The sequence below is a fragment of the Methanosarcina horonobensis HB-1 = JCM 15518 genome (assembly GCF_000970285.1).
In the GTDB taxonomy this organism is placed as follows: Archaea; Halobacteriota; Methanosarcinia; order Methanosarcinales; family Methanosarcinaceae; genus Methanosarcina; species Methanosarcina horonobensis.
The window spans coordinates 691,512-749,182 of record NZ_CP009516.1; the positions used below are offsets into that span (position 1 = coordinate 691,512).

58 protein-coding genes and 3 tRNA genes (1 of these 61 only partly in view) are annotated in these 57,671 nt (G+C 41.7%); 33 read left to right on the forward strand and 28 right to left on the reverse strand.

From position 1 onward, the window contains the following. Window positions 1–26: 26 nt before the first annotated feature. The 3 genes from MSHOH_RS03020 to MSHOH_RS03030 all read right to left on the reverse strand — a co-directional run bounded on the left by MSHOH_RS03020 (window position 27) and on the right by MSHOH_RS03030 (window position 2,547). The gene (locus MSHOH_RS03020; RefSeq protein ID WP_048137262.1) at window positions 27–878 is read right to left on the reverse strand and encodes a CBS domain-containing protein; all 852 of its coding nucleotides are present in this window, start codon (window positions 876–878) and stop codon (window positions 27–29) included. Window positions 879–959: 81 nt separating this feature from the next. Next, entirely contained in the window at window positions 960–1,418 is a 459-nt protein-coding gene (locus MSHOH_RS03025; protein ID WP_048137265.1) for a universal stress protein, read from the reverse strand. A gap of 19 nt (window positions 1,419–1,437) precedes the next feature. Beyond that, window positions 1,438–2,547 (reverse strand): amidohydrolase family protein, encoded by a 1,110-nt coding sequence (locus MSHOH_RS03030; protein WP_048137267.1) that lies wholly within the window; start codon window positions 2,545–2,547, stop codon window positions 1,438–1,440. A gap of 675 nt (window positions 2,548–3,222) precedes the next feature. Here MSHOH_RS03030 and MSHOH_RS03035 point away from each other — a divergent pair. Further along, window positions 3,223–3,540: a DUF167 domain-containing protein gene (locus tag MSHOH_RS03035; protein WP_048137269.1), complete on the forward strand. Its 318-nt coding sequence runs from the start codon at window positions 3,223–3,225 to the stop codon at window positions 3,538–3,540. Window positions 3,541–3,622: 82 nt separating this feature from the next. Next, window positions 3,623–4,075, forward strand: a complete 453-nt coding sequence (locus MSHOH_RS03040) for a toprim domain-containing protein (RefSeq protein ID WP_048137271.1) — start codon at window positions 3,623–3,625, stop codon at window positions 4,073–4,075. Window positions 4,076–4,274: 199 nt separating this feature from the next. Here MSHOH_RS03040 and MSHOH_RS03045 read toward each other — a convergent pair whose 3' ends face one another. Then, window positions 4,275–4,691 carry a DUF356 domain-containing protein gene (locus tag MSHOH_RS03045; RefSeq protein ID WP_048137274.1) on the reverse strand — a complete coding sequence of 139 codons (417 nt, stop codon included), beginning with the start codon at window positions 4,689–4,691 and terminating at the stop codon, window positions 4,275–4,277. Between the two features lie 895 nt (window positions 4,692–5,586). Between MSHOH_RS03045 and MSHOH_RS03050 the strand changes: the two genes are divergently transcribed. From MSHOH_RS03050 to proC, 3 genes are all read left to right on the forward strand, one after another. Further along, on the forward strand, window positions 5,587–6,930 hold the full coding sequence (locus MSHOH_RS03050) for a glutamate-5-semialdehyde dehydrogenase (RefSeq protein ID WP_048143089.1): 1,344 nt from the start codon (window positions 5,587–5,589) through the stop codon (window positions 6,928–6,930). A gap of 154 nt (window positions 6,931–7,084) precedes the next feature. Next, entirely contained in the window at window positions 7,085–8,242 is a 1,158-nt protein-coding gene (gene proB / locus MSHOH_RS03055) for a glutamate 5-kinase (protein ID WP_048137275.1), read from the forward strand. Window positions 8,243–8,501: 259 nt separating this feature from the next. Beyond that, window positions 8,502–9,314: a pyrroline-5-carboxylate reductase gene (gene proC / locus MSHOH_RS03060; protein WP_048137277.1), complete on the forward strand. Its 813-nt coding sequence runs from the start codon at window positions 8,502–8,504 to the stop codon at window positions 9,312–9,314. A gap of 620 nt (window positions 9,315–9,934) precedes the next feature. Here the strand turns inward: proC and MSHOH_RS03065 are convergent. Both MSHOH_RS03065 and MSHOH_RS23355 read right to left on the reverse strand, forming a co-directional pair. Further along, on the reverse strand, window positions 9,935–10,621 hold the full coding sequence (locus tag MSHOH_RS03065) for a peroxiredoxin (protein WP_275425547.1): 687 nt from the start codon (window positions 10,619–10,621) through the stop codon (window positions 9,935–9,937). Window positions 10,622–10,719: 98 nt separating this feature from the next. Further along, entirely contained in the window at window positions 10,720–10,866 is a 147-nt protein-coding gene (locus MSHOH_RS23355) for a hypothetical protein (protein WP_158024028.1), read from the reverse strand. Between the two features lie 58 nt (window positions 10,867–10,924). Between MSHOH_RS23355 and MSHOH_RS03070 the strand changes: the two genes are divergently transcribed. The 3 genes from MSHOH_RS03070 (at window position 10,925) to MSHOH_RS03080 (ending at window position 13,417) form a co-directional block, all read left to right on the forward strand. Beyond that, on the forward strand, window positions 10,925–11,905 hold the full coding sequence (locus MSHOH_RS03070; RefSeq protein WP_048137279.1) for a YbgA family protein: 981 nt from the start codon (window positions 10,925–10,927) through the stop codon (window positions 11,903–11,905). Between the two features lie 35 nt (window positions 11,906–11,940). Further along, on the forward strand, window positions 11,941–13,032 hold the full coding sequence (locus tag MSHOH_RS03075; RefSeq protein ID WP_048137281.1) for a hypothetical protein: 1,092 nt from the start codon (window positions 11,941–11,943) through the stop codon (window positions 13,030–13,032). Between the two features lie 205 nt (window positions 13,033–13,237). After that, the gene (locus MSHOH_RS03080) at window positions 13,238–13,417 is read left to right on the forward strand and encodes a PspC domain-containing protein (RefSeq protein ID WP_048143093.1); all 180 of its coding nucleotides are present in this window, start codon (window positions 13,238–13,240) and stop codon (window positions 13,415–13,417) included. 224 nt (window positions 13,418–13,641) lie between these two features. Here the strand turns inward: MSHOH_RS03080 and ftsY are convergent, their stop codons facing one another. The 12 genes from ftsY to MSHOH_RS03135 form a co-directional block, all read right to left on the reverse strand. Then, window positions 13,642–14,907, reverse strand: a complete 1,266-nt coding sequence (gene ftsY, locus MSHOH_RS03085; RefSeq protein WP_048143095.1) for a signal recognition particle-docking protein FtsY — start codon at window positions 14,905–14,907, stop codon at window positions 13,642–13,644. 185 nt (window positions 14,908–15,092) lie between these two features. Beyond that, entirely contained in the window at window positions 15,093–15,521 is a 429-nt protein-coding gene (pfdA, locus tag MSHOH_RS03090; protein WP_048137284.1) for a prefoldin subunit alpha, read from the reverse strand. 5 nt (window positions 15,522–15,526) lie between these two features. Beyond that, the gene (gene rpl18a, locus MSHOH_RS03095) at window positions 15,527–15,703 is read right to left on the reverse strand and encodes a 50S ribosomal protein L18Ae (RefSeq protein WP_332881819.1); all 177 of its coding nucleotides are present in this window, start codon (window positions 15,701–15,703) and stop codon (window positions 15,527–15,529) included. Between the two features lie 49 nt (window positions 15,704–15,752). Beyond that, on the reverse strand, window positions 15,753–16,412 hold the full coding sequence (locus MSHOH_RS03100; protein ID WP_048137288.1) for a translation initiation factor IF-6: 660 nt from the start codon (window positions 16,410–16,412) through the stop codon (window positions 15,753–15,755). A 31-nt stretch (window positions 16,413–16,443) separates the two neighbouring features. Then, the gene (locus MSHOH_RS03105; RefSeq protein ID WP_048137290.1) at window positions 16,444–16,713 is read right to left on the reverse strand and encodes a 50S ribosomal protein L31e; all 270 of its coding nucleotides are present in this window, start codon (window positions 16,711–16,713) and stop codon (window positions 16,444–16,446) included. 18 nt (window positions 16,714–16,731) lie between these two features. Further along, window positions 16,732–16,887, reverse strand: a complete 156-nt coding sequence (locus MSHOH_RS22515) for a 50S ribosomal protein L39e (protein WP_082089462.1) — start codon at window positions 16,885–16,887, stop codon at window positions 16,732–16,734. A 232-nt stretch (window positions 16,888–17,119) separates the two neighbouring features. Next, window positions 17,120–17,764: a DUF7411 family protein gene (locus tag MSHOH_RS03110; protein ID WP_048137292.1), complete on the reverse strand. Its 645-nt coding sequence runs from the start codon at window positions 17,762–17,764 to the stop codon at window positions 17,120–17,122. A gap of 5 nt (window positions 17,765–17,769) precedes the next feature. Further along, on the reverse strand, window positions 17,770–18,135 hold the full coding sequence (locus tag MSHOH_RS03115; protein ID WP_048137294.1) for a DNA-binding protein: 366 nt from the start codon (window positions 18,133–18,135) through the stop codon (window positions 17,770–17,772). Between the two features lie 80 nt (window positions 18,136–18,215). Next, entirely contained in the window at window positions 18,216–18,665 is a 450-nt protein-coding gene (locus tag MSHOH_RS03120) for a 30S ribosomal protein S19e (RefSeq protein ID WP_048137296.1), read from the reverse strand. Window positions 18,666–18,952: 287 nt separating this feature from the next. Beyond that, the gene (locus MSHOH_RS03125) at window positions 18,953–20,230 is read right to left on the reverse strand and encodes an adenylosuccinate synthase (protein ID WP_048137298.1); all 1,278 of its coding nucleotides are present in this window, start codon (window positions 20,228–20,230) and stop codon (window positions 18,953–18,955) included. Window positions 20,231–20,471: 241 nt separating this feature from the next. Further along, window positions 20,472–20,849 (reverse strand): TIGR00304 family membrane protein, encoded by a 378-nt coding sequence (locus MSHOH_RS03130; protein WP_082089221.1) that lies wholly within the window; start codon window positions 20,847–20,849, stop codon window positions 20,472–20,474. Then, window positions 20,831–21,076: a TIGR00304 family membrane protein gene (locus tag MSHOH_RS03135; protein WP_048137302.1), complete on the reverse strand. Its 246-nt coding sequence runs from the start codon at window positions 21,074–21,076 to the stop codon at window positions 20,831–20,833. The genes MSHOH_RS03130 and MSHOH_RS03135 overlap by 19 nt, the downstream gene beginning before the upstream one ends. Before the next feature lie 764 nt (window positions 21,077–21,840). Here MSHOH_RS03135 and MSHOH_RS03140 point away from each other — a divergent pair. From MSHOH_RS03140 to MSHOH_RS25915, 6 genes are all read left to right on the forward strand, one after another. Further along, entirely contained in the window at window positions 21,841–23,082 is a 1,242-nt protein-coding gene (locus MSHOH_RS03140) for a proteasome-activating nucleotidase (protein ID WP_048137303.1), read from the forward strand. Between the two features lie 213 nt (window positions 23,083–23,295). Next, window positions 23,296–23,370: transfer RNA gene (locus MSHOH_RS03145), tRNA-Glu, on the forward strand. 339 nt (window positions 23,371–23,709) lie between these two features. Continuing rightward, window positions 23,710–24,657, forward strand: coding sequence for an ADP-ribosylglycohydrolase family protein (locus tag MSHOH_RS03150; protein WP_048137305.1), 948 nt, complete (start codon window positions 23,710–23,712; stop codon window positions 24,655–24,657). Between the two features lie 46 nt (window positions 24,658–24,703). Further along, window positions 24,704–25,156, forward strand: coding sequence for a GIY-YIG nuclease family protein (locus MSHOH_RS03155; RefSeq protein ID WP_239451185.1), 453 nt, complete (start codon window positions 24,704–24,706; stop codon window positions 25,154–25,156). 165 nt (window positions 25,157–25,321) lie between these two features. After that, complete coding sequence (locus tag MSHOH_RS03160) at window positions 25,322–26,851, forward strand: ACT domain-containing protein (protein WP_048137307.1); 1,530 nt, start codon at window positions 25,322–25,324, stop codon at window positions 26,849–26,851. A gap of 414 nt (window positions 26,852–27,265) precedes the next feature. Further along, on the forward strand, window positions 27,266–27,637 hold the full coding sequence (locus MSHOH_RS25915) for a phosphatase PAP2 family protein (RefSeq protein ID WP_394297763.1): 372 nt from the start codon (window positions 27,266–27,268) through the stop codon (window positions 27,635–27,637). A gap of 447 nt (window positions 27,638–28,084) precedes the next feature. On the opposite strand, the gene MSHOH_RS03170 is transcribed toward MSHOH_RS25915, so the two are convergent. The 4 genes from MSHOH_RS03170 to MSHOH_RS03185 all read right to left on the reverse strand — a co-directional run bounded on the left by MSHOH_RS03170 (window position 28,085) and on the right by MSHOH_RS03185 (window position 29,066). Further along, the gene (locus MSHOH_RS03170; protein ID WP_082089222.1) at window positions 28,085–28,405 is read right to left on the reverse strand and encodes a DUF2795 domain-containing protein; all 321 of its coding nucleotides are present in this window, start codon (window positions 28,403–28,405) and stop codon (window positions 28,085–28,087) included. A 201-nt stretch (window positions 28,406–28,606) separates the two neighbouring features. After that, window positions 28,607–28,691, reverse strand: a tRNA-Leu gene (locus MSHOH_RS03175). 88 nt (window positions 28,692–28,779) lie between these two features. After that, window positions 28,780–28,851: transfer RNA gene (locus MSHOH_RS03180), tRNA-Gly, on the reverse strand. Window positions 28,852–28,865: 14 nt separating this feature from the next. Further along, window positions 28,866–29,066, reverse strand: a complete 201-nt coding sequence (locus MSHOH_RS03185; RefSeq protein WP_048137310.1) for a hypothetical protein — start codon at window positions 29,064–29,066, stop codon at window positions 28,866–28,868. 522 nt (window positions 29,067–29,588) lie between these two features. Here MSHOH_RS03185 and MSHOH_RS25920 point away from each other — a divergent pair. The 15 genes from MSHOH_RS25920 to MSHOH_RS03255 all read left to right on the forward strand — a co-directional run bounded on the left by MSHOH_RS25920 (window position 29,589) and on the right by MSHOH_RS03255 (window position 44,997). Next, a complete protein-coding gene (locus tag MSHOH_RS25920; RefSeq protein WP_082089223.1) occupies window positions 29,589–29,693 on the forward strand; it encodes a CcmD family protein in 105 nt (34 codons plus the stop codon). A 24-nt stretch (window positions 29,694–29,717) separates the two neighbouring features. Continuing rightward, the gene (locus MSHOH_RS03190) at window positions 29,718–30,098 is read left to right on the forward strand and encodes a cytochrome c maturation protein CcmE domain-containing protein (RefSeq protein WP_048137312.1); all 381 of its coding nucleotides are present in this window, start codon (window positions 29,718–29,720) and stop codon (window positions 30,096–30,098) included. After that, on the forward strand, window positions 30,074–30,961 hold the full coding sequence (locus MSHOH_RS03195) for a geranylfarnesyl diphosphate synthase (protein WP_048137314.1): 888 nt from the start codon (window positions 30,074–30,076) through the stop codon (window positions 30,959–30,961). The genes MSHOH_RS03190 and MSHOH_RS03195 overlap by 25 nt, the downstream gene beginning before the upstream one ends. Window positions 30,962–31,094: 133 nt before the next feature. Beyond that, window positions 31,095–32,276, forward strand: coding sequence for a radical SAM protein (locus MSHOH_RS03200; RefSeq protein ID WP_048137316.1), 1,182 nt, complete (start codon window positions 31,095–31,097; stop codon window positions 32,274–32,276). Between the two features lie 1,013 nt (window positions 32,277–33,289). Beyond that, complete coding sequence (gene ahaH, locus MSHOH_RS03205) at window positions 33,290–33,619, forward strand: ATP synthase archaeal subunit H (protein WP_048137318.1); 330 nt, start codon at window positions 33,290–33,292, stop codon at window positions 33,617–33,619. After that, window positions 33,612–35,558, forward strand: a complete 1,947-nt coding sequence (locus MSHOH_RS03210; protein WP_204245377.1) for a V-type ATP synthase subunit I — start codon at window positions 33,612–33,614, stop codon at window positions 35,556–35,558. The genes ahaH and MSHOH_RS03210 overlap by 8 nt, the downstream gene beginning before the upstream one ends. A gap of 4 nt (window positions 35,559–35,562) precedes the next feature. Next, a complete protein-coding gene (locus MSHOH_RS03215) occupies window positions 35,563–35,811 on the forward strand; it encodes an ATP synthase (RefSeq protein ID WP_048137321.1) in 249 nt (82 codons plus the stop codon). 200 nt (window positions 35,812–36,011) lie between these two features. Continuing rightward, window positions 36,012–36,563, forward strand: a complete 552-nt coding sequence (locus tag MSHOH_RS03220) for a V-type ATP synthase subunit E (RefSeq protein ID WP_048137323.1) — start codon at window positions 36,012–36,014, stop codon at window positions 36,561–36,563. Between the two features lie 6 nt (window positions 36,564–36,569). After that, entirely contained in the window at window positions 36,570–37,652 is a 1,083-nt protein-coding gene (locus tag MSHOH_RS03225) for a V-type ATP synthase subunit C (RefSeq protein WP_048137325.1), read from the forward strand. Then, on the forward strand, window positions 37,652–37,957 hold the full coding sequence (locus tag MSHOH_RS03230) for a V-type ATP synthase subunit F (RefSeq protein WP_048137327.1): 306 nt from the start codon (window positions 37,652–37,654) through the stop codon (window positions 37,955–37,957). The genes MSHOH_RS03225 and MSHOH_RS03230 overlap by 1 nt, the downstream gene beginning before the upstream one ends. Beyond that, on the forward strand, window positions 37,948–39,684 hold the full coding sequence (locus MSHOH_RS03235) for an ATP synthase subunit A (protein ID WP_048137328.1): 1,737 nt from the start codon (window positions 37,948–37,950) through the stop codon (window positions 39,682–39,684). Before MSHOH_RS03230 ends, MSHOH_RS03235 begins: the two co-directional genes overlap by 10 nt. A gap of 2 nt (window positions 39,685–39,686) precedes the next feature. After that, complete coding sequence (locus MSHOH_RS03240) at window positions 39,687–41,069, forward strand: ATP synthase subunit B (RefSeq protein ID WP_048137330.1); 1,383 nt, start codon at window positions 39,687–39,689, stop codon at window positions 41,067–41,069. A gap of 5 nt (window positions 41,070–41,074) precedes the next feature. Next, window positions 41,075–41,704 (forward strand): V-type ATP synthase subunit D, encoded by a 630-nt coding sequence (locus MSHOH_RS03245; protein ID WP_204245378.1) that lies wholly within the window; start codon window positions 41,075–41,077, stop codon window positions 41,702–41,704. 371 nt (window positions 41,705–42,075) lie between these two features. Beyond that, the gene (gene hypF, locus MSHOH_RS03250) at window positions 42,076–44,382 is read left to right on the forward strand and encodes a carbamoyltransferase HypF (RefSeq protein WP_048137334.1); all 2,307 of its coding nucleotides are present in this window, start codon (window positions 42,076–42,078) and stop codon (window positions 44,380–44,382) included. 159 nt (window positions 44,383–44,541) lie between these two features. Next, window positions 44,542–44,997: a DUF1699 family protein gene (locus MSHOH_RS03255; RefSeq protein ID WP_048137336.1), complete on the forward strand. Its 456-nt coding sequence runs from the start codon at window positions 44,542–44,544 to the stop codon at window positions 44,995–44,997. 61 nt (window positions 44,998–45,058) lie between these two features. Here the strand turns inward: MSHOH_RS03255 and MSHOH_RS03260 are convergent, their stop codons facing one another. Further along, window positions 45,059–46,714 carry a coiled-coil domain-containing protein gene (locus MSHOH_RS03260; RefSeq protein WP_048137338.1) on the reverse strand — a complete coding sequence of 552 codons (1,656 nt, stop codon included), beginning with the start codon at window positions 46,712–46,714 and terminating at the stop codon, window positions 45,059–45,061. A gap of 451 nt (window positions 46,715–47,165) precedes the next feature. On the opposite strand from MSHOH_RS03260, the gene MSHOH_RS03265 reads away from it, so the two are divergent. The 3 genes from MSHOH_RS03265 to MSHOH_RS03275 all read left to right on the forward strand — a co-directional run bounded on the left by MSHOH_RS03265 (window position 47,166) and on the right by MSHOH_RS03275 (window position 49,885). Then, a complete protein-coding gene (locus tag MSHOH_RS03265; protein ID WP_048137340.1) occupies window positions 47,166–47,360 on the forward strand; it encodes a transcriptional regulator FilR1 domain-containing protein in 195 nt (64 codons plus the stop codon). 927 nt (window positions 47,361–48,287) lie between these two features. Next, the gene (locus tag MSHOH_RS03270; RefSeq protein ID WP_048137341.1) at window positions 48,288–48,479 is read left to right on the forward strand and encodes a hypothetical protein; all 192 of its coding nucleotides are present in this window, start codon (window positions 48,288–48,290) and stop codon (window positions 48,477–48,479) included. A gap of 998 nt (window positions 48,480–49,477) precedes the next feature. Then, the gene (locus MSHOH_RS03275) at window positions 49,478–49,885 is read left to right on the forward strand and encodes a DUF1699 family protein (RefSeq protein ID WP_048137343.1); all 408 of its coding nucleotides are present in this window, start codon (window positions 49,478–49,480) and stop codon (window positions 49,883–49,885) included. A 594-nt stretch (window positions 49,886–50,479) separates the two neighbouring features. On the opposite strand, the gene MSHOH_RS03280 is transcribed toward MSHOH_RS03275, so the two are convergent. Further along, a complete protein-coding gene (locus MSHOH_RS03280) occupies window positions 50,480–52,489 on the reverse strand; it encodes an MASE3 domain-containing protein (protein WP_048137345.1) in 2,010 nt (669 codons plus the stop codon). A 340-nt stretch (window positions 52,490–52,829) separates the two neighbouring features. On the opposite strand from MSHOH_RS03280, the gene MSHOH_RS03290 reads away from it, so the two are divergent. After that, window positions 52,830–53,102 carry a hypothetical protein gene (locus MSHOH_RS03290; protein WP_048137349.1) on the forward strand — a complete coding sequence of 91 codons (273 nt, stop codon included), beginning with the start codon at window positions 52,830–52,832 and terminating at the stop codon, window positions 53,100–53,102. 213 nt (window positions 53,103–53,315) lie between these two features. Here the strand turns inward: MSHOH_RS03290 and MSHOH_RS03295 are convergent, their stop codons facing one another. From MSHOH_RS03295 to MSHOH_RS03315, 4 genes are all read right to left on the reverse strand, one after another. Then, entirely contained in the window at window positions 53,316–53,546 is a 231-nt protein-coding gene (locus tag MSHOH_RS03295; RefSeq protein ID WP_048137351.1) for a ChaB family protein, read from the reverse strand. A gap of 586 nt (window positions 53,547–54,132) precedes the next feature. Further along, window positions 54,133–56,196 (reverse strand): PAS domain-containing sensor histidine kinase, encoded by a 2,064-nt coding sequence (locus MSHOH_RS21875; protein ID WP_162197598.1) that lies wholly within the window; start codon window positions 56,194–56,196, stop codon window positions 54,133–54,135. A 401-nt stretch (window positions 56,197–56,597) separates the two neighbouring features. Next, a complete protein-coding gene (locus tag MSHOH_RS03305) occupies window positions 56,598–57,176 on the reverse strand; it encodes a pentapeptide repeat-containing protein (RefSeq protein WP_052730683.1) in 579 nt (192 codons plus the stop codon). A gap of 432 nt (window positions 57,177–57,608) precedes the next feature. Continuing rightward, a protein-coding gene (locus tag MSHOH_RS03315) for a DUF1699 family protein (protein WP_048137355.1) crosses the window boundary here: on the reverse strand, window positions 57,609–57,671 show its 3' portion. 345 nt of this gene lie beyond the right edge of the window; the window shows 63 of its 408 coding nt (coding positions 346–408); its start codon lies beyond the right edge, outside the window; the stop codon is at window positions 57,609–57,611.

Sequence of the window (57,671 nt, forward strand, 5' to 3'; positions counted from 1 at the left end):
TCCTCAGATATTTTAGTCTGGCTTATTCAGGACTCTATCAGGGGTTTCAGGAGGTCGTGGTCCCTTAAGAGACCCTGAAGTTTGCGGTTCGAATTAATGATCGGTATCTGGTCGATCCTGTTGCGTTTCATTTTTCTTGCGCAGTCGCTGATAGATGCAATATAGGTAGCTGTGATAGGTTCCCGGATCATGATGTCGCTTCCGATAAGGTTGGGGACTTTGATCCTTGACACGCTGTAGTAAATACTCATGGTATCTCTCATGGACTCCCAGGTCCAGGCATCGTCATCCTGCCCTGCGGACATATCCGACATCTCCACGCTGTCCTCAATAACACTGGCAGAGATAATGTCCCGGTCCGAGATAATCCCTATGAGTTCAAGAGCAGCATCAAGCACAGGCACAGCCTTAACACCGGCAAGCTCCATGATCCTGGCTACGACAGGCAAAGGTGTTTCATTGTAGATTGCAACTACTTCCTTTTCCACATAGTCTTTGATCGGAATATCTATATTCATATCCGCAATTGCGCCCACGACATCTGCAACCGTAACGAGTCCCACAAGCTTTCCATCATCAACCACTGGGAGCCTTCTGATACCGTGCTGCAGGAGCAGGCGTGCGGCAGTCTGCAGGTCCGATCCAGGGGATATGGTTATCGGGTCTCGTGTCATTAGAAGGGCCAGCTGTTCCTCCTCAGGGTTTTGTAAGAGGTTTGTCCTGGTTACGATTCCTACTACTCTGGAATCTTTGAGTACCGGGACTCCCGAGATATGTTTGTTCTTAAGAATTTTAAGAACCTCGTCCCTGGAACCAGGCAGGGTCGCGCATGCGACGTCCCTTACCATGATATCTTCTATGAAGATGTTTTTTGGCATATAATTTACACCTGTATTGTCCTCTGAATCCTGGATTTTTGTTCTATCGCTACTTCTTCAAAAGGCTTCAATAAAGCAAAATCAGCTCTTTTCTCCACTGCGGACGACCATTACCGGAACCTTCGAGCTTCTTACTACTTTTTCTGCAACGCTGCCCAGAAGGAACCTGTCAAGTCCGGTTTTTCCAAGTGTCCCCATAACTACAAGGTCAGCGTTGTTATTCTCTGTGAACTCGATGATTACATTACTTGGATTTCCTTCCCAGACAATCTCTCTCACCTCTACCCCTGCAGCTTCTCCCTGATACTTTACGGCAGAAACCGCTCTTTCACCCTCTTTTCTCAGGATTTCGTACATTGCTTCCCAGCCGCCATCCGAGCTCATTGGTATTGACGAAAAAGCAGATGTGTCCACCACATAAAGTGCGTGAACTGTAGCCCCGCTGAGTTTTGCAATTTCAATTCCGTAAGAAATTGCCCTCTGGGTATTCTCGGATCCGTCTGTTGCAATTACTATGTTCCGGTAAAACTCGCTCGTCATGTCTCGTTCTCCATTTGTTTTACGAATGAAGTACAGCTAATATATCATCAGGCCTTGCCCGTTTTGTGATTCCACCTACAGGATCCTGTATCCCTGCAAGATTATTCGAACTCCCGTTCAGGATCATTAAATTGGCTTTATTTCCCTTTTCGATAGAACTCGCGGAATCTGGCCCCATTACAAAAGAACCATTAAGTGTGCAAATTTTAAATACTTGTCTATCATCTATCGAAAATACTTTAGACATAAATTCCATTTCGGCAAACATATTTACAGAATTTAACATTACATTATCCGTCCCGGCTGCTACTCTAATTCCAGTTTCAAGCATTTCAGCTATCGGTGCCATTCCCACTCCTGTTACGAAGTTTGACCTCGGACAGACAACAACCGGAATTTCTGCCTGAGCCACTTCATTAAGGTCTTTTTCTGTGGCCTGTGTTAAATGGATCAATAGGTCTGGCTCCAGAGACAGGGCGTTTTCAATGTCACTTCTGTCCTTTTCCCCAGCGTGGATTGCAAAAAGTTTTTTTCTATCCCGAGTACACGCTGTAATCCCCTGCAGGAGTTCCATTTCGAGATCGTTTGCTCCGCTTATTCCAAGTCCGTCGGAATGAAGTAAAATCCTTCTTACTTCAGCAAGCACTACTTCCAGAGGAAGCTGGGGTTCAGTGGGTCTTCCAAATATCAGGGAATGCAGTTCAAGTCCCTCAAGGGCTTTATTAAGGGCTGCAACTCCTACAAGTCCTCCTTCTCTAAAATCCGCAAAAGCACAGGTTCCTGTCTCTATCATATCCAGTAAAGACCTTCTAATGTGCTCTACAAGTATTTTATAAGAAGTTTCCCTGAGAATTCTATGTTTTAATCCATCAGGAGGTTTTACAAGGGAGTCAAGGTCTCTCTGAATTCGAAAACCTGAAGTTTTTCCCAGTAAAGGATCTTTACAAACCGAGTCTCCAAGATGAGTATGCGCATTGACAAAACAAGGAGCTATTATGTTTTTAGAACGTGTGCACTCCTCTCCAACTTCAGTAATAATCCCGTTTCTTACACAGATATATCCCTCTATGGGTATCAGTTCGGGACCTGCAATAATTGTTCCTGAGATTACCTGTTCAGTGCCGTACACTAATACGCACCTCTGCGATTCATCAATCGCCTGTGCTCAGTTTATGGAACACCAAACATATACATCATATATAACCTTTCCTTAAGCCCTTTTCATATTCTTCGAGCTTTTTTCCCTGTTCCGGCTATGCAGAATTTTTTCATGTTTAGCAAAACTCTCAATTATACCTGCATAACAAAATTATTTTTACCGATATATTTATTAGTTATTAAATATATATATGGGCTTCAGTCGCATTGTATAGGTCCTTGCACGAGATAATGGAAAATCCTGACTGTGAGTGTATAGACAACCCCAATGCGATACATCGATAGTGTGATACTGCCCGGCACGAGGGTAACTGAAAGGGACTGCGGAAAACCAGAGTGTGATCTTTCGGAGTTAGTGCGCCCGGGCCACAGCACTATTTTATTAAGGTTTATTTTTGTAAAACTTAATCATAATAACTTTCGTGTGCCTAAATAGCTTTTTAGCTTTTATAACGGGTGCTTTTATATTTAATTTCGAAATGCGTGCTTGATTGGCTGACCATGTAATGTTGTCCCATATTTGGTTATGGCTCCCCAGTTTTCAGTTGTTTTTCATTGACTCGATATCTTTTATTGCTAATTGGCTCTTATTGCTAATCGGTTACTTCGTTAGTGATTTATATAATATCTTCGAAAAGTGACACATATGTCCTTTGAAGAGGCAATAAAAGGTCTGGATTCTGGTATTGTTATCGACATCGAAGTCACTCCGGGTTCCAGGTCGCTTTCTGTTCCCAGCGGCTATAATGAATGGCGCAGGAGAATTGAAGTAAAGCTGACTAAAAACGCCCAGAAAGGAAAGGCAAATGAACAGCTTATTGAGAGCCTTGCCCAACTCTTCGGGATAAGCAGCTCGGATATCCTGATAAGTAGCGGAGCTACAAGCAGCAAAAAGTCCTTACTGATAAAAGGTGTCTCCTACCAGCAGGCGGTTTCGGTTTTTGGTGCCCGCTTAAAAAGCTGAATCCTATAATGCATGAACCGGAACTGCAAAACCCGGTTTTCCGACTATATTTCCTGTTTAATAAAAAAGGTTGCAGAATAACGTGACTGATGTTGAGGTCTATAGAAAAAGGCTGGAAAGAATTGAGGAATTGCTCCTGGAACTTTCAGAATACTCTGAAAGGGGAGCAGTGATCATTGTTGAAGGAAAAAGAGATATTCTTTCCATGAAACGGCTCGGTATTAAAGGCAGCTTCGAGCTTGCAACCCGGCATTCTCTTTTTAATTTCTCTGAAAGGATAGCGAGTCTGGGGTGTGAGGTTATCATACTCACGGATTGGGATAGGAGAGGCGACCTGCTTGCTGCCAAACTTTCCGAATACTTTGGAAATTTCGGAATAAAACCCGAGCTTCAAATCCGAAATAAACTGAAGTTAATAACACAAAAAGAAATCAAAGACATAGAAAGTCTGTACACTTATGTGTCCAAACTCAGGTCAAAAACAGGTTTGTCTTTTAATTATGAGTACGGAACTGGTACAGAACTCGAGAATTAATTAACCTTATATGATATTGTAATTGAAGTAATATTTTAGCAAAAATTCTGCTAAAAATAGTCTCCATGTAAAGTTTTTGCTAAAATGAATCTCTAAAAAGAGATTCCCTTTTTCTATTGAAGAAAAAGAGAAAGTTAAAAATTATATTTAAATTATATTTACTTCAGATACGTGTATTTTAGATGGAAAAGCGAAATCCTTATTGTTTATGCATAGGATTGGATGATTCTCCTTTCTCCTGAATCATATCCATGCTTTGCTGGTTTTTTTGATGATTGAAGGTTCTGTCAAACTCCGGATATTTTTGAAACTTGCCAGCCAGTTCTTCAAACATCTTATGTCTGGGACTGATAATAATTATGTGTGCAGGGGGATGAATCTTCTTCAACCTGCTAATCGCTGCTCCAGCGTGATTATTTAACTCTACAAGGGCTGCAGAGTTGCATTTTGACTTGAGTGATACGCCCATTACACTTACAAGAAGCTCATCAGCATAGTTTGGTTCTATACATTTGGGAGTCGCTGAAAATTGAATATGTCCGTATCGTTCTAGGTCATGTAATGCTATTTTTACTTTATCCGAGTCGTCTGCCCGGACTAACGCGAATGATTTCATTTTTTACACACCACCAATCTACTGAAGTTATCCCCATTTCGATATGGATTTACCCCTATAATAAACTTTGTGTATGAAACGGCTTAGTAGACGACCATTACTATTCCAGGCGAATGCGGCATCCTTAGCATATTAATTGTACTAAAAATGGTCATTTCCGGAGCCGTAGTATTTTGTCCGCCTTTCTTCTTATGCAGAATATGCTAAAAAATTACAGGGGTGATCCACAATATCTTTTTTCAAGATTTCGTATGCTTCTCCACGGAATGAAACCGTTATCCTATAGTTATAGGCATCGTATATATATTCGTTTTGAAATAATATTTCCTTCACAAGAAAACTTTACTCAAAGTCCTGTTTTACTTGCGCTTTTTTTAAAAAAATATTTTTTTTCTTTTGATATTATGTAATTACTTTTTGATTGCGTACACTCTATTTTTTAACTCTCCAGATCAATCTGAATAATATTTTTTTCTGAGCTGTCTCTTAATTAAACGAGTGTTCAAGCCGTGATTGTTTTTATATATTTACTTAATATCATTTCTCAATTATATAAAATAAACATTATATCTAACTTCACAGATGAAGTTCTGTCATAAAAGCCAGAATTTACTTCACCAGATGGTATCTTTTATTTAGAACCTTACCATATCATATACCGAAACAGTATACAAAAATATTTATCATAGGACTCTCTGTGTTCTTTTTTTCATCTCCATGTATGAAAAAATTCAAACACTCCATGGACTGGGTCCTTCTCTTATAATTTCAATTAATTACATCTTACTTAGCTCTTTGACCCTGAAGTCTGGTTCAATAACCGGGTTCTGTTTAAGAACCGTTTACAGTCTATCAGGTGAAGTCTTCATAGTTATTGCATAAAGACGGTGAGTATATGGCTGAAGATATTGAAACTAAAGTGATTAAGGCGAAAAAAGCTTCAATTGAGCTTTCCAGTATAAGTGAAGAGGTAAAAAACAGGGTTCTTAAAGCTATGGCAGAAGCCCTGGATAAGGAGAGAAAAATTATCCTTGAGGCAAATTCAAAGGATCTTGAACATGCAGCCGGACTGAAGGATGCCGGGAAGCTCACCCAGGCCCTTGTAGACAGGCTTAAGGTTACGGACTCAAAGATTGACGGGATGATAGCAGGAATCAGGGATGTCATAAAGCTAAAAGACCCTGTGGGAGAAACGCTTTCCACACTCGAACTCGACAGAGACCTGATCCTCTATCAGGTTAGCTGCCCTATAGGCCTTATAGGAGTTATCTTTGAGTCCAGACCGGACGTCGTACCCCAGGTAATGTCCCTCTGTCTGAAAAGTGGGAACGCAACAATTTTCAAAGGTGGAAGTGAGGCAAGGGAGTCAAACCGTACTATTTTTGATATCCTTGTAAGAGCTATAGAATCCACTGAGGGCATGCCGAAAGGAGCTTTCCAGCTCATGGAAACCAGAGAAGAGATCATGAGCCTTTTAAGCCTTGATGCATATGTCGACCTCCTTATTCCGAGAGGTTCCAATGAATTTGTCAAATTCATCCAGGATAACACAAAGATCCCTGTACTCGGGCACACAAGTGGTATCTGTCACATTTACGTGGATGAGTTTGCAGATCTTGATACGGCCTGGAAGGTTTGTTTTGATGCAAAGGTCCAGTATCCCGCAGTCTGCAACGCCATAGAAACCCTGCTTGTAAACCGCAGCATTGCAGAAACTTTTCTGCCGAAGATGGCGGAAATGTACATCAAGGCAGGAGTTGAACTGCGCTGCGATAAGGACAGCTATTCTCTGCTTACAAAAAAAGGTCTTTCTTCTTTCTCAAGAGCAACTGAAGAGGACTGGAGCCTTGAATATAATGACCTTATCCTTTCAATAAAACTCGTGGATACAATAAAGGAGGCAATTGATCATATAAACACCTTCGGTTCTCACCACACCGATGGAATAATCACCGAAAATGCTTCACGGAGGAAAGAGTTCATAGGATTAGTCGACTCTTCAAGCGTCATGGTGAACGCTTCAACCCGTTTTGCGGACGGTTACAGGTATGGAAAGGGTGCCGAGGTCGGGATCAGTACGAACAAGATCCACTCCCGGGGACCTGTTGGTATGGAAGGGTTGCTGATTTACAAGTATATCCTTATGGGTAAAGGTCAGGTTGTTGCCGACTATGCAGGAGAAAACGCAAAACCCTATACTCACAGGAAGCTTGACCTTAAGTTTGAGGATGTGAATTAACACATCCTTGAATAAATACGTCCTTGAATATTTATGATATGTTTATATATTTGAATTGAAATACCAGCGCAGGTTAAGTGCAGAAACCGGGAATCCCGGCTGCAGCTGAGATCAACTGCAGTCGCCTTCCAAATAACCTCAAGAGGCACTTCCATTGACAGATAGAAAACAATTTTTCCATGATGTTAATAAAATCGTTATTAAAATCGGAACTTCTTCAATCACCAGAAAGGGCTGTGACAATACTAAAGAAAACTGCAACATTGATCCGGTATTCATGGAAAGCATAGCTTTCCAGGTTTCAGAGCTCAGAAAACAGGGAAAAGAGATAATTCTTGTAAGTTCGGGAGCAATAGGTGTAGGGCTTAACGAGCTGGGCATAGCTCCCAAACCTCGTGAAATCCCTATCAGACAGGCGGCTGCAGCTGTCGGGCAAAGCATACTGATGCAGGACTGGAGCAGGGCTTTTTCTAAATATGGGATGAAAGTTGCTCAGATCCTTCTTACCTACGAATTTTATTCCGATAGAGTAACCTATCTTAACCTGAGAAACAGCATCTCAACCCTTCTGGAATACGGTGTCGTCCCGATAATAAACGAAAATGACTGTACCTGTACAAATGAGATTGAAGCGATCTTCGGGGACAATGACAAGCTCTCTGCAATGGTTGCAAGCAAAATTGATGCTGACCTCCTGGTCATTCTTTCGGACATTGACGGGCTCTATGACAGGAACCCAAAAACGCATAGTGACGCAAAACTGCTGACCCTTATAAAAAAGATCACACCTGAGATTGAAAGCTACGGGGGCGACCCTACGAGCTTCAAAGGCGTGGGAGGGATGCGGACCAAGATAAAAGCTGCGAAAATCTGTAGCATGGCAGGCTGCTATGTCGTGATTGCAAATAGTGAATTAGAGGATGCAGTCCTGAAGATCGTTTCAGGAGAAGAAATAGGGACTCTTTTCCTTGCTGAGAGGCATGTTCAGAAAAACCGCGCTCGCTGGATCATCCTTGCCAGGGCTTCCGGTACAATCCGTGTGGATGCCGGGGCAAAAGCTGCGGTCCTGGGGAAAAACAGTCTTCTCCCGGCAGGCATTATGGACGTGGAAGGAACATTTGATCGAGGAGATGTCGTAAAACTCGAGTGTGAAGGTAAAGTCTTTGCAAAAGGGATTACTGACTATACTTCTGAAGAGCTCGTTAAAATAAAAGGAACTCATACTGACCGGATTGAAAGCGTTCTGGGCTATAGTAATTACAACAATGTTATTAAAAAGGAAAATATCGGTATACTGGAAGAATTGAACTAATCCCGCAGGGCTCATGAAGACTCTGGAACCCTCTGGTCCTTGAACCATATCTCAATCCTGGGAGACCGGACTACTCCCTACTTAATTCTCTGAAGAGTCGACGGGTAACAAATGCGGCAAGCTTTGAACTAATCTCTTGCCTTAAGCTTTGAGATCAGTCCCTCTTAAACACAGCTAATTTACGGTCAATTTGTAGTCAGTTTACAGTTAATTTACAGTTAATTTACAGTTATTTTCTGGAAATAAGGAGATTTTATACATGACAAACCGAAAAATAGGATTCATCGGGGCAGGGAAAATGGGTTCTGCTCTTATGCAGGGCATCATTAAAGCCGAAATCGTACCGCCTGAAAATATCGGTGCAAGCGATGTATACGAGCCTTTTTTAAAAGAGCTGCAGGCAAAGCTGGGAATCCGTGTATCAACAGATAATGCTGTTATTGTCAGAGAGTCGGATATTCTCATTCTTGCAGTAAAGCCCCAGACTCTGGGTTCTGTGCTTGCAGATTTGAGAAACGAAATTACTTCTGAAAAACTCGTGATCTCAATTGCTGCAGGAGTGCCTCTCTCCACCTATGAGGGTGCTCTACTTGAAGGCACCAGGGTTGTGCGTGTTATGCCAAATATAGCAGCTACGGTTTCGGAGGCTGCTTCAGGAATTTCTCCAGGAAAGAACGCAACCCCTGAGGATGTGAAAGCTGCCCTTGAGATCTTTTCTGCTGTCGGCACGGCAGTTCAGGTGCCTGAATCCCTGATGGATGCCGTTACCGGGCTTTCTGGCAGCGGGCCTGCTTTCATTTTCCCGGTCATAGAGGCTATGGCTGACGGAGCTGTTCTTGAAGGTATGGACAGGAAAAGTGCCCTTACTCTTGCAGCTCAGACCGTACTCGGAGCCGCAAAAATGGCACTTGAGACAGGCATGCATCCGGGAGAACTCAAAGATATGGTTACGTCTCCTGCCGGAACCACTATTCAGGGAATTCATGCCCTCGAAGAAGCCGGAATCAGGGCAGCCTTTATGAATGCAGTCATAAGGGCAAGTGAGCGCTCAAAAGAACTTGGGAAGAAGTGAAATTAGTTTCTTCCTTTCTCTTTGATTTTATCTCAATCTATTTTTTTTATAAGTTTTAAAAGCGTAAATTTATTAAGAAAAAAGCAGGTTTCGAGACAAATTTTTCCTTTTTTCTACTTTCTGACATCCCTGATGTTATTCATCTTTAACTTTTTTCCAGTAGTTAACGGTCAATTATTATAAAATTAGGTAAATTTTATATATTAGTGCCTTCAATATTAATTACCTGATAAAAGCTGAGCATGCATAACTGGGATTAACGGGGTCATACTGCATTTTTTTACCTGCTTTTAATATGGAAATCTACATTTCCGTGAATGGGAGTACGTTCTCAAGGCGAAGTTTTCCATATTTGATTGAGGCAGTCGAATGAACTGAAACATCGCTTAATCAAAAAAGAAAATAAATCCAAAATCGTGATGAACTGCGGTGAAACGGGGTTCTGGACCTTCTCCGTTCGCCATGGAGGAATCTCTTATGAGTTAAGAGGTTCCTCTTCAAATCCTTTTTATTCAGTTTACTTCCTACTTATTATTCGTTGCAGGTTTTTATCTAAAAAAGTAGAATAACGTTTTTTATATCCTTAAAAAAGTAAAGTAATGATTTTTAATGTTCTAAAGTTATTTCTGGGTATCCTTTTTCAGGCATATAAACCAGTCGAGGCAGCATTTGCCTTCTTCTTCTTTTCCAAGCCTTTCTTTTACTCCTTCCATTGTATTAGGAGGCGGGATGATCACATCATCTCCTGGCTGCCAGTTAGCCGGAGTTGCAACTTTCTCGGTTTCATTCTTCTGCAGGGCGATCACAAGCCTCTTGATCTCCTGCATATTCCTTCCGGTTGACAGCGGGTAATAGAGTATTGCTCTGATTTTTGCCTCAGGGTCTATGATAAATACAGCTCTTACAGCCTGTGTAGTTGAGGCTTTTGGCTGAACCATGCCATACTTTTTTGCAACGTCCATCTTCAGGTCAGCTATTACCGGGAATTTGACTTCTACATTTTTCATTCCATTATATTGTATTTTTTCCTCGATCCGTTTAAGCCAGGCAATATGGGAAAAGATACTGTCTATGGAGAGTCCTATGAGTTCTGTATTCATTTTTCTGAAATCTTCCTGCATACTGGCGAAGGTCATGAATTCCGTAGTGCATACAGGCGTAAAGTCTGCAGGATGGCTGAAAAGGATAACCCATTTTCCTTTATAGTCATCCGGGAAATTGATTGTTCCCTGTGTTGTCACTGCGGTAAATGAAGGGGCGTCTTCTCCAATGAGAGGCATATGTATTTGCTCGGATACTGCTTCCATAATGTTCTCACCTCATATTTTACTGCCATCTTTCTCCGTTATCTGAAGTACGATTTCAGGTTATCGGCACCGAATCCTGAAAACCACTACCTGTTCCCTTAATCGTCCCCAAAAACTACCTTACTATTATTTTCCGTTGTTATATATCCCTTACTGATGAACGGAAGAAAAACCCTTCTTTTTGGAAATTCCGCTTTTATAATCTTTTTTATAATATCCTGGCTTATTTCTTCAATAAGTCTCATGCTCCTTTTTGCCTGAAAAACAATTTATGTAAGCAACTCCTTTTTGTATGGGGGTTAAATGAGAGAGTTTTCTCGACCGAAGGTTGTTGTTAGCAGATGTCTTGAGTTCGATCACTGTCGATATAACGGAGATATGATTAGCAGTCCTGTGGTGGTAAAACTTAAGAAACACGCTGATTTTCTGCCTGTCTGTCCGGAAGTGGAAATAGGGCTTGGAGTCCCAAGAGACCCTGTGAGAATTATCCTTGATGGAGGGGATCACAGGCTTATTCAACCTTCGAGCGGGAAGGATGTCACTGAGAACATGAAAGCTTTCTGCACCAATTTCCTTGATTCTATAGAAGATATCGATGGTTTTATCCTGAAGTTCAGGTCTCCGTCCTGCGGGTTCAAAGATGTGAAGATTTACCCATCTGCCGGAGAGCGGGGTGCAGTTGAAAAAGCTTCAGGATACTTTGGGGGAGCAGTTCTTGAGAAGTACCCTCACCTTGCTATTGAGGATGAAGGCAGGCTCAGGAATGCCCGGATAAAAGAGCATTTTCTCACGAAAATTTTTACATTTGCAGCCTTTCGGAAAGTAAAGTCCGAAGGCAGTATGAAGGATCTGATTAACTTCCATATGCAGAACAAATTTCTTCTTATGGCTTACAATCAGACTGAACTCCGTAAACTAGGGGAAATTGTCGCAAATAGAGAGGATAAGCCCATCAAAGTGCTGATTTCCGATTATGAAAAGCACCTTCAAAGTGCTCTCTCCAGAGCTCCCAGATATACTGCAACCATCAATGTGTTAATGCATGCTTTCGGACATTTTTCGGATCAGCTTTCGAGTCGTGAGAAGACCCTGTTCTTTGACTGGGTCCAGAAGTACAGAGAAGGAAAAGCTTCGCTCTGTCCTGCACTAAACACACTCAGGTTATGGATTGTAAGGTTTGAGAGCAACTACCTCATGCATCAGACCTTTTTTGAACCGTATCCCGAAGATTTGATGGAAATAGATCCCATAGAATCTCACTTGAGAGAAGATCTCTGGAAATAAGGTTTTATTAAGGTGTTTCTGGATAGGTGTTAATCGTGAAAGCTAGAACCAAACTGACATTTCTTTTCTTACTCACTTACCTGGCAGGGGTTATCTTCTTCTGGCCTTTTTCTGAGGTATCCGGGGGTTCTGGCAACGAAGGAACACAAGAAAACTTACTGGGAACAGAGAGCGAGAATTTTTATATTTCTGATAATCTTGTCACAGAAGAATCCACAGTATCAGGAGGGCCTTCCAGATCCTATTCCTGGAACTATGAGGGTTACCGATGGCACCTTACTTTACTGCTTGACGATAAGCTCTATGATGCATACAAGTCAAGGACGCGCAAAAGAGACTATGACCTTTTTGCTTCTGACCCGTATGATGACTGGTTAATTAAAAATATTGCAGATACTCTCCTTTCCCTCTCAAAGGAGTATGGGCTTGAGGAAAAGAAGATACCGGGTCTTTGTGTTTCTTTTATTCAGTCCCTGAACTATACCTCAGACCTTGCAAGTTCCGGATATGATCAATATCCTCGTTTCCCTTACGAGACTCTCTATGATAATGGGGGAGACTGTGAGGATACCTCTATTCTTTCGGTAGCAATCCTGCAGGAAATGGGATACGATGTCGTCCTCCTGGAACTTCCGGAACATATGGCCCTCGGAATAAAATGCGATCCTGAAACGGAAGGTCGGAGTTTTGAATATAACAATAACTGCTATTACTATCTGGAGACTACGGGAAGCAACTGGCAGATAGGGGAAATGCCTGAAGAGTATGAGAACGAGCAAGTTGATGTCATTCCTGTGTACAGAAGACCCTTTGTTAATCTTGATTTCAGTGCTCAATGCGAGTACTCGCACAAAGAAGGGGTGGTAGATGTTAACGTCACTCTGAGAAACGTGGGCTCCGAGATCGCTGAAAATGCCACCGTTTACGTTGCCCTTCAGGCGGAGGATGAGAGTACCGCATGGGATCAGGTAGAAAGTGATCCTGTAAGAGTCGAGCCGGAAGTGGCTTATCATTTTACTGCAAAGGGGCTAAGAGTTCCGGGAGGCAAGACTTTCAGGGTATATGTGCGAACTGTCGGGGAAAATCTTTTCTCTGAAGAAATTACGAGTGAATGGGTAAGTATCTGATAGAAAAGTTTCCTTGGTTTGCAGGTTAAACTTAAAATCCGAAACTTCAATAAATTTAGACAAACTCAAAAAAATAGAGAGTTATCTATAAATTGCATATATGCAATCCATTATATTAGGGAAAATTAAGTAAAACCCGGACTAATCAAATGGTCTGATATTCTTCAGACAACTCAGGATGTTTTTCTGGGGTGGAGGCAATGATATGAAGAAACTATACAGGTCAAAGAGGAACAAAATTATTGCCGGCGTATGTGGGGGTATAGGCGAATACCTTGATGTGGATCCTACGCTTGTAAGGCTTTTATGGGTCCTCCTTTCTCTGCAGGGGATTGGAATAATCGGTTACATTATAGCCTGGATTATAATTCCCGAAGAACCTTAAAAAATTGGAAGCTTCAGACTCCTGAAGTGCTTCTTCCTTTTTGTATAAACTTGCAGTAAATCAGCAAACATACTGCAATACTCTTTTTCATAATTGAATTCCCGGAAAAGAATCCTCGGGAATTTTTCAGTTTACTGATACATTTTAGGTAACTTTCAGTTTACTAACTATTTTCAGTACTGATGGCTTATTGCCTGAACTGTAATTCCCGAGCTTGAAGATTTTTACTGGCCGAAAAGCTGGTCCACAAACCATTTGGGATCGAATTTTTGAAGGTCTTCGTAGCCCTGACCTACCCCGAAAAAGAGAATTGGCTTGCCTGTGATGTAAGCAATGGATATGGCAGCTCCTCCTTTTGCATCAGCATCGATTTTTGTCAGGATAGATCCGTCAATCGGGACAGCATCATTGAATTGAGATGCCCTTTCTACCGCATCGTTTCCGGCTACGGCTTCGTCCACGAAGATTATAAGGTCCGGAGAGCTTACCCTGCAGATCTTTTCCATCTGGGCCATAAGGTTCATGTTTGTATGCATGCGGCCTGCCGTGTCGGAGAGCACAAAATCGATCTTGTGAGCTTTGGCATACTGGACAGCATCATAAATAACGGCTGCAGGGTCGGCTCCTGCCTGATGCTTTATCATCTTTACCCCCAGTCTGCTTGCATGAATCCCTAGCTGGTCAATAGCGCCTGCCCTGAATGTGTCTCCTGCGGCAAGAACTACGGAGTAACCCGATTTAAGCAGTCTGTGTGTCATCTTTGAAATGGAAGTCGTTTTTCCGGTTCCGTTAATCCCAACAAAAACGATGTGAACAGGTTTTTCCCGGTTCTTGACATAATCATCAAAATCAAAGGTATTGGCAGATACAACATCAAGAATTGCTTTCTTCAGAGCTACCTCAACTATTTCTCCGGTATTGCTCCCTATCCTTTTTGTCGTGCCTGTGAGCTGGTTCTTCACGGACTCAACAATTGCTTCTGAGACTGAGAGAGCAAGGTCACTTTCCAGGAGACCCATTTCGAGTTCCCACAGAGGCTCTTCCAGATCTTTGGCATCAAGATATACTTCCCTGTTAAACACGAGAGCTTTGGCTTTCTGAGCAAACCCGACTTTAGGAGTGAGCTTTTTGAAAAAAGATTTTTTCTCTTCAGAAGGCTTTTCTTCCTCTTCTTCTTCTTCTTCTATCTTCTCTGCAGCCTTCTTTCTGTCTTCAACCTTTTTCCTGTATTCGGCTTTTTTCAGATCCTCTATCGAAATACGGGCGACTTCCTGAGAAGCAGTTTCCTTTTCGATTTCGGGACTTTCTTCTTTCAGGGCAGCCTCAATGGTTTTTTCCTCAATTATGGGTTCGATTTCCTCTTCGAGGCTTTCTTCACTCTCAGGCACCTGTTCAACGATTACTGGTTCGACTTCCACTGCCTTTTCATCAATCGTTTTGCTAAATGCCTTCTTAAAACTCCCAAGTTTCTCTTTAAATTTATTGAACACAGGATCCATCCCGAAAAGATCAGTAAAAAATAGGTAAAATTTGATGAGTAATTGAAATTAGTAATCTAATATGCTAGAGTTATAGTTAGAGCTAACTAAATAATTAATGTTAATGATATTATCCGATTATCAAATCGGTTTTCGGATTCTTCGAATCCGTTACCTGTGCCTGAGCCAGGTTTTTCTCATGCCTGGCCAGGTTGATATTTTGCAGCTTCTGTTTCAAGGGCCTGCATTCCCTGTGCAAGTTTAGTCAGTGAAGCATTCATCTGCTCAAGGATTTTTGTAAGCTGCTCTTTGCGGCGGTTAAGAGTTTCGATAGCTTCCTCAGCAGTTTCCTCTGCACTGAAGCCTGCTCCGAGATTGACAATAACTTTCTCCGGATTCTTAACTTCAGCGTAAACGTAGGAACCAAAACCTACCGGAACCATCGTTTCTGCAGTCTTACCTGCTTCTGAAGCTGCTTTCAGCTCATTTATTGTCACAATGGTCTGATCGCAGCTGGCAATGGAAGCCTGTACCATGCTCATTTCCTGCCTGAGCGCTTCAGCCTGCCTCTGGAGTTCCTGATGCCTGGCTGCCAGAGTCCTGATCTCTTCACTGACTTCTGCCATATCCTTCACTCCTCAGCTACGCTTTCGATCTGGACCTGGCTTCTTTTAACGCCGTGTTTGCTTCCGAAGATCGAGTATGTCTTATCGGTCGCATTCTTTTCATTCTGGCTTTCGATCTTCTTTGTGAAGTTTTCCCAGGAATTTCCTGCTTTAAATTTGCCTTTAACAGTAAAACTCTTCATCATTACCACTCTTTTGCTGTAGCTTTATTCTGGAACAGATGGATGATATTCACTCCAGGAACCCAAGAGCTTCTTCTATTCTCCCGAGTTCCGGTCCTGTTGTCTCGGAGCCTGCTACAAAATTCTTTGAATTCGCGAGCAAGCCTGAACCAAGCATCTGGGTCCCGAAGTTAGTAGTCCCTATGTTTACCGGAAGTTCGAAGATCTCTTCCAGAGTTTCTCTTTCCGAAGCTGTCACTTTAGGGTGCACAAGAAGCCCTTTATTTGTAACGACTCCTGCCATCCCTACATTCTTAATCCCGGCAATTGTTCCCCTGTAGACCTCCACCTTAAGGGTTCTGGCAATGACTTCCAGAGCTCTGTCTGAAAGTTCGGGATGCACAAGGGCTGCGGAATCGTTTGCAAGCACGATGTTTCCTACCGCGTTCAGCCTGTCCGGAAGGATGCCTGCAGGGACTCCTATGATTTTCTGCATCTCTTCGATACTGGAACCATATGGAAGCAAAAATCCATTTGAGTTGCCTCTGGAAAGGGCTCCTACAACGGTACTTCCGTTTATGAGAGTCTCAACGACCCTCACATCCAGTACCTCTTCGAGTATGGTGCAGACCTCCGGCTTTGTAAGAGGAGGAACGAGAGCAAGATCTTCTGTACAGGTTGCAAATACCCCTATGATTGAGGTATCGTAAATATCCACTGTTCGAATCATATTCTTTGGTTTTTCGCTTTATCTGGTATATTTACTGGGCAAGTTCTGCCTGTACTTCACCATCTGCGAATTTAACAGCCCGTACCCGGATTGAGAGAGGCGGTTTTTCACATCCCTTTTCCCAGAGGTGTTCATTGATGGTTTTGTCCAGCTTTACCTGCTCAGATTCGGTCTTCATATGCCTTACGAGAAAATCCCTTACTTCCCTAACTGCCCTGCCGGCTCTTTTCCATGAAGGGACTTTCCTTACCTCTCTGAGGGGAATTGTGTATATCTGTTCCTTTACCATGTCGTCTGCCATTTTTCCCACCGTCCTCGCTTACTTCACATCCAGGCTTCTTCTTCTCCAGTGCCTGCGCCTGGGATGACTTACTACCTTCCGGTTAGTTTTAACAATAGCCCACACAGGGACTCTCGAATTCTGCTTGTGCGCCTTTGCCAGACGCTTCTTCTGTCCTTTCATGTTATGACTCAAGTGGATCACACCTGTTGACCTGTAAGTAATCTAATTCTGTTAATTTACAGTTATATCCGGTAATTAGCTGATTATGATTTCAACCCTGTAATTGCGACTCTACCACGCCTGAATGAAAGGCTGATCTGCAACCATATCCTGTAAATTCTATAATAGTATGTGGTTAATCTGCAGCAGTATAGGGGTTGAATATAACTCGATTCTATAAATCTTTATTCCAGAATTTTTCATCTCAGGAAGGCTTCCAGTTTTTAAATACATTTTCTTCTTTTTTCAGGGAAAATTTCTTCCTTGAAAGTACATGGGACTGGAAATGGACAGGAAATAGCTGCCTGATTTTCTCCTCTCCCTGTCTCTGCCTGACTAACTCCCTGAGTTCTGTTTCGTAATCTGCTTTCTGTGTACTCTCACTCGGACCCTGTTCAATACTCAGGTAATATCCTACAAGAGAATCCACAACCTTTTTGCCGTAGCCTTTAAGGGGGCAGAAATATTGAACTCCAAATCGGTCTTCAATGCTTCTTATCTGTGAAATTGAAAGCACTGGAACTCTATCATCTCGCCTGGTTCCGTCGGCAATAAGTTTGACTGCCGGATCCAGGGCAAGAGTTTCGACAGCTCTCTCATGGATATAATTGATAGCACTTTTCGGGAATCCGTCTCTCTGTAACAGCTCGTATGCCTTTTCCAGGATTTCTCGATCAAGGGAAAGGGTCCTGTGAGGAAAATGTAACTCTGCAGCAGTTTTTGCTGCGATTTCTCCTGTAGGAAGCAGTCCGAAGTTACAGGTTACAAGTTCTACCTCAAAAAACGGTTCCAGTAAAAGGGCAGAAAGTGAACTGTCCTTACCTCCACTGAAGAGGACCGAGACTTTCATTGTGCTTAAACCCGGGTTATGGACGTCTTGCGTTTCTTTGGCTGCATCCGCATCAGGAGTGTTTTCAGCTGCTCGTCGTCGATTTGAGACTGGAGCCTCCCACTCTGGGCAAGCGAAATCAGTTGCATCTCAAGCTGTTCCCCAAGAGCTGGCCTTGACATTTTAAGAGTTGTCAGGCGTTCTCTTGCTTCGGGAGTCAGGATCTGCCTCAGTATAGCCTGTTTCTGAGCTTCCATTTCAGCTCTTGCCTGCTCCTGCTGATATGCTGCCTGCACATCGGATGGCTGCTGCGCCTGCTGCCTCTGGATTTCTGCAAGTCGTCTCTTTCGGATTTCTTCGAGTTCGTCATCCATATTAGACATGGCAATCACCGAAAAAACCGGTTTTCTGGAATATGGTTATAGTTTAGAAAGGGTGCCGGATTTCAGGTCCCTTTCTGAAGGATTCTGTCTCAGTATTTTGCAAGTTCCGGGATTTTCTCGAGCAGCTCCTGTTTAAGTTCGTGTGCTGCGTTATCCATCATGGAACGTCCTTTTGCAGATACTGTTCTTCCGTCCTTTACCTTCTGCAGGAAACCTGCAGCTTCAAGCTGCTGAACTGTCTTTCTTGCAATAGAACCGCTGCCTTTTGCTTTGTGGAAAGGCTTGGAACCGTTGTCCTTCTTTCCTCCGTATACGGATCTAAGTCTCTCGATTCCGATTGGTCCGTCGGTATAGATCTTTCTAAGGACTGCTCCACACCTGACATACCACCAGTCATCGTTGTTCGGGGGAAGTTCTTTGTGAACCCCTGTTTTTACGTTTCCTGCCCATTCTGGTGGAACGATCTTTTCATTTTCTTTAAGAATGCCTGCAAGCTTGTCGATCATCTCTGCTGCAGGGACATCAAATACTGTTGTCATGTATCCTCCTTATATGAATTACTTAGTTTTGCAGGTTCGGGCGATAGCGCCGATTCTTCCCCCGAATCTGTCAGGAACGTAACTCTTGTTCTCGAAAAGAGGTAACTCTTATGCTCTTTCGAGGTGTCCATTGCTGGTTTAGCTGGCTACGGACTCTTAAAATTTGGGCCGGAAGGCCCGATAATGCCGGTTAATATGAAAGTAGTCTAAACTGGAAAATGGGGTTGATAAATTTATTGGTTAATATATACATTTTTCGGTAATCTACCGGACAGGCTTACTAAATGTTATTCTTCTTTTTTAAATGTTTGTGCCCTTCCCGGTCCTACGGATATATAATTGACAGGGACTTTCATAAGCTCTTCTAATCTTCTGACATAGTTTCTGGCATTTTCCGGAAGCTCGCCATAGGATTTTACTTCTGTCAGGTCGGCTTTCCAGCCAGGCAGGTCTTCATACACAGGACTGCATTCCCATAGGTCTTCGGTAAGTTCCGGGGGATAGTCCAGACTCTCTCCTTTATATTTGTATCCTACGCAGATCCTGAGGGGGTCAAGCCCTGTAAGTACGTCCAGTTTGGTAAGGGAAATTTCCGTATATCCGTTGAGGGCAATAGCCTTTTTAAGTAGTGGAAGATCGAACCAGCCGCATCTTCTGCCTCTACCTGTAGTTGTTCCGAATTCTCCTCCGGCCCTCTGTATTCTCTCTCCCAGTTCTCCGGTAAGCTCTGTCGGAAGCGGCCCTTCTCCAACTCTGGTTATATAGGCTTTTACTATGGCAATAACGTTGTCCACCCTTGTTGGTCCAACTCCTAGGTTGGCACATGCAGAGCCTGCGATTGTAGAAGAAGAAGTTACGAATTTCTGGGTCCCATGTATGACATCAAGATGGGTGCCCTGCGCAGCTTCAGCCATTACATTTTTTCCTTCGTCAAGAGCCTGATTGATTTCTTTGGAAGCATCCGTAACGTAAGCAGCAAACTGTTTTCCCAGTTCCAGGTACTTTTTTATGAGATCAGGATTCCGGACAATCTTCGGGTCTCCACCCATTGCCTCGATTTCTTTTTCTTTCTGAGGGGCAAGTTCTTCAAGCCTTTTAAGGAAGCGTTCTCTGTCCACAAGCTCAGCCATTCGGATCTCATCTCTTGCTACCTTATCAATATACGCATAGCCGATTCCGCGTCTTGTGGTCCCTATTTTCGTTTCCCTTGCGGCTTCTCTGAGCCCGTCAAGCTCTATGTGATAGGGCATAATGATGCTGGTCTTTGCATCTACTCCGAGCTTACCTGCATCTACCTTTATCCCGTGCTTTTCAAACATTTCGATTTCTTCGGCTAAAACCTCAGGGTTAAGGACAACCCCAGGCCCGATAAGGACCCTGGCATCAAGCAGGATACCTGAAGGGATCAGGTGCAGTTTGTAGACCTCATCTCCTACCCTGACTGTATGGCCTGCGTTGTTCCCTCCCTGGAAGCGGGCAACAACGTCATAGTCTTTTGCAAGAAGATCGACAATCTTACCCTTTCCTTCGTCACCGAACTGCGCGCCTGTGATTATCGTAAACATAAGCCTTGAATCGGGCTTAACCTTAATAAGGTTTTGTTCGGTTTGTTTATCCCGGATTCAACGTATTTTCAACCCTGAATTTCTTATCAATTCCCTTATAAGTTCCTTTTAGGTTTGCATGTGGTTAAAAGAGCAAATGGTTTCATAAACTGTATTTTTTCTTTGCTTTTAAAAACAGGAACACTAGATCTTTGAATGTAAAATGAAGTCAATATACAGGCAATTCTCGGTGAATGCAAAGTTAGAATAGTACGCCTCTGAAAATAAGCAAACTGAGGATCATCAGGATTATCGCAAGAATAATTGCTGTGTTTGCGCTTTCTTTATCGCTTCCAAAGATAATCGGGATAGGGCCGAGCATGATTACTCCTCCTCCCCTGATTTTTGATTTGGCTTTTCCTGAGTAGCTCTCTTTCTTTTCAGGTCCTTCATACCTGAAAGAGTCTTCCGAATCAGCTTCTTTTCCGAACCAGTCCCTTCTTTTTGATTCTTCTTTTACAGGTTCGGAATTTTCTCGCAAGCCTATGGCTGCTCCGATTATAAGCATTAAAAACCCGAAGAGTGTTATGAAAATTCCAGTCAAAACAAGTAAGTTTCCAATCAACGTTTCGTCTTCCACAGGAATAGATAGAGAATTGTTATCAATAGTCCAAGCCCGAGCATGTTTGTTGTAATTTCAGGTGTAGAACCGAATACTATCGGAATGGGTCCGAGCATTATCAGTCCGCCCATCTGGGTATTTGCGGGATGCTGTAACATTGTAAGAACAATACCTAATAATATTATAATAAAGCCAACAAATGTGACTGTTGCGCCTACTCTTAGAAAATCTTCTGATGCACGCATGTGGAATGATATTATGCTTTTATTATTAAATCTATCCTTTGAATTTTTTATTTCAGTGAGGACATCATTTTTTTTCTAATCTAATATGGCTAATTATGGACTTAAAAGAAATAATTTATTCAATCAAGGGTAAATTTATGAGCTTGATTTAATATTTTAAACAAAGCCATCTTCTCTTATGTCTCACCTCCCGTATTTTTCTGACAATATGTATGTATATCGTTCTGTTCTCAGGGCGAACATGTATAATAATGCCTCAATTTTATTTCTGCTTTCAGAGTTCTGGCTCTCTCATGAGAAATGTGGGGGCACTAAAAACTGACAATAATGTATAAATTAATAGAAGGAAAAATATAGGGTTTGAAAGAAACATAAAAAGATAGATTAGGTGGTAATGGATAAAGTAATTTTTCCGGGTCAGCACATACAGGTCAGTACATATTGTAGATGTTAGAGGAACTTATATATATCGTTTTTATATTTATGTATGCATATTTATTTCCCGTACCTTCATATCCGGTATCTTAATATATACTGTGAACACGATAAGAACCTCTTCAATTGCATTTTAACCTTTAATCCGCAGGGACCTCTAACCCAACCTGCTACAGACCAGCGAACTGTAAAGTCACTATCTCTTAACAGCATGCTGCAATTCAATCAAATTAATTGAAATAAACTAATATCACACAGGTTTAGAGACCAACTGGCTTGAAACCGATAGAGTTCAAATCAATTTTATTCGATAAAACAGGTGTTTTCAAATGTCAGAAGACAGTGCCGTAAGATCCTCCCTGGAAGATATCAAGTCCAGGGTAGAGTTTCAGCTTGAGTGCGGGGAGATCAGTCCTGAGGATGTGAAATCTCTCTTAACCGAAATAGAAATACTCAAGGTCCAGAACGAAAATATGAAGGCACGGCTCCTTGAAGCCAGCGTAGCCACAGGCAGGCACCTTCAGGAGATTAACAAATTAAAAGCCCATCTGGAACAGCTTACAGAACCTCCGCTTTTCATTGCGACCATTCTTGAGGTAAATGGGGAGATTGCCCTTATCAGGCAGCACGGAAACAACCAGGAAGTCCTCACGCAGATTCCGGAAGAATACCTCGGGAAAATAGAGCCCGGAATGAGAGTTGCTGTAAACGGGGCTTACTCAATAATCTCCATAGTAAGCAGGGCTGCAGATGTGAGAGCTCAGGTCATGGAACTTATCAATTCTCCAGGCGTGGACTACAGCATGATCGGCGGGCTGGATGAGGTGCTTCAGGAAGTCCGTGAGAGTGTGGAACTCCCTCTTACCGAGCCCGAGCTTTTCGAAGACCTTGGAATCGAACCTCCATCCGGTGTTCTGCTTCATGGCGCTCCGGGTACCGGAAAGACCCTTATTGCAAAAGCCATAGCCTCTCAGGCAAAAGCCACCTTTATCAGGATGTCAGGCTCCGACCTCGTCCAGAAGTTTGTTGGAGAAGGCTCAAGGCTTGTCAAGGATATCTTCCAGCTTGCAAGGGATAAGTCTCCAAGTATTCTTTTCATAGACGAAATCGATGCAGTAGGCAGCATGAGGACCTATGACGGGACAAGCGGCTCCGCAGAAGTAAACAGGACAATGCTCCAGCTCCTTGCTGAGATGGATGGTTTTGACCCCAAAGGCAACGTAAAAGTGGTTGCGGCAACCAACAGGATCGACCTTCTTGACCCCGCCCTCCTCAGGCCAGGCAGGTTTGACAGGTCGATTGAAGTTCCACTCCCTGATGATAAGGGCAGGATTGAGATTCTGAAGATTCACACCCGCAAGATGAAACTTGCCGATGATGTGGACTTTGAGAAACTTGCAAAGGTCCTTGCAGGCAGGAGCGGAGCCGACATAAACGTAATTGTCAAAGAAGCCGGTATCTTTGTCCTGCGCAGGCGCGGAAAAGAGATTACCATGGCAGACTTCATGAAAGCCTACGACAAGGTTGTAAACGTACAGGAGCCCACAATTCCGCAGGCTATGTTCGTATAACCTTACTAAAGCTCAAACAGAATCAAAACCGGATATAAACCGAAACAAAAAGAGTTCTTTCGGGCTGAAGGAATATGTTCCTCCTGTCCGCGCTGGGTAAGGCACAGGTCTGCCCGGCAATTTTAATATTTTTTAGATATCAGTCGAAAGGTTTATATTTTATAAATCACTTGAAGGTATGCTGTCTTAGAGGCAGTGCATAATTAGCAGCGTGCTCCGATAGTGTAGCTCGGCCAATCATTCAGGACTCTCACTCCTGCGACTGGGGTTCAAATCCCCATCGGAGCACTTTTCCTTTTTTATACTCTTTTTTGACATCAATTTTATACTCATTTTTTCTAATGTTCTTCCGTTAAAAACATCTTATGTCTTTTTTCTTATAATATAAATGCCTTCTATCCTCATATCTGGATTTTTATAACTATACCACTCTATGCTGTCTGTCTAAGATCATCCCAGCTTTTTAAGCAATTCTTTTACGGGATAAGTGTCCCTTTTAGCAATCAACCTGTATTCCTCTTTCGCCGCTTCCTATTTTCGTTCCAATGTATATCCTGTTTATATTTCCGGGATGAAAGTGTTAATCTAAAAGCAATTAATTACAGAAAAACAAAACAATTGGTAAATATGGACTCCGGAACTATCTATATCGAAAAAAAGCTTCGCGGCTACCTCTTCGGCACAGCCTGTGCCGATGCTCTCGGACGTCCCGTAGAACTCCTGACCCTTGAGCAGATAAAGGAAAAATACGGAGAACAGGGGATTCTTGAAGTTCCATCTGATGCTTTCTGGACCGATGATACCCAGTTAATGCTTGTACTTGCCAGAGGTCTGCTTCGAGGAGCAGAACTCGAACTGCCCGAGCTTATGGATAACATCGCAGAGGAGCTTGTGCTCTGGCTTGACGAGCCTGACCTCGGGGCAGGAGCAACAACAAAAGGTGCAGCACTGAGTCTTAAGGACGGAATACACTGGAGCAATTCCGGACTGGACTCAAAAACGTGCGGGAGCCTTATGCGAGTTGGAATCCTCGGCTTCATCTTCAGTAATGATCCTGAAAAACTGATTAAAGCAGCTTCACTTTCCGGCAGGATTACTCATACTCACCCGACCGCAGATGCCGCATCGATCGCAGGGGCATATGCAGTGAAACTGGCTCTTGACGGGGTAGCCCCCAAAGATATGTTTTTACCTCTTCTCCAGGTAACGGAAGGAATCTCTGAAGAGTTTACGGAAGCTCTCAAAGGCTCTTATGAGCTTGCTTACAGTAACTTGAGTGATGAGGAGGCTATCCCGAAAATCGGGCAGGGCTGGTATGCGGATGAGACTTTTGCTCTTGCTTATTTCTGCATTTTGAGATCTCCTGATAATTATAAAAAAGCAATTCAAACCGCAGTAAACATAACAGGAGACTCGGATTCCGTTGCCAGTGTTGCAGGTGGAATTCTCGGAGCAAGGCTTGGAATTGAAGCAGTGCCTGCTTCTTGGATAGAATCCCTGAAGGAGAAAGAGAAACTGGAAGAAATGGTTAAACCTCTGCTTGAGAAGTATTTTCAGGTTTCAGGGATGAAGTAAGGTCTTAAGAAATCAATAAGGTCTTAAGAAATCGAGGTCTTTGAAAATGAATTTTTTGAGAATGGATTTTTCCGAAAAAGGAGTTTACTGCCTGATATTCGAAAACCGGGATTGTGTAATTGAAGTCGGCAAAAAAGGCCCTTTTTCGTTTTCTGAAGGCTTTCATATCTACACAGGCTCGGCTCTCGGACCAGGAGGCATGAAGAGGGTAAAAAGACATATCGACCTTTCTTTGAAGGGAGACAAGAATCCTAAATGGCATGTCGATTACCTCCACCTGAACTCTTCGTTCAGACTCGCGTGTGCGGTTTGTGCGGGCACTTCTGCCCGGCTTGAGTGCGAACTTGCCCGCAGGCTCGGAGGAGATTCGGTTTCGGGCTTCGGGTGCACGGACTGTACCTGTAGATCACATCTCTTTTACAGAAAAGAGAACCCTCTTTCGGAGATCAAAGGAGTTTTTGAGGCGTTTGGGCTCCGGGCTGTTGTGCTTGAGTGCTAAATTATTGTAGAATGACGTATTAAGTGACGGATTACTAAGTGACGATTGTTGTTTTCTTTAATCCTTCTTTTTTACAGAAACAGGAAAGTTTAAAGTAAGGCAGGATTTTATTTCAATTAGCAGAAAAATCAGAAAAACTGCTTTTATCTGATCAGAGGATGTTTCATGGAACAATTCTCTTTTATCGCCTGTATGCCTGACAAACCCGGAGCCCTCCACAGGGCAGCCGAGATTATTACGCGGTATGAAGGAAACATCAACCGGATCCAGTACTACCGGAGGATAGACAGGAATACCGTCTTTTTTGAGGTGACGGCGGCTCCGCAGGCTTATAAGAAAATCCTTGAGGAACTGGAAAGAATAGGCTATCTCCAGACCTCCCTGCAGCCTGTAGCTTTTCTTAAATTCAATGTCTATCTCCCTAACTGCCCTGGGGCTCTGTTCGATTTTCTGAACCATACCACATCTTCAGGGGCAAATATCACTTTCCTTGACTTTGACGACAGGGGGCAGCACCCTGAAAGGCTTGTTGTAAGCCTGAACGTTGAAAACGCTAACCTTATAGATACTCTTCTGAACCGGCTCAAATCAAAGTACAGGCTTGAGATTGTCGAGTATGACACCACAGGGGAAAAGCTCGATGATACGGTTTTTTACCTGCGTCTTGCTCAGAAATTGAGATATTATCTCGGAAATGCAGAAGATGATTTTTTAATGAAATTTCTGCACGATATCAACCATATTGCTCAGGAGCTCTCAAACCTGCGAAAAGATCCTGTCGAGGTCTTTGAGAACATACTGAAGGTTGGAGATACACTTAACCGAACTTCAGGAGCAGGATTTTATGTCGATATACAGAGGTTCAGGGTAAAAGATAACATTGAACTTTTCTGTTTTCAGCTTCCCTGCGGAGGAAATATTTATCTTTTCGATACTCCTGAAGAAAGGGTCATGATCGACACTGGCTATGGGATATACCAGCCAGATGTTGTCGATATGCTCCAGCATTATGGCCTTGGGAATCTGAATTTACTCAAAAGAATTTATATTACTCACGCAGATGCCGATCACTGTGGGGCTGCAGGCTATTTTTCCGCTCCTTCTTATCTCAGCAGGGAAACCCTGAAAATTACACGGGAAACCAGCAGAGCTTACGGGTCCAGCAATCAGGGATGCATTCTGGAAGAAGTTTATACAAAAATGATTAACCTCTTCTCAAGGTTCACTCCTCCTTCAAACGTAATCCTTTTTCCGGATATTTCTTCCCAGGATAATAAGATTGAGAAAAGAGGAGCTTTTCCGGTTATTTCCCGTTTCAGGATAGGAGAGCTTGAATTTGAGACTCTTCAGGGCCTGGGAGGGCATATGCATGGGGAGGTCTTCTACCTCTGTCCTGAAGAAGGTCTGTTTTTCCCTCAGGACGCCGTTATTAACTTCAGGAGTTTGAGCCCTGAGAGGACTGAGTACAATATCCTGGCTGATTACCTCATGACCTCGGTTAATGTGGATAGCAGCCTTGCAAAAGAAGAGCGGAACGCTCTCCTTTCTCTTATAATGGAACTCGACTCCGAACTTGTAGAAAAAGGGAGGAAATGCCTTGTCTGTTGCGGGCATGGTTCGGTATCGGTAATGGAAAATGGAAAACTTGTTGAGTGTTCCAGCTCAGAGAGATATCTTGCAAGAAAATCTCTGTAAAAGGAAATACAGGTCCCATAAGAGAAGCTAAGACACTCGGGTTAAAAACATTATAAAGTCAATAAAATAATTTAATCTGAAGACAATCTAATTAATTAAAGATAAAGACAATATAATTGATTAAAGATAATTTGTGAGATAATTGGCTTTAGCCGGTATCAGGTAGAGCCAAGGGTATAAGGTAAAGATATCAGGTAAAGCCAAGAAGTGATTTACTTGTCAATGGTTTCTCAGTTCGATTATTATGTTTTGACGCTACTGAACTCTTTTTCCTTTCTGGACCCTTTTATGCTGTTTGTAAGTCTCCAATTCGATTATTTTCTTTTCCTTATCCTTGCTGCTCTCTATTATTTCAGAGGCAGGCAGGAGACAATACTTTTTCTTGTGTTACTTGTGTTTTCCTGGGCTGTAGCAATGTCTCTTAAACCTGTTTTTGCAGTCCCCAGGCCTGAAGCTGTTCGGTTTGTGACCTGTACAACAGGATACTCGATGCCAAGCGGACATTCTCTTATGTCCTTTGCTTTGGCCGTGTTTTTGTATCCAAGGGCAGGAAAATTTAAAATTTTAGTCTGGATTTTTGCTGTAACGGTAAGCTTGAGCCGAATATTTATAGGAGTCCATTTCCCTTCGGATGTGATTGCAGGCGCATTTCTGGGCTGCATAATTGGATTTTTCTGGCTGTATATAGAAAAAATATTGGTAAAATTCGGATTTTTAGGAGATACTTTAGAATCCAAAGAGGAAAGCAAAGACGAGGTTTTTGATCAACCCCTCCAACAGCCCTGATCCGATGACCTGAATAATGATCTGGATAAATGTCTGACAGGATCCGGAGTAAATGGAAATCAAATCCATTAAAAGTTTAACAAGACTTTCCGGATTAATTCCAAATTAATCGGGTTAGGTAGAAATTAGAAATATGTAAATTAAAATCTAGCAGAATTTAAGTTAAAAACTCATTAAGTTAAAACTCATAAATACGAAATTAAAAAAGCTGCAAGATTTATAGGCTTTTGTTTTAAGTTGATTAGGGGTAAATCCGATCATTTTTTGTTCTTGAGTTTAAGCGTCATTAATTAAAACGTTGATACTTCTCATGCTGAACATTCATTATGTTCAGGTTTAACTCTCTAAGAAACTGACGCATTCAGGTTTAACGAATTGAAACTTAACAGGCTGGCACTTGATATACTGACAGTTCTTGGGCCGGCGGCTCATAAGAGGATTAAGGACTTATTTTCCCCCTCTTCCTCCGAAAGACTGGCTGCTTCCTCCAGTCGATGCGCCACCTCCTCCTGATCCGCCAGTACCGGTTCCACCGAAACCCTGGCTTTTTCCTCCCACACCCTGACCGCCAGCTGTTTGACTGGCTGTTTCCATTGCCCTCATAACAGAATCAGCCGATTCATATTCCCGGTCAGGAATCATCTGCAAATCTTCAATCACATCACTGGAAGCATTCTGCTTTCTAGCATGCTCCACAATCTGTTCTTTTCTCATTGGAAACTGCATGCCCCTGAATATTTCCTGCATAGAACTCGAACTTGCTCTCATACCTTTTCACCTTCCCCATGTTTTGATGGATTTACCCCCATTTAAACAATTATATTAATCGTATAAATAAATACTTAATTATATAATTTATAGGTGCTCCTTCCGATCTTGAAAATTCTCTTCTAATCGAGATTATTTTCAAACAAATATTTGCAAAAAAGCAGGTAAGAAAGTTTGAGATAAGCATCCTGCAAAAAGAAATGCGAGGGGTGCGATTCGAACGCACGAATTCCTACGAAAATGGGTCCTAAGCCCATCGCCTTTGACCTGGCTGGGCAACCCTCGCACGAATGTTGCCTTTGTTTGATGATGTTGTCTTTATTTGATAATAAAATGAGAGAAAAGAAAATTTAAGACTATTTGAAAAAGTTAAATGCGCCGACCGGGATTCGAACCCGGGTTTTGGGCTTGGAAGGCCCAAGTCATAGCCGCTAGACCATCAACGCAAACTGCAACACATCTAGAGGTATTTGTTAGATATAATGTTTTCGCTTGACATCACATCTTTTCTTATATATTTCTGTGTTATTGCGGATCTATCCTTTTTCTTTACTACAGTTTCTCCGGCTTTTATGATCTCTTCACGTTTAGGTTTTGAAATATTGTTTTTCTTAGCATTCATGGTTCCGGTTAATAATATCTGGTTGATAAACTGAATCATGAGAAAAAACTTGCAGAATACCATTGTTATTGTATATTTGAATTTTATACATGCAGTTTTATTTTATTGTCAACCAGATCTGCCGCAAAGATAAGACTATTAATATGAGTACTATAGAGTAAATTCAAATAAATATATCTTTAACTATATAATATATTTTATCTCTGTTAAAGTAAGTTTTTTGGTTAAACCCTCCTTTTTTTGCTACAATTTGAAAGAAAAAAGCTTAAATTTGATGTGTCTACTTTGCAAAAATCCTAATTTATAAATATGCAAGTATACTATTTTTACTGTAAAAACAAAATTCTTCTCTTCAGAGAAAAATCAACATTATTATTTTAAATGTTAAAGATAAATATCTGATTTCCCCTGTTTTTATCCCTGAAATCTTATTTCTCTGATAAGGAATATATACTCTTATATAGGGCTAGGCATAAGTTCTCAAAACCTGCTTTCTTCTCTTACGCCGCCCTGGCTCCAAAACCGAGTTGAAGAAACCGACAGTACAAAGACGTGATATAAATGGACCCCTTCATTCTGGCGTTTGCAATAAGCTGGATACTTATATTTGCGTACCTCCTTTCACTACTCAAGACATATGCAGAGTTCAACAAAAGGTTAATGTAATGATCGAGTTATACGGGGCTTAGAATGAATAAAAAAAAGAAATCATTGCTTGCAGTTGCTTTTATTGCTGGCGTGTTCCTTGTAGGATTATACGGAGTCGACTCTTCTAATGGGTACATTACGGTATCCGAGCTTCTCTCTGATCCTCAGGACTATGCTGGCGAGAATATAAATGCCGTGGGAATCTTAGAAGCTGGAAGTCTTGAAAAGGCTCCCGGAATAACATCATTTGAACTGAAAGACGAAAATGATGAAAACCTTAAGATACATGTGAATTATGTAGGAGACCTTCCTTTCAACCATGCCGAAGGAAAACAGGTGACCGTCAGCGGAACAATGGTTTCCGAATCCACGCTTGAGGCAAATAAGATAGTTACAGGATGCCCGTCAAAGTACACGGAGTAATGTTGATGAATATTGAAGAATGGGAAGAATACAGATATGTAGAAGCCGGAATTAAGGACTCGGTTGCCCTGATCGAAGACTCCGGCTTAAAAAAAATGGTTGAGCATGTCTGTCATTCCGGAGGAAAAAGAATTCGACCAATTATCCTCCTTCTGGTCAGTGAGATCTGTTCAGGTTCATATTCCCGTAGCCTTAATGCAGCTCTTGCTGTTGAAATGATGCATTCGGCTTCCTTAATTCATGATGATCTGCTAGATCAGGGACTTGTCCGGAGGAACCTGCCTTCTGCTCCCGAAAAGTTCGGGCCTTCCAGAGCTCTGCTCTGTGGAGACTATCTTATTGCAAAATCAATTGCATTCATTTCTCCTTATGGGGAGAAGGTGATCCGGGATTTCGGAAAAGCAGGAATGGATATGGCGGAAGGGGAAGTCCTTGACCTGAAGCTTGATGACGATAGCTTCGGAGAAAACGAATACTTTAAATGCATCTATAAAAAAACAGCTTCTCTATTCGCAATCAGTGCATCCATTGGGGCTTATACGGGCGGGGCTGATGAAGCACTTGCCGAGCGTTTTAGCTTTTTCGGGAATGCCCTTGGAACCGCATACCAGATTGTTGACGATATTCTTGAGTTTCTTGAGGTAGTTGAGGGTAAAGAGTCTAAATTCACATCTGAAACCCTGCCGCACATCTACATGAAAAGCATGTCAAAGGAAGAAGCCTTAAAGAAGTCCATGGATTGTGTAAAGCTGCACGTTAGTGCCGCAAAAGAAACCCTCGGGACTTTCAGGGCATGCCCGGCAAGAGACAAGCTTTTCCAGATTACCGATTATATAACCGTTGACATGCTTGAGAATCTTTGAAGATCTTCACCTTTCCTGAAAAATGAATTGATTCTGTTTAATTCCCGTGTATATAATGTCAAAATGATACTGTTCAATCTTACCAAAACCCTGGCAATCTCAGCTTTTGCCACTAACTTTATCAGGTGTATCCATGCGAGTATATGATAGTCCGGTGATTAAGGTAAACGCCAGCACGGAAAATGAAAAGATGGTGCTCGATGCAGAAGGCCCTCTTTCCCATCTTGCAAAGCCCTTTCTAAAACGTATAAACAACATCTTTGCTGAAGAAAAACCCATTTCAATAAGCGAAAACGAGATTATATTTTCTACCTGGATCCCCCCTATCCCTGGTCCTGTTTTCAGCCGGGTCATTAGTGCTGAAATTGCAGCCATAAGGAAAAAACATGTTCCTGATCAATTTTCAATAGGGATTACCGCCCGCTGTCCAAACAGGTGTATTCACTGCGGAGCAGCCGACATAAAACCTGAAAAGGAGCTGACCCTTGATGAGATTTGCAATGCTGTGGATCAGAGCCTTGATCTTGGCACCTATCTTGTTTCCTTTGACGGTGGAGAAACAATGCTCAGAAACGATCTCGTTGAGATGGTCTCAAGGGTAGACAAAACAAAAGCAATTGCCACATGCTTTACCTCTGGCTTCAAGCTCTCAGAAGAACGAGCAGGAGCCCTAAAAGCTGCAGGCCTGTACGCTGCAAGGATCAGTCTGGATAGTCCCTTTGAAGCTGAACATGACCGTATCAGGGGTCGGAGCGGCGCATACAGAGATGCGGTTGAAGGAATTAAAAACGCAGGCGCTGCCGGAATTCTTACTGACATGTTTGTGGTCGTTTCTCCGCATAATATTGATGATCTTGAAGAGTTCTATTCCCTTGCAGTCGATCTTGAAATGAAGGAGATGTCAATCTATGAGATCATTGCAGTAGGGCGCTGGCTTGACCACGAGGATGAGGTAATAAGCGAGAAGGATGTATCCAGGCTTCAGACCTTCCAGAAAGCCATGAACAGCAAACCTGAAGGTCCGAGGGTTACAGCTTTTCCCTATTTCATGGGTCCTGAGCTTTTCGGCTGCTTTGCTGGCAGGCGCTGGATGCATGTTGCTTCTGACGGAGAGGTTATGCCCTGCGCATACACTCCACTCTCTTTTGGCAATATATGTGAAGAGCCTCTGGAAGTTATATGGAAACGCATGGGAAAACATAACGCTTACAAAAAAGATGATGCAGCCTATTGTATGATGCGAAATCCTGAGTTCCGGAGAAAGTACATACATACAATCCCTAAAGGAGCAAGAATTCCTTACAGAATTAAATAATACCCTTAAGTGTTTTTAAAAGGAACTTTTTCTTACTAATTTTTTCTTACTAATTTTTTCTTACTAATTTTTTCTTACTCAGCTTTTCTTTTTTCCTTTTCTTTTTACATATCCTTTTTTTACATGTCCTTTTTATCCTGATTTTTTACCTTTGCATTTTTCCCTGCCTTTTTCTTCCTAAGTATTTTCCCCTATTTTTGAAGAATTGGATGGGATTTTTAAGTTAATATTTTTTCATTTTCTTTCTAAATTTGTATCTGATATTAAATCCTTTATTTGAGCTTTTTTCCCGAAAAAGTTCTTTTAATTTATCGAATTTTCAGGAATACTTTTTATTTAGGAAATTATCCAGCATAATCTGAATTGAAAAACCTATTTAAAAAAAGATGTAAATCTTTCTAAGATAATATATACATTTTCCGGAAAATATGTCTACATTCTTTGGTTAAACATCATACATTTAATATTATTGTAATATTCTTTACTTTTCATAAATTTATTTTTCTCTTTTTTAACTTGGCTTTAAATTCTTGTCTCCGGTGGATTAGTGCTGTTTGTGTTTTAAGGCTGAGCATGGTTGTATAATATATTTTACAAAGTTTTACCTTAAACACGTAAATCTCATATTTATTTTAGGATTAACCTTGGATCATCTATTAAAACCTTAATTCAAAAAAGCTGTTTTTCACGATTCCGCTCTTCTTTTGTGCAGGTAATTCCGGTATTTTTTGTCAATTAATTATATTCTACTGTTTCTATTTAATTATTTTTTACTGTTATATTTAATCTTTTGGATTTTAACCATATATTTTGTTATTTATATTTTTAAAATTCTTAAAAATTTCCTTCAAATTCGATATATAATGATTTATCATTATAGTTATCCTCCTCTTCTTCGACAAAACCGAAGCTGTTATATAGTTCTTTCGCGAAGGATTTGTTAACTACCTCCATTGGAGTAGGGATTTTTAATTATTAATTTATATATTAAATTTTGAGAGACGGAGATTCACATGGCTAAAAATGAAATCTTATCCGAAATAAAAAAAGCGGAAGAGAGTGCTAAATCAATGGTTGATGAAGCCGTTGATTCCAAAAACAAGCGCATCTCCGATGCTCGGGCCGAATCCAGGGAAATCCTGAGACAGGCCGAAATTGATGCACATAAAGCTGCACAAGACTCTTTTAAAGTAGGTGAAGAAAAGATCCTGGAGGAAAGAGATAAGATCGTCAACGATGGTGAAAAAAACGCATTAGCCATGTCCCAAAAAGCTCAAGCTAATATCGACAAATCCGTCAATTACCTTGTACAGGAGTTTGAGAGGGCGGTCCTTAATGAGTAGACCTAAAGAGATGACAAGGGCCGTTATTGTCGGGCATAAAAGCATTCTAAAAGAAACCATCGATTCATTGCATGATACAAATCTCTTTCATGTTGAAGATTTTGTCGAAGACGAGTCTGGTTTTAAGATCAGCAAGCCATTGAAAAACGCAGAAGAAGTCTCGAAAAAGCTTGTGAAGATCCGTTCTATCGCCAATTATTTGGGGATTGTAAAAAAAGAACCGGTAGTTCAGAAAACTGACTCTGTTCTGCGCGACCTTGATTCGAAGCTGAATGAACTGGATAGGGCAATTGCAACTAAAACAGAATCGATTGCCCAGCTCGAGAACGAGCTGAAAGACCTGGATTCCCAGAAAAGGGAACTCCTGCCTTACCTGTCCATCAATCTCGACTTCGATGACTACCGCGGCTACGAAAGCCTTAAGGTTTTCGCAGGTATGGTAAAAGGGAACCTGGATGGGAGTCAGATTTCAAGCATCACCAAAGCTTACGAGTTGTACTTTGACCCTCAATCAAAAACAACTGTACTGTTTGTAGCTAAAAGCGATGCCGACAAAGTCTACGAATTACTTCAGGGTCTTGGATTCAGAGAACTCAGAGTTCCGGAAAGAGGTGGTGTCCCAAGCGAGCTGTTAAGATTTATCGAACAGAAAGAAGCCGAAGTCACCAGAAAGATCGAGTCCTTAAGAAATGAAATCGAATCCTTGAAAACCAAGTATGCCGACTTCATCCTTGCCAGTGACGAGATCTTGACCATCGAGAGTCAGAAGGCAGAACTGCCTTTAAGAATAGCTACATCTGCAAATGCATTCATAATCGAAGGCTGGACTCCAACCGAGGATTATGACAAAGTTGTCAGTGCTGTCAACAGTGCCACCAACGGCAAGGCATACGTCACAAGTCTTGAAGTTGAAGAAGAGGAAGAGGAACACGTCCCTGTTGAGTACAACAACTCAAAAATCGCAGCGCCGATGCAGCAGATCATGGACCTTTACTCCAGGCCCAAGTATACCGAACTTGATCCATCCTCAGTGATCTTAATTACTTTCCCACTGATGTATGGGCTGATTCTCGGAGACATCGGATATGCACTGATACTGGGAGCAATTGCGCTGGCTGTCAAAAAAGCAATGAAGTCAGACGCGGTGGGCGCTCTCATGAATATTCTGATCTATTGTCAGATATCAACATTTATATTCGGAATTATTTATGGCGAGTTCTTAGGATTCTCTCTTGCGAGTTTGCATACGGAGCATGGATCGGTTCCAGGCCTGATTCCGGGCTGGGAAACTATTGTTCTGTTTGAAGGGCTCGGCGGCGAGGAATTTACATTCCCGATTCACAGAACTCACATGGTAATGACTATGATTGCAGTAACTGTCCTTATAGGACTGCTTCAACTGAATCTCGGGTTCCTGCTCGGATTTGCAAACATCTCCAGGCACCACGGAATGAAACATGCGGTTCTTGAAAAAGGCAGTTGGCTTGTTATTGAACTCGGTGTACTTCTTGCAGCCATCGGCTACCTTAACGGCACAGGACTGGCTTATGTCGGTGCTGTAATTCTTGTTCTCGGAATTGTGATGCTCACCATGGGTGAAGGTATTAAAGGTCCGATTGAATTGCCATCTCTTATGGGTAATGCTTTATCGTATGCCCGTATTATCGCAGTTGGTCTGTCTTCGATTTACATCGCTTCAACGGTCAATGATATTGCTTTTGAAATGATCTGGGCTGATCACTCCAAGATTGGTTTCGTAGCAATAGCTGCAATACTTGTGTTTATACTCGGACATGCACTTAATACTGTCTTGAGTATCATCGCTCCCGGGCTGCACGCACTCAGGTTGCAGTATGTAGAATTCTTCGGAAAATTCTACGAAGGCGGGGGCAGAAAATACAACCCATTCGGATACATAAGAAAATACACGGAGGAATAAAAACATGGTAGGAGAAGAACTAGTTGGTGGACCTTTCCTGGACGCAGACGGAATGAAAGCACTCGGTGCAGCACTCGCAATCACAGTAACTGGGCTTGCATCTGCATGGGCTGAAAAAGAAATTGGTACCGCAGCAATCGGCGCTATGGCAGAAAACGAAGGGTTATTCGGTAAGGGTCTTATCCTTACTGTCATTCCTGAAACCATCGTTATCTTCGGTCTTGTCGTTGCATTGCTTATCAATTCTGCTTAAATTTAAGAGCATATCCCGCTCTTAAATTTCTTAGAGCATCACTCCGAGCTTCTCTGGGTGTTTTTTCCTTGCCAGGCGGAGCTGGAGTGGTTATGTGCTCTAAGTTTCCCCTTAGGTATCGTTGCACTCTAAGCAGCTTAGAGTTTCTGCTCTAAGCTTTAGAGCACTTTTTTGCTCTAAATTTATTTGGAGGTGTAAGCATGGGACTAGAGATCGTTATAAAAGACATCCAGGAGGGTGCAAGAGCTGAGGTTTCCCGTATAAAAACCGAAGGCGATGCGAAGGCCTCCGAGATCACAAATGAGGCTAAAGAAGTACAGAAGAAGATGCTCGGGGACAGCCTTGCCAAGGTGGAAGAGGACCTCCAAAAGCTGCACCAGCAGGTTATATCAAGTGCAAACCTGGAAGTAAAAAGAATTACGCTTAACAAGCGCAAGGAACTTCTAGATAAGGTTTATAGCCAGACAGTTGAAAGCATCAAGTCAATGCCGGCGTCCAAACAAGAAGAGCTATTGAAGCATATTATCAATAAGAATGAGGCCAGCGGTGCTAGAATTTATTCTAATAAGGAGTCAGAAGGGACCGTCAGGAAATTATCTTCATTAACTTATGCTGGTAATATTGACTGTATCGGCGGCGTTGTTCTGGAAAACGAAGACGGGACAGTCAGGTTAGATTTCACATATGATTCAATCCTGAAAAACGTGTATGAGCGTTCATTGAAGCAGATATCTGATATATTATACGGGTGATGTTCGATGCGGCTTTTGGAGAGACTCTGGGGGAAAAAACCCTCACGAAAATCCGATAAAAAGAAAAAAGGCACTTCTAACTATGCTTATGCCGTAACCCGTGTTCGTGCGATGAAGAGTAAGCTGCTCCCAAAAGAAACGTATCCGCGGCTTCTCAATATGGGGATTGATGAAATTACCCGCTTTATCCAAGAGTCTGAATACAAAAACGACGTTGACGAACTGGCAATGAAATACAGCGGTGGCGATCTGGCAGAACATGCATTAAACAGGAATCTTGCGCTCACCTATGACAAGTTGCTCAGGATCACCTCAGGAGAATTGAACTACCTGATCACTGCATATCTTATGAGATATGATATCTGGAATGTAAAAACACTTCTCCGCGGTAAACTTTACAATGCATCCGTTGAGGACATCCTCGAGTCTCTGATCTCTGCCGGGGAATTTACCTATACCTTCTTGTCAGAACTTGCAGCCAAGCCCACATATCAGGAAGTCATTGATGCCCTGAAAGAAACCGATTATTATCCTCTGCTGCAGGAGTTTGACGGAAATAACCTGGCATACATAGAAAACGAGCTTGACAAGATGTACTATTCAAGCCTGTTTGCCGTAATCGGAAAACCAAGATCCAAGGACCGGAAGCTCTACGCCAGGTTCATCAAACTCGAAGTCGATGTTAAGAACCTGGGTACCCTCTTCAGACTGAAAAAAGCAGGAGTTGAAAAGTCTGATGAGATCATGCCCCTTATGATTGAAGGCGGCCTTGAGCTGAAGCCCGAGAAATTGGCAACGCTTCCTTATGAACAGTTTATCGATGAACTTCGTAAAACTGACTACTGGGATGCAATTTCAAGTGTCGCGGGTCTGGAAACGGCTTCTCTGACTACTGTTGAAAGCAGGCTCACAAGGTTCTATCTTGAATCTGCAACCACTTATTCGCATGTATCTCCGATCTCAATTGTACCTATTATGGACTATATTATCCATAAAAATAATGAGGTCAACAACCTCCGGATTATTTTCAGAGGTAAGGAGGCTGGCCTCGATGATACACTAATTAAAGACCAGTTGGTGGTTATCTAATGGAATTGGCAGTGATCGGAAAGAGCGAGTTTGTCACGGGGTTCAGGCTGGCTGGTATCAGAAAAGTATATGAAGTCACTGATACCCCAACCACCGAGTCCGCGGTAAAATCGGTGCTTGAAGATAAGAGTATCGGGATTCTTGTAATGCATAATGATGACATTGGTAATCTGCCGGAAATTTTAAGGAGAAACTTGAATGAGTCTGTCCAGCCTACAGTAGTAGCCCTCGGAGGCAGCGGAACAGGCTCAATGAGTTTAAGAGATAAAATAAAACAAGCGGTAGGTGTTGATCTGTGGAAGTAAAAGGTGAAATTTATCGTGTGGCTGGGCCTGTCGTCACCGCTATCGGCTTGGATGCAAAGATGTATGACCTTTGCAAAGTCGGTAACGAAGGGCTGATGGGTGAAGTCATCCAGATAGTAGGTGGCAAGACCATCATCCAGGTTTACGAAGAGACAGGAGGCGTCAGACCAGGGGAGCCCTGTGTAACTACAGGTATGTCTCTGGCAGTAGAGCTCGGTCCGGGCCTTCTTTCCAGTATTTATGATGGAGTTCAGAGGCCACTGCATGTCCTGCTTGAAAGGACGGGCGGGTTCATCAAGAGAGGTGTCACTGCAGATGGGCTTGACCACAAAAAAATATGGGAGTTTAAGCCTGTTGCCAGAAAGGGAGATTTCGTAAAAGGCGGAGAAGTGATCGGTGTTGTTCAGGAAACAGTAAATATTGAACACAAGATCATGATGCCGCCGGACAAGTCGGGCACAATCGCCGACATAAAGAGCGGAAACTTCACTGTTCTAGATACCATCTGTACCTTAACTGACGGGACAGAGTTGCAAATGATGCACAGATGGCCAGTCAGAAGACCAAGACCGGTAAAGAGAAAACTTACTCCTGAAAAGCCTCTGGTCACAGGGCAGAGAATTCTTGACGGACTTTTCCCTGTAGCAAAAGGCGGAACTGCTGCAATTCCAGGACCTTTCGGGTCGGGCAAAACTGTTACTCAGCAGCAGCTTTCAAAATGGAGTGACACCGAGATTGTGGTTTATGTAGGTTGCGGAGAGCGCGGAAACGAGATGGCAGATGTTCTGTGGGACTTCCCTGAACTTGAAGACCCGCAGACCGGAAGGCCACTCATGGAGCGTACTATCCTTGTCGCTAACACTTCAAATATGCCTGTGGCTGCAAGAGAAGCATCTGTATATACAGGAATGACACTTGCGGAATACTACCGTGACATGGGATATGACGTCTCCCTGATGGCAGACTCCACCTCCAGGTGGGCAGAAGCCATGAGAGAAATCTCCTCCCGTCTTGAAGAAATGCCTGGTGAAGAAGGTTACCCGGCATACCTGTCTGCAAGGCTGGCAGAATTCTATGAGCGTGCCGGAGTTGCCGAGACTCTCTGTGGTGAGAAAGGTTCAATTACTGCTATCGGTGCAGTATCCCCTCCAGGCGGTGACTTCTCCGAGCCTGTTACTCAGAACACTCTGCGTATCGTGAAGGTATTCTGGGCTCTGGATGCAAAGTTATCCCAGAGGCGTCACTTCCCTGCAATTAACTGGCTGAACAGCTACAGTCTGTACAAGGAAGATCTTAACGACTGGTTCACCGAGAACGTGGCTCCTGACTACGTTGCTATGAGGGAAAAGGCAATGGATATGCTGCAGACAGAATCCGAACTGCAGGAAATCGTGCAGCTTGTAGGTTCCGATGCTCTGCCGGAAGAACAGCAGCTTCTGCTTGAAATTACCCGTATGATAAGGGAAATCTTCCTGCAACAGAATGCATTCCACCCGATAGACACCTACAGCCCGTTCGCAAAACAGTACAGGATCATGCAGGCCATCATGAAGTACGGAGACGCTGCAATGGATGCCCTGAAATCAGGTGTACCTGCTTCGGAAATTATCAAGATGGAGTCCAAGAACGACCTTCCCAAGGTCAAGTTTGAAGAGGATTTCGATGGCTCTTTGAATGCTGTCCTTGCAAAAATGGATAAGGAGTTTGCAGCCCTGGGAGGTAGGTAACAATGGTAAAAGAGTATAAGACAATCACTCAGATTGCAGGGCCTCTTATCTTTGTCGAGAAAACAGAGCCTGTGGGTTATAACGAAATCGTTAACATTAAAATGACTGATGGGACTATCCGCAGAGGCCAGGTTCTGGACTCTTCTGCTGATATTGTGGTTGTCCAGGTTTTCGAAGGTACTGGTGGGCTTGACAAAGACTGCGGTGTAATCTTTACCGGGGAAACCCTGAAGCTCCCCGCATCCATCGACCTTCTCGGCAGGATCCTATCAGGCTCAGGAGACCCGAGGGACGGTGGCCCAAGGATTGTTCCAGACCAGTTGCTGGACATCAATGGGGCTGCAATGAACCCGTACGCCAGGCTGCCTCCAAAGGACTTTATCCAGACAGGTATCTCCACAATCGACGGAACGAACACCCTTGTCCGTGGGCAGAAACTGCCTATTTTCTCAGCTTCAGGTCTGCCACACAATGAAATTGCTCTGCAGATCGCAAGGCAGGCTTCTGTGCCAGGCTCCGAATCTGCTTTCGCAGTAGTTTTCGCAGCAATGGGTATCACCAACGAAGAAGCCCAGTATTTCATGAGCGACTTTGAAAAGACAGGCGCTCTGGAAAGGGCAGTTGTGTTCCTGAACCTTGCAGACGACCCTGCTGTCGAACGTATAGTCACACCGCGTATGGCTCTCACAGCAGCCGAGTATCTGGCATACGAGCACGGCATGCACGTTCTTGTCATCCTGACTGACATTACAAACTATGCAGAAGCTCTCCGTCAGATGGGTGCCGCCCGTAACGAAGTGCCTGGCCGCCGTGGATATCCTGGTTACATGTACACTGACCTTGCAACCCTCTACGAGCGTGCAGGTATTGTCAAGGGTGCCAAGGGATCCGTTACTCAGATTCCTATCCTCTCAATGCCCGGTGACGACATAACCCACCCGATTCCTGACCTTTCAGGGTATATTACCGAAGGCCAGATCGTGGTTGCCAGAGAACTGCACAGAAAGGGTATTTACCCGCCAATTAATGTGTTGCCGTCCCTGTCAAGGCTGATGAACTCCGGTATCGGACCCGGCAAAACAAGGGAAGACCACAAAGCCGTTTCTGACCAGATGTATGCAGGTTATGCAGAAGGGCGTGACCTGAGAGGTCTCGTGGCAATCGTCGGTAAGGAAGCTCTGTCCGAAAGAGACACCAAGTTCCTCGAGTTTGCCGACCTTTTTGAGAACAAGTTTGTCCGCCAGGGCAGAAACGAAAACAGGACAATCGAGGATACTCTGGAGATCGGATGGCAGATTCTCACTCACCTTCCTGAGAACCAGTTGGGTAGAATTGACAACAAATATATCCAGAAATATCACCCGGCTCACAGAAAGGCTAAGTGATCGCCATGGCTCAGCAGGACGTAAAACCAACTCGGTCGGAGTTAATTAATCTCAAGAAAAAGATCAAACTGTCAGAAAGTGGGCACAAGCTCCTGAAGATGAAAAGAGACGGTCTTATCCTTGAGTTTTTCAAGATCCTTAATGAAGCAAGGAACGTCAGAACCGAGCTGGATGCTGCCTTTGCAAAAAGTACGGAAAAAATCAATCTAGCCTCTGCTGTGAATGGAATGGTTGCAGTCAAATCAACTGCCTTTACAGCGAAGGAATACCCTGAGATTCAACTTTCAGGGCACAATATCATGGGCGTAGTAGTGCCCAAGATCAGTTCTACTGGAGTCCGCAAACCCCTCTACGAGAGGGGCTACGGCATTATCGGGACAAACGCATATATTGACGAGACTGCCGATGCTTACGAGGATCTTGTAGAAAAGATCATCACTGCTGCAGAGCTGGAAACAACAATGAAAAGGCTCCTTAATGAAATCGAGAAGACAAAGAGGCGTGTTAACGCTCTCGAATTCAAGGTCATTCCCGATCTCATTTCGACCATGAAGTACATCCGTTTCATGCTTGAAGAAATGGAAAGGGAAAACACCTTCAGGCTAAAGAGAGTCAAGGCAAGAATGAGAGACTAAGATTGATTTGAACATGGCAGCGTGTAAGGATCGACCGAATCTGGTTGAAAGAACCATACTTAAGTTAGGTGAACCCGAAAACCAGGCCCGCCTGCTACAGGCAGCCTGGCGGATCTCCCTTTTAATGATGATCTTAGGGTTCATTATTATCTTAAAAACGATCTTTCCAAATTTTACCTTGACCTGAACTCCAGGATAATCCTTTTTTCCAGTATCTTTCCTGAGTTCGTCATGGAATACTGTTTTTTATAACCCATTATATTGTTTATGATGTTGCTTTTTTCTGATTGTTACTTCTCTTACTCACTTTCCTGTTATCTGCCTGTTATCAGAAAGTTATTTTAACGACAAGTATCAATCCTAATTTCCTTATGCAAAACGAAGCAAGACTTCTTCATGTGACCGGCACGGTGCAGGGTGTCGGTTTTCGTCCTTTCATATATAGGCTTGCAAAAGCCCATGGGCTTTCAGGATACGTGAAAAACCTTGGAAACCATGTAGAAGTCCTTATTGAAGGAGAAAGGGCTGATATTCAAAATTTTCTTATTGACCTTCCTGAAAAAAAGCCCCCACTTGCCAGAATTAAGGAAATTAAAGTAAAAACTATCACTTTTTCCGGTTTTCAGGAATTTATTATCGTACATAGCGAACCCGGAATTTTTGAAAATTCTATAATTCCTCCTGATACGGCTATCTGTGAGGAATGCCGGCTTGAGATATTCGATCCTTCTTCCAGATACTATCATTATCCTTTTACCGTCTGTACGAACTGTGGTCCCCGCTACACGACAGTCCGAACACTCCCATATGACCGCGAAAATACTACCATGGCAGACTTTCCTCTATGCGAACAATGTGAGGTAGAATACACCGACCCTCTCAACCGCAGATATCATGCCCAGCCTGTATGCTGTTCTAAATGCGGGCCGGAAATCTGGCTTTCGGATTCTAAGGGAAAATTGATCGCAAAGAATTATGGGGCAATTGTAAAAGCCTCTGAGCTTCTTGAACAGGGATCAATCCTTTCAGTAAAAGGTTTCGGAGGTTTTCATATTGCCTGTAATGCCAGAAAGGACGGTTCTGTAAAGGAACTCCGAAGGCGGCTGGCTCGTCCGGAACAGCCTTTTGCGGTAATGGCAAAGAATATGGAAGTTGTGGAATCCTTTGCAGAACCCGGAGATGCAGGCAGAAAATGCCTCATGTCTGTCCGCCGCCCCATAACCGTACTTCCCAAATCAAAGAACTTCAGCCTGGCAGAATCGGTTTCTCCGGGGCTGCACAATATCGGGGTTATGCTTCCATATACAGGCACACAAAATCTACTTTTTGACCTCGCGCCGGATTCCGTGTATGTTATGACTTCCGCAAACCTTCCAGGAAGGCCCATGGTTGTTGAAAATGAAGAAGCTCTTGAAAAACTCAGAGGAATTGTAGATTTTCACCTGTTACATAACAGGGTTATTGCAAACCGAAATGATGATACGGTTATCAGGGTTGTAAACGGACAGAGAGCTTTTATCCGGCGTTCCAGGGGTTTTGTTCCCGAGCCTGTGGAGCTGCCTTTCGAAGTTGAAGCGGCGGCAGGAGTCGGAGCCGAGATGAACTCGACAATAACCCTGGTGAAAGGAAAACTGGCCTACATCTCCCAGTATATAGGAAATACCAGCCATGTAGAGACCTTCAGATATCATAATGAGGTTTTTGAGCATCTGGTCCGGCTTACGGGCATAGAGCCTCTTAACTGGGGTTGTGACCTGCACCCATCCTTTAATACAACCGGATTTGCGATGAACAGGGGAGGAGAAAAAACCCTTCAGGTGCAGCACCATTACGCCCATATCCTTGCCCTCATGGCTGATAATTCTCTACCAGTAGATTCCCGAATACTTGGAATTGCCCTTGACGGAGTTGGGTACGGTGGCGATGGGACAGTCTGGGGAGGGGAATTTTTGGGTTCATCTTATTTCGGATACGAACGCCTGGGACACCTGCTGCCCCAGCCTATGCCAGGGGGAGACCTTGCAGTAAAGAATCCTTCCCGCATGGTTCTGGGTATGCTTTCAGGAAGACTTGGAGAAGCAGAACTTGAAGAGCTGCCTCTTTATTTCCCCAGGGGAAAGCAAGAATTCTCTACAGTCATGCAACAACTTCAAAAAAATATAAATATCAGTATGACCAGCAGCACAGGGAGAATACTGGACGCGGCTGCAGCGCTTCTGGATATATGCAAAATGAGGACATATGAAGGGGAACCTGCAATGAAGCTCGAGTCCGCAGCAAAGAAAAGCACTCAATGGGTAGATCTTCCTCTGGTTTTCAGAAAGCGGGGAGACCCCGCAGTTCCTGTCCTTGATACGACCGAGCTTCTTCTTGGGGTTTATGAACTTTCCGGTGGGAAATATTCCTCGGCTGATCTTGCATTTGCAGTTGAAGAGGGTCTTACGAAAGGAATTTCCGAAATTGCAATCTCCCTCGCCAGAAAAAACGATTTTGACAGGATAGGGCTCAGTGGAGGGGTTGCTTACAATGACCATATCTCCTCAGGAATTGCAAGATACTTAAAAGAAGCAGGCTTTGAATTGCTTATGCACCGACATGTCCAATGCGGTGATGGGTGCATTTCGTTCGGGCAGAGCCTTGTGGCCGGACTTGGAATAGATTCGGAAAGAACCCGATGAACTCGGAAGCGCTTGAATTCAGGAACAAGAAAATTAACTTTCGCCGCTTCTGATGATTCTTATCCGGAACTTACTCATTCAACATACTGAAATTTGATCCGAAAAACTGAAATACAAAATTAAATAAATGATCCGTGCTTAATAAGAGTGGGAGCATAAATGGGGTTAGGCAGTATACGAATTAGAGTAGTTACAAGCAGGGATGAAATCCTTAGCCTTGAACGCGAGGAAAAAGCAGTTCATCTCGCTTTTCGACCCTCTGATAGGGACCTCTTCAGTCTTGTCAAGACCTGTCCGGGGATTGAAATACTTCAGCTTCCTGCATCTTCCTATGACGGGCTCTCAAAATTTATCAAGATGTTTCTTGCCTCTTCGGGTATTCATCTTGTAAAGGGGGATGTCAGCGGGCACTGGCACGACCTTAATAACTATTTCGTAATCCCTTCCTATGTACTCGAAAAGATAAAGGAACTGGAAGTCCAGGGGAGGACTGAGGAAGAGATAATTGGCGAGGTAACAAATCTCAGGAAAATCAGCCCTGATATGGTTCTCCACCTTCTTCACAGTTCGTTCCTTTCAGCAGTCCCCGAAAGGCCAGATATGAACAAAATTTAACAGACAAACTAAGTCAATAATCCTAAAGTATTTAACAGCATGGAAACAGTTCACTTCCGGCTTACAGGCGCCTCCACCATTTCCGTGAGGTTTTCTGCTCTTCTATCTGCCTTAATCCTTCTGCTGAAAGTTTCTGCTGCATTCTGTATTTTCTGTTTTCTTCGTTGAGCCTGGAAACTTCTTCTTCTTTGCTTACGAGCGTTCTTTTGAGTTGTTTTATTAGATCCTCTTTTTCTCTGAGCTGTCCTGCAAGTTTCTCTTCTCCAGCATATCCAGAGATCTGTTTTTCAAGCTTTCTGACTTTTTCTTCGCTTGCGGCAAGCATGGCTTCAGCTGTGTTTACTCTTCTCTCTTTTCCGTTAAGCTTCTCTTCAATTCTCTTTATCTCTGCACTCTTTGCAATAACCTCTTCAGCAAGGATCTTAAGGTCCCTGTCCTTTACTAAAATGCTTTCTTCAAGTTTTTCCATATCCCTTTGTTTTACCAGAATCTTCTCCTGAAGAGCCCTCGTTTCCCCAACTTTTGTTTTGAGTGCTCTACCAAGATTACTTATTTCCTCTTCTTTTCCGCTCAGCATGGACTCGAGTTTTTCTATCTCCTTATCCTTATCAGTAAAATTCTCAAGGAATTCCTTAAGTTTTAAGTCCTTTTTCTGAATCTCTGTTTCAAAAACGATTATAGCTTCTTCTTTTTCTTTCAGTCCGGTTTCAAGTTCTTCAAGGATGCTGCTGTATTGAGTAATCCTGCCTTCGAGTCCTTTTATTGCTTCATCTCTTTGAATAAGCTGATCTTCCAGTCCTTTTACAGCTTCATCTCTTTTAGCAAGGTAGTCCTCAAAGTTTTTTATTTTTTCGTTCTTCTCAACGATTTCCTGCTCAAGTTTCCCGATTTTCTCCGACTTTTCGAAGACGAGTTTATCAAGGTCTTTGAATTCGACTACTTTGCCTGTGAGCTTTTCTTCAAGGCTTCTTATGATCCCTTCCGAATCCGATATAGATTTTTCAAGAGTATCTATTTTTCCGGTTTTTGCTTCAAGTTCTTCCTTTAGAGTGCTGCTCTCTCTATCTCTGCCTGCAAACTGTTCTTCAAATTCTTTAATTCTCTGCAAGCTTTCTAAAAATTTTGTTTCCAGGCCTCTTAACTCAGAGTTCTTCTTTGCGAGCTGAAGATTAAGAGAATTTATCACTTCTTTTTCTTCCTCTTCTTTTTCTTTTATTTCCTCTGTTTCTGGAGTAAAAGAAATATCTTTTTTAGAAAAATCTATTTCAGAAAGGTTTTTTTCTGGTTCGGCGGCATAGAACTCATTTTTTTCTGTAAGAAGGCAGATCTGCCCTTTTGTATTTTCACAGATTTCAGCCCAGGCGAGAATTGAAGCTATTGGTGTTATCCTCTTAAATACGGTATCTCCTGTCTTGCAATTGTATACCTTGCTCGCAATGTAGCCTTCCACGGTATTCAGGTCCAGGTTCGGGTCTCCTAGCCTGGAGCCTGTTGCATTTCCTTTTTTTGCTTTTCCCCCGTTTTTCTGCAAAAAATCAACGGTTTCGGAAAATATCTCCCAGGAAAGAAATTGATGTTTTTTCAGGTTATCAACATAAATTCCGTCTTTTTCGGCTCGGGCTTCGAAAAACTGCTTCCCGCTCATAAGTGGAATCTTTGCTGGATTTCCTTTTTTATCGAACTGATTTTTGATTTTCGCAACAACAGGGTCTTCCATGCATGGGCCTCGTAACAGTCTTAGTTTCTGCAATATAATAAGTATAACATTTAATAAAAGTTATGTTTTTCCATAAGTTAATGCGGTAAAAGTAAGTGATCTTTCAGGATACGCAGGCATGATTTCCTCTACATGGGAGCTCCTTAAGAAAGAACTCCTGATCTGGAGAGAGACTTTTACTGCTGAATCTTAGCAGGTAATTGATGATTTTCAAATCGAGAATGGGGGCTTAAATCAGTAAGTAGAGACTCGAACATCTGAATTCTCTTCAATAACTATATATACGTCGTAATTATTATGGAAATTGTTTATAGTATTAAATCCTAATTGTCCATTTATAATCACGTTGGAATTCAATCCCGGGTCTGGAATCAACGCCATACTGAAAAATCAAAGGCGTTGATTCTGTAAACTTAATTGCTTTCTGTTAGAAGAAGGAAAAGATATCTTTATGGCTCTCTGGCTCTATGACAAGAACGGGAGATTTGACAGGACCACGCTTATAAGTTACGAGGAGAGCGCGCTGAAATGGGGAAGGGAACTTTTCACCTATTATTCCAGCATTTCAAATATGGTTTATAGTGACCCTGATTCCGGAAAGATGGAGTTCACGGGATATAATATCACAAAAGCCAGTAAATTTTGAGTCATAAATGATAGTAGCAAATTCCGAAGTCTTAAATCTGGCAAATTCCTACTGAAATCAGTAAATTTCAGACCAATGAGCCAGTGGATTCTGAACTCTTTCAGAATTTATCTTTTATATCTTTGTATTTTTTCCGTATATTCGCCTTTATCTGCTATTTTATCCTTATTATCTTTCTTAAATCCCGTACTGTCTTAGCAATTCTCCTGACAGTTATTCTTATATACGTTTTTGCTTCTTCGACATAATCGAAGCTGTTATATAGTTGCTTCACACAGAATAACTAATCTAGCTACATCCATCTATACAGGATTTTTTTGTTCAACAATTTATAATAATAAATCCTTCGTGGATAACAGAGCTGGATAAATTTGTGCTTCGGATATTCATAACATAGGACTGGAAACGTAATAACTAAGTTAATATAATGATGCTTCATAGATGATACCTGCTAAATTAAATAATGCTAACTTAATATAATTGCCTGAGTTTAAAACTGAATAAAAATCTCAGCTTTAATCAGGTATTAGGGGAGATTATTTTAATTTATTAATACAAACGCTTATTTACCTGAATGTAATTTCACTCAAGTCATGCTTTGACAGCCTTTTGCTGCCTCTGTGCTATTGATAGTGTCGCCGAGTGGCTGAAATACCTTTAATTCACTCAGCCTTTGCTTGCGAGAGGAAGTTCTTAGACGCTTACAGGATAATTCAATCGGAGGGAAGACAAATTTGGTTAATATCAGAGTAAAAACTTGGATGATAGACCTGGTTTTTATGCATATTTTGTTTATTGCAATCCTGTATATAGTCTATGTTTTTATCGTGCCAGTAATAGTTCCCGGTTAATTACAGAGGAAATTTGACCTTAAAGGGTATATCTTATTCAAAAAATGATTGTAAATATGATTAAAGGTGGTCTCAAGTGACGGAAGGAATGAAATCTCAGATAGGCGACAATAACGCGAAAAAAAGAAAACAAGATCCGGATAATGGGGACAATAAATCAAAAGGACTGAAGTCCAAAAGTTATTATCTTGACGTGATCTTTATTCAGCTTTTGCTTCTGTTACTTCTGTATGGAGTCGCAAAGTTTGTTGTGCCCATGCTGTCTTGAAGTTTTTAAATTTGACTGAAAAACTTTCTGGGACTGAAAAACTTTCTGGTTTTCTTCGGTAAGGCGTTTTAAGCTTTTCCGAAGCAGTACCATATTATTTTAAATTGATTTTTTTACATTCAAGTCGTTTATTGATTGTCTTGAGTTCTGGCTCCGGTTTTATTGCCTTTTTCTCATCTGTTCCCTGTTTGTGTCTCTTTTCCATGCAGCTTTGTTATTTGATAACTTTTCCCTACTCTACATGCTCCGCATCTCTTCCTGATTGTAGATCCTCTGACTGTCGTACAAAATGGATACCTTTATTAAAGATCATTTTGTTAATAACAGGTCAATTATTTTCCAACAAGTTCAGTGTCTATTCAGACTTTTTAGTTTTCCCCAGATACCTTCCTTTTCGGTTGCAAAAAAGAAGTTCCAGTTAAATACAGAAATATGGTTTTGCAAACATGTTCAAAAGCCATGGAAATCGTTGAAGTTTTAACTGGGAATTGAGTCTTAGCTGGAAATTAACGTACTTAGAGCTGAATCCGGATAATAGGAGGAATATTTGATTATGCTAATCCAGGTAAACATTAAAATTTAAAAAGATAACTGAATTTGGAGAATCAAATCCATATAAGAACTTTAGCAAAACATAGATCAAAGAGAGCTTTTATAATATCCAATAGTTCATGTGACCTTCACAGAGATACATAACAAAATATTAACTATGCCCTGACCTGCGACAAAACAAATATTATTCCAACAATATTCTGATTTTTTGTCGATTCTATTGCATATTCTTTTTAGAATGTAATGGTATTAATTTATTTAATGTGTATGAGAAAGTGTGTCACTAGATAGTGATTGTTTTGTTATGTATGTAAAATATTCTAAAGTAAAAGAAAGAATGTAAATACTAGTTCTCTATAAATAAATCATGTAATTATAGAAAAATATTTAATGAAGAATTTTTTACTATCAAATGAAAAAAAATCAATAGATCGGGAGGACAAACTTTGAAAATAAGGGTTGTGAGTTCTAGAGAAGAAATCTTTACATTAAATCCAAACGAAAGAATAGTTCACCTGGCTTTCAGGCCTTCAAACAAGGATATTTTCTCTTTGGTCGAGAACTGCCCGAAGATTGAGGTAATACAGCTTCCTAAATCATACAGGCGCACGGTCTCAAAGTCCATAGAGATGTTCCTTGAAATGCAGCGGATCCAGCTCATAGAAGGAGATGTCTGGGGCCACAGAAAGGACATAAACGAATACTACCGCATTCCTTCCTCTATAATTGAGGAGATAAAGGAGCTGAAGATCGAAGGCAAATCCACTGAGGCTATTGAAGAAAAAGTCTCAAGGGAGAGTAAACTGAACCCTGAAATGGTCGCGTACATCCTCAGAAAGGATGTTATTGCTTGAGCCTCTTAAATGCTTTTTCAGGCTCCCATTTTATTTTTTTCTTTTAATTTTTATTGCTTTGTAATTTTTATTTTTTTTCTATTCGTGTTACCTTTTAACCTTACCATCGTTAATTTTTATTACTTTTAAAGTTTTGTTACTTTTTTATTTTTATCACTTTTTATTTTTAATTACTTTTTTATTTTTATTGTTTTGTGATTTTATAATATCACACTTTTTTCAACTCTTTTTCTCACTAAAGCTATTTCTAAAACGCCATCGGAATCGCACTTTTATCTTAAAATTTCCTTCCTATTCGAGTGTAGAAATTTTTCGGAGCTGATACTGTAAATTTCATTGAACTAATACACTGAGATATTCTCTAAATCCTGTAAATTCTTTTAAAAACATATTTGAGTATTTAGAGCACTAGTCTGTTATGTTCTAAACATGTATTTTCCTGGTTTCCTGGTTCTACTTGAGCGAAATTATTCTCCAGGCATTTTTTGTCTTAAACTCATACAGTGCTCTCGCTGGTTTTAGTGATGCCTGTAGAAAAGATCTAAAGGCTTTTTTCTGTCCAGCTTTACCTTTTCCCGTTTTTCAGTTAGGTGTTCACCCTCCTGAGTTCCCGAACAGGATTGTGAACTCCGTCCCTTTATCTCTTTTGAGCTTTATACACCCGTCAATCTGATCAACAAGAATATTTACCAGCTGGAGCCCCAGAGACTTTGTGTTTTTAATGTCTACTCCCTCAGGAATTCCTTTTCCGTTATCCTCCACAGTCAGTCTAAACGGCAGGTCTCCTGCATTTGTGCATTCTTTTCCTATTCCGGAATTTTCGGCATTTAAAGTAAAACCATCTGTTTTGCAAAGGCTTATGAGGATCTTACCTTCAGTTCCTTTGGGAAAAGCGTGTTTTAGGGAATTGGACACCAGTTCATTAACAATAATGCCCAGGGGTACTGCAGTGTCCATATCAAGATAAACCCTTTCAAGATCCAGCTTTAGCTCAATATTCTCCTTTTGTACGGCATATGAACTGAGCAGGTCAGCAGTCAGTTTTCTGAGATAAGCTGCAAAATCAAGGGTATCAATTTGATTTCCTTTATACAATTCTTCATGGATAATAGCCATGGAGGTAACCCGGTTCTGGCTCTCTCTGAAGGCTTCAAGCATTTTTTTGTCGCTGAATTTTTCGGCTTCAAGGCTGAGCAGAGACGATATTACTTGCAGGTTATTTTTAATTCTATGATGGATTTCTTTTATACGCGCTTCATCGATTTTCTTCAGTGTATCTTCAGCTGCTCTACGTTCGGTAATATCGCGGATCAGACTCTGTATATCTCCGTGCACTCCCGAACCTGCCGGAAGTTTTTGCAGTACTTCCATCACCCATTTGACTTCCCCATCTTTTCTGCGTATTCTGTACTCAGTTTCAGTAGAACGGTCAGGGTTAGAGGTTAACTTTTGTATGTTTTCGAGAACATAGGGCAAATCTTCAGGCACAACTATTTCTGTCCATTTAACCGTGCCGAAAAGGAAATCTTCTTTACTGTAACCTGTAATTTCTTCAACCTCTCCGCCAATGAATAAGGGCGCTAGATTCCTGTCAAGCCTGAACTCTATAAGCCCTTTTATATTATTCACGAGTGAATAGTGGTTCTTCTGTTTTATCTGCCCCCTTTTCGGCTCCGTTATACTTTCGGAGCCCGCTATCCTTAGACCAAGCAATCTATATATTCGGCCCTGATCATCCTCGAGGAAAACGGTTTTTTGCTTGAATGCCTCCTCGCTCTTTTTAAGCTCCCTAAAAAGGAGGCTGTAAGGAGCTTCAAACCCTGTCTCAATTATCGCAGTATAAATCAGATAAAATGAAAGAATTTTAAAATAATGACCCAGAAAATTGAAAAACCCATATACATCCACGTAAAGAGTAAAGGCAAGTTCTCCGAGGATTGTAACTACTATTGACGCCTCTACAAGCCTGAAAACACGTACGTCGAACTTATCTCGTTTTGTGTATAAAAAAATAAGCGAACATAGAAGAATTAATGATATGATATATTCGCTTATAATCTTAAAAGGAGTAAGCCCTGAACCTTCTATGTAAGAATCTGGAAAGTTTCTAATAGTAAAGATTGAGAGAATACAGCCAGTTGTGATAACTGCGTATATGAAAAAAATTTTCCAGAAGAACTTGTTTTTTTCTCTGGCTCCAGTATCTCCGTTTTCATTTCCTGCACTATACTCTTTTAACAGCAGTGGAGCTATAAACAGGGACATACTTTCCATATACCTGGCTGCAATCCAGAGCTGAGTAGGAAGGTTTGCATCAAATTGAGGAAAAATCCCCATTCCTTTGTATGCAAACGTATGGAGAAGGTCCAGGCTCGCAACAAAAAAATATGCAATTCCTATAAGTATAAGATATCTGTTCTCCAGCCGGTCTTTTGATTTTGATACTATGAGAAAAACGACATATGCTACATATATGCTGAATAACTCTGCCAGAGTATGGAAGAGGAGGTAGTTACTCCGGCTGGTTATGTAGAGCAGACAGGCTAACGCTACCCAGAGTATTACTTCATAGGACTTTACTCTCGTTTTTCCCCTTAACACCATCTGGTATGAACCTACCTTTTTTGAATTCCTGTTCTTTCCAAAGCTTACTTCTTTCTGTTTCTAAATAAATATCTTGCTTAATATAAAGCTGCGTCAGATTATTTTGAAGATATCCATTTTTTATAGAGTATATATTTGTTTGAACGATATTGTCTTTTTTTTCGAAAATATGTCTGTATTTTAAATGCAAAACAAGAATCCCGTAACCTTCATCTCTTCATCCATGCCCTTATAATTAAACCTGATTTTTTACTTACAGGCGGATCACAATCTTTACAGCAGGATTACGGGATAGCCAGATATTTATGGGAAAGCGATTAAGATGAATACGGGGGATAGAATGACATCATCGAAACTTTCTGCTGAACTGACATCAATGGTCAAAGACAAACTTGAAATGGGATCTGAAGAGTCTATCGACATTAAAGTTATTCTGGAAAAAGATGCCGTTCTTGAAAAAGTAATACTTGAACTGGAAGGAAAAGGGCTTAAGATTAGAGATATCCAGGAAGGTCCAGATGTGGTAATTACTGGCACACTTGCGGTACAAAACATTCCTGCAATTAACAGTGTTTCCGAGGTAGATAAAGTCGAGTACGACCGCAGCTCTTAATCCTGAAATACCGTACATGCAGACGAATGAAATTGTACGATAAGAGCTCCTTTTTTTAATTTTTTCGTTTTAAAAGGAAACTAGTATTATAAATGAAACTAATTTTAAAGGAATTGATCTAAAAGGAACAAATCTAAAAAAGAGTTAACCTGAAAGGGAATTAACATAAAGAAAGTTCCAAAAAATAATCAGCAGGTTCTGAAGAGTAAAATTTCAGTCCTTTTCCACCCAATTCCCTTTAGAATCCTTCTCGTACTTCTTTTTGACTGCGCTCCAGGCAACTTTGTGGGCAGTTTCTTCCCTTGAAGCGTCTCCTTTTCTCTCTGAAGGATCCTTATATTCTTCCCAGGCGTTGTTGAAGGCCTCTCTGTAGATATCTTGGCCGTGCTCAGGCAGGTTCTCCTTAACTGTATCCGGCAGTTCAGAATTACTTTTATATGGCATTTATTTCCCCCTTTTAAGTATAGGGGATTATTTTTTAAAAACATTCTGTGTAACCATTCTTAATAACTACAGGTTCATTTAAAAACCCATCGAAGTGTGGATAGTATGTCTGGAATAGTAGAAAAGATTTTTTGGATAAAATCTTGAAGAAATCGGATTTACGAAAAAGTTGAAAAGATTAATGTAAGAATAATAAGAAGAAACCCAGAGACGCTGTTCTACTGCATCCCCCAATACAGCCTCTTTGAATATTATCAATCATGCTCCCCCAAGCATGTTGATCCGAAGAAAAGAATAGCGACCCCCGGGTGATTTTTTATGTGATAGATTTTCCCCAACTCTCTATCCCATCTTACTTTCCAACTCCAGCATATAATAATGAGATAAATTATTTTAAATTAATTATGCCAAAAATCGTTCCGTAAAAAAATATATCATTATATTAAAGATTTCAAAGCAAAGATAAATCCTCTATTTATTGCCTTCAATGAGATCGATATCTTTCACTCAGATAGCCTGTATCTTTACAGTCATTATGTTCTAGTCTTGCTCGTCATAAATAATATCATTGAAGACAGATATTCTGTCAATTCTTTGTTCGGGATTGTTCATGGTCTTTCGAATCAAATGGGATTACGAATGTAAAGATACTGCCTTCCCCAATTTTACTTTCAACTCGAATTCTGCCTTTGTGCATCTCAATAAATTTCTTAACAAGGGCAAGTCCCAGTCCTGTTCCTTCATGCTCGCGAGTGAGGTAAGGGTTCAATTGTTTAAACGGTTGGAAGAGTTTGTCCATATCACTCTTTGATATGCCTATACCTGTATCTTTTACACTGATCTGAACTAATTTGCCAAAACGCCGTGCTTCTATTGTCACTTCACCCTTTTCTCGGGTAAACTTTATAGCATTACTTGTAAGGTTGTATAGGATTTGTTTGAATTTGGTTTTATCTGCACGGATTATTCCAAGCTGTGGATCTACTTTGACATCCAGATGGATCTCCTTCTTTACCGCAAGAGGGACTATTGATGCTTTAACTTCATCAACTGCACGAGAAACATGGAACTTCTCGTAATCGAGTTTCATCTCACCGGCTTCAACTTTCGAGAGATCAAGGATGTCATTAATAAGATTTAGTAAATGTTTGCCCCCTTTTGAAATGTTGTTTATATAGGCTTTCTGTTTTTCGTTTAGGTTGCCAAACATTTCCTCGAGCAATATATCCGAAAAACCTATGATCGAGTTCAGCGGGGTTCTTAGCTCGTGACTCATGGTAGCCAGGAACTGATCTTTACTCTTGCTGGCAGCCTCGGCAGCCAGTTTGGAGTTCAGCAGTTCCTCTTCAGTCTGTTTACGCCCAGTAATATCCCTGCACACGCAAAAACTCAGTTTTCTCTCTCCGAACATGGCCGCATTTGCGTTGATTTCCACATCAATAAGAGTGCCGTCTTTGCGGCGCTGACGTGTTTCATGAAGGATTCCTTTATTGTCAGCGAGCCGAAGCATTTCCAGCAATTGCTCACGTGTGTAGTGAATATCCCAATCCCACATGTGCAGCATCTGCATTTCCTCGGGAGAATAGCCAAGCATTTCAGCATATCGCGGGTTTGACTCGAAAACCTTACCATTCTGGTCGATAATGACTATCCCGTCCCTTGACTGTTCCATGAGGATACGCCGCCAGCTAGCTTCTTCTACCAGTGATTTTTCGGACTGTTTGTATTCGGTAATATCCTGGATCATTCCGATAACTGCATTTCTTTCAGCATAATATTCAGCCACGGAATGTATAATACGGATAATGCCATCGTTTTGTCTTCTTATCCTGAACTCCACGTCATAAGGTAAATTTCTTTCCAAAAGCTCATTCATGGCTTTGTCCAGAACCGGACGGTACTCAGGCAGAGGCATATTTTGTATTCTTTTAAGGGTAATCTGTTCGTCTTCAAGTCCGTATATTCGTTTTGCTTCTTCTGAAGCATCCACGTTTCCGGAGTTTAAGTCAATCTCCCAGCTTCCAACATGCCCGATTTTTTGTGCAGTGCGAAGCTGCATTTCTTTCCTTCGTAACTCCTCTTCTGCTAACTTGCGCTCGGTAATATCGTGAACTATGAAATAGAGCAAATTTTGGGAATTAAGTTCCATTGAGCCGCTGTAAACTTCGACATCACGGGTTCGACCATTTGCAAGACGATGCTTAAAGAAAAAGTAACTCCTGTTTTCGCATGCAGCTCTTTTTATTTCAGCCTGAATCTCTTCGTTTGACAAAGCGTTTATATGGTTAATTTGTTTGCCTATTATCTCTTCGAGTGTCCAGCCATAATACTTACATGCAGCTTCATTTGCATCAATAATATCGAAACTCTCAGGGTTGACAAGAAGGGTTACTTCATTATTTTCCTTAAAAAAGGACCTGTACATGCCCTCATCTGCCGCCGATAGGATATCTTTTGTCCGGCTATTCGTAACTATCTTTTCGAGATTACGAGAATAATCGTTATGAGGAGAATCTTTATGAGAATTATGTTTACATGGCTTATTGTTATGAGAGTGATCATTATAAGAATCATTGATCAAAGAGACGTCGTCTCCGAAGGAGAATGACCTCTCTTTATACTGATCTGGATGAAGTCGTTTTTCTTTCATGAGAGATCTCCGATCCTGGTTTTGTGCAGAAACTCCAAATGTTCTACACTGAGATCTTATGTTTAAGTGGATCATCATGAACTGCTACAGTATATGCTATATAAATCAGGATATACGATGTAAGTAGGAGCTGGGAGTTTTCTTAACATCCCTATATTTTTTATTTAATATTTAATTACTTGTTATACATATAAATCTATTCTTATTGAGATGTATGGTGTAATGCAATTAATTACATCATCTGATAATTTTAAATTTCAGTAAACTCAAGCTCTAATTCCATAAATAGTTCAAAGATCGAAAAACTAAGAGTATAACAAAAGGTACGAATAAAAGAGTAGTAAAAAACTGAATAGAATCCTCTAAGTTTAGTATAACTAAGTAGTTTTTAATCTTCCACCTTAATCAGCTTTTTCAAATAGGGCAGGATAATTCTCTCTTAGCGTTATAAGGAGCTTTTCATCCAATTTTGCATCATAAAGTGTTTTTACTTTAGAAAGCCGATCTAATGATAAACCGTAAACCTCTCCAAGGAAAGCCTCTTTAAGGTTTGCCCCTTCCAGGTCAGCTCCTTCAAGATTTGCTCCTTTCAGGTTAGCTTTTTCAAGGTCAGCCCCTTTGAGATTAGCCTCTATAAGACTAGCCCCTTCCAGGTTAGCCTCTTTAAGATCAGATCTTTCGAGATTAGCCCCTTCAAGTCTGGCTCCTTCGAGATGAGCTCTTTCAAGATAAGCTGCTTTAAAGTTAGCCCATCTAAGGTCAGCCCACGTAAGGTGAGCCTCTTCAAGGTGGGTTCTCTCAAAGTTGGCTTCAAAAAGGTCAGCCCCTTTAAGATTAGCGCTTTTAAGGTTAGCTCCGCTGAGGTTCGCTTCTATAAGATTAGCCTTCTCAAGGTTAGCTCCCTGAAAGTCAACTCCTCGAAAGTCAGCACCCTTAAGATCAGCTTCTCGCAGGTCTTTTCGCCCCGTAATATCCACCATATACGATTAATCGGTTTTGAATTAAAATAAACGTTACTATGCCAGAGAGATAGTTTTTGCCTCTTTGGGATTTGGTTTTTGGAATTATATTGATTTATGTTTTGAGTCTATTAGTTTCTAAGTTACTTACAGACATAAACCAGTTATCTAAAAATTGCCTGCAAAGAGGCGAGTTCAAAAAATCATACTTCCAGGTTCAGGGAAGGGATGAAAAAGACGGGAGAAATAGAAAAAGTTCTCACAAATTCTTGTATCTTAAATAGTTTGAATAAATTCTGGCATTAGTTAATCAAAAGAGCCATAAAAGAGTAAAAATCTCAAGGCTTAAGTTGAAGAAGATTCAAGTTGGAGATTAGATAGCGGATGACCCGACCCATCTCTATCCTATCTAATCTCCAGTCATACCCCACAGCATGTTTATCATGTTTGAATTCAGGCAGGAGTTTCTTTTGTCAGGATATAAGCGACCATTCCAGGGTTCAGCTTGCCTTCCCT

Coding starts and splice junctions, on each gene's coding strand:
- MSHOH_RS03020 (WP_048137262.1), bottom strand. CDS start 878: ATGCCAAAAAACATCTTCATAGAAGATATCATGGTAAGGGACGTCGCA.
- MSHOH_RS03025 (WP_048137265.1), bottom strand. CDS start 1,418: ATGACGAGCGAGTTTTACCGGAACATAGTAATTGCAACAGACGGATCC.
- MSHOH_RS03035 (WP_048137269.1), top strand. CDS start 3,223: ATGTCCTTTGAAGAGGCAATAAAAGGTCTGGATTCTGGTATTGTTATC.
- MSHOH_RS03045 (WP_048137274.1), bottom strand. CDS start 4,691: ATGAAATCATTCGCGTTAGTCCGGGCAGACGACTCGGATAAAGTAAAA.
- MSHOH_RS03050 (WP_048143089.1), top strand. CDS start 5,587: ATGGCTGAAGATATTGAAACTAAAGTGATTAAGGCGAAAAAAGCTTCA.
- proC (WP_048137277.1), top strand. CDS start 8,502: ATGACAAACCGAAAAATAGGATTCATCGGGGCAGGGAAAATGGGTTCT.
- MSHOH_RS03065 (WP_275425547.1), bottom strand. CDS start 10,621: ATGGAAGCAGTATCCGAGCAAATACATATGCCTCTCATTGGAGAAGAC.
- MSHOH_RS23355 (WP_158024028.1), bottom strand. CDS start 10,866: ATGAGACTTATTGAAGAAATAAGCCAGGATATTATAAAAAAGATTATA.
- MSHOH_RS03070 (WP_048137279.1), top strand. CDS start 10,925: ATGAGAGAGTTTTCTCGACCGAAGGTTGTTGTTAGCAGATGTCTTGAG.
- MSHOH_RS03080 (WP_048143093.1), top strand. CDS start 13,238: ATGAAGAAACTATACAGGTCAAAGAGGAACAAAATTATTGCCGGCGTA.
- pfdA (WP_048137284.1), bottom strand. CDS start 15,521: ATGGCAGAAGTCAGTGAAGAGATCAGGACTCTGGCAGCCAGGCATCAG.
- rpl18a (WP_332881819.1), bottom strand. CDS start 15,703: ATGAAGAGTTTTACTGTTAAAGGCAAATTTAAAGCAGGAAATTCCTGG.
- MSHOH_RS03100 (WP_048137288.1), bottom strand. CDS start 16,412: ATGATTCGAACAGTGGATATTTACGATACCTCAATCATAGGGGTATTT.
- MSHOH_RS03105 (WP_048137290.1), bottom strand. CDS start 16,713: ATGGCAGACGACATGGTAAAGGAACAGATATACACAATTCCCCTCAGA.
- MSHOH_RS03110 (WP_048137292.1), bottom strand. CDS start 17,764: ATGAAAGTCTCGGTCCTCTTCAGTGGAGGTAAGGACAGTTCACTTTCT.
- MSHOH_RS03120 (WP_048137296.1), bottom strand. CDS start 18,665: ATGACAACAGTATTTGATGTCCCTGCAGCAGAGATGATCGACAAGCTT.
- MSHOH_RS03125 (WP_048137298.1), bottom strand. CDS start 20,230: ATGTTTACGATAATCACAGGCGCGCAGTTCGGTGACGAAGGAAAGGGT.
- MSHOH_RS03135 (WP_048137302.1), bottom strand. CDS start 21,076: ATGCGTGCATCAGAAGATTTTCTAAGAGTAGGCGCAACAGTCACATTT.
- MSHOH_RS03140 (WP_048137303.1), top strand. CDS start 21,841: ATGTCAGAAGACAGTGCCGTAAGATCCTCCCTGGAAGATATCAAGTCC.
- MSHOH_RS03150 (WP_048137305.1), top strand. CDS start 23,710: ATGGACTCCGGAACTATCTATATCGAAAAAAAGCTTCGCGGCTACCTC.
- MSHOH_RS03155 (WP_239451185.1), top strand. CDS start 24,704: ATGAATTTTTTGAGAATGGATTTTTCCGAAAAAGGAGTTTACTGCCTG.
- MSHOH_RS03160 (WP_048137307.1), top strand. CDS start 25,322: ATGGAACAATTCTCTTTTATCGCCTGTATGCCTGACAAACCCGGAGCC.
- MSHOH_RS25915 (WP_394297763.1), top strand. CDS start 27,266: ATGTCTCTTAAACCTGTTTTTGCAGTCCCCAGGCCTGAAGCTGTTCGG.
- MSHOH_RS03170 (WP_082089222.1), bottom strand. CDS start 28,405: ATGAGAGCAAGTTCGAGTTCTATGCAGGAAATATTCAGGGGCATGCAG.
- MSHOH_RS03185 (WP_048137310.1), bottom strand. CDS start 29,066: ATGATTCAGTTTATCAACCAGATATTATTAACCGGAACCATGAATGCT.
- MSHOH_RS25920 (WP_082089223.1), top strand. CDS start 29,589: ATGGACCCCTTCATTCTGGCGTTTGCAATAAGCTGGATACTTATATTT.
- MSHOH_RS03190 (WP_048137312.1), top strand. CDS start 29,718: ATGAATAAAAAAAAGAAATCATTGCTTGCAGTTGCTTTTATTGCTGGC.
- MSHOH_RS03195 (WP_048137314.1), top strand. CDS start 30,074: ATGCCCGTCAAAGTACACGGAGTAATGTTGATGAATATTGAAGAATGG.
- MSHOH_RS03200 (WP_048137316.1), top strand. CDS start 31,095: ATGCGAGTATATGATAGTCCGGTGATTAAGGTAAACGCCAGCACGGAA.
- ahaH (WP_048137318.1), top strand. CDS start 33,290: ATGGCTAAAAATGAAATCTTATCCGAAATAAAAAAAGCGGAAGAGAGT.
- MSHOH_RS03210 (WP_204245377.1), top strand. CDS start 33,612: ATGAGTAGACCTAAAGAGATGACAAGGGCCGTTATTGTCGGGCATAAA.
- MSHOH_RS03215 (WP_048137321.1), top strand. CDS start 35,563: ATGGTAGGAGAAGAACTAGTTGGTGGACCTTTCCTGGACGCAGACGGA.
- MSHOH_RS03220 (WP_048137323.1), top strand. CDS start 36,012: ATGGGACTAGAGATCGTTATAAAAGACATCCAGGAGGGTGCAAGAGCT.
- MSHOH_RS03225 (WP_048137325.1), top strand. CDS start 36,570: ATGCGGCTTTTGGAGAGACTCTGGGGGAAAAAACCCTCACGAAAATCC.
- MSHOH_RS03230 (WP_048137327.1), top strand. CDS start 37,652: ATGGAATTGGCAGTGATCGGAAAGAGCGAGTTTGTCACGGGGTTCAGG.
- MSHOH_RS03240 (WP_048137330.1), top strand. CDS start 39,687: ATGGTAAAAGAGTATAAGACAATCACTCAGATTGCAGGGCCTCTTATC.
- MSHOH_RS03245 (WP_204245378.1), top strand. CDS start 41,075: ATGGCTCAGCAGGACGTAAAACCAACTCGGTCGGAGTTAATTAATCTC.
- hypF (WP_048137334.1), top strand. CDS start 42,076: ATGCAAAACGAAGCAAGACTTCTTCATGTGACCGGCACGGTGCAGGGT.
- MSHOH_RS03255 (WP_048137336.1), top strand. CDS start 44,542: ATGGGGTTAGGCAGTATACGAATTAGAGTAGTTACAAGCAGGGATGAA.
- MSHOH_RS03260 (WP_048137338.1), bottom strand. CDS start 46,714: ATGGAAGACCCTGTTGTTGCGAAAATCAAAAATCAGTTCGATAAAAAA.
- MSHOH_RS03265 (WP_048137340.1), top strand. CDS start 47,166: ATGGCTCTCTGGCTCTATGACAAGAACGGGAGATTTGACAGGACCACG.
- MSHOH_RS03280 (WP_048137345.1), bottom strand. CDS start 52,489: ATGGTGTTAAGGGGAAAAACGAGAGTAAAGTCCTATGAAGTAATACTC.
- MSHOH_RS03290 (WP_048137349.1), top strand. CDS start 52,830: ATGACATCATCGAAACTTTCTGCTGAACTGACATCAATGGTCAAAGAC.
- MSHOH_RS03295 (WP_048137351.1), bottom strand. CDS start 53,546: ATGCCATATAAAAGTAATTCTGAACTGCCGGATACAGTTAAGGAGAAC.
- MSHOH_RS21875 (WP_162197598.1), bottom strand. CDS start 56,196: ATGAAAGAAAAACGACTTCATCCAGATCAGTATAAAGAGAGGTCATTC.
- MSHOH_RS03305 (WP_052730683.1), bottom strand. CDS start 57,176: ATGGTGGATATTACGGGGCGAAAAGACCTGCGAGAAGCTGATCTTAAG.